The sequence below is a fragment of the Mycobacterium pinniadriaticum genome (genome assembly GCF_026242045.1).
GTDB classification, from domain to species: domain Bacteria; phylum Actinomycetota; class Actinomycetes; order Mycobacteriales; family Mycobacteriaceae; genus Mycobacterium; species Mycobacterium pinniadriaticum.
Genome location: NZ_JAPJDO010000010.1, coordinates 57,672 through 111,101, shown reverse-complemented (window position 1 = coordinate 111,101; position 53,430 = coordinate 57,672). Strand labels below are relative to the sequence as shown.

Genomic DNA, 53,430 nt, shown 5'->3' with positions numbered 1-53,430 from the left:
TAGGTCTTGTCGGCCTTTGGCCGATCCCAGCGGGCGGCCAGCGCCTCCACATCGGTGCGTGCCGCCAACTCCGGACCCGATGCTTCGATGATCGCCTTGCAGCGGTCCTCGAACTTCGTCATGTCCCAGCCGTCGGACGCCTGACGGTGGATGTAGCACAGCGATGGCCGCTCGACATCGCCGCGCTTTATCGCCTCGGCCTCGAAGTGGTCGTCCTCGGCTTGCGAGTTCTGTCCCGGCTCGCCGGCCGTCGTGGTGGAGAATGACCACGGGTCTTCTTCATATCGCTTGCCGAGGTTCGATTCCATAGTCTGTACCGCCGCTTTGTGGTTCGGCAGGTACAGGCGGTGCGTCTCGTCGAAGCCCTGGAAGGTCGTGCGGCCGCCGTCCGCGGCGTTCGGCGCATTCGCGATCGGCAGCGCTTTCCCGTCGTCGCGACCTCGCTCGCTTTTCCGGATAATCCGGTCCAGCGCGATGTCGAACAACTCCGGATCCGCGCCCTGCTCGCAAATCACCATGAGAGCGCCGTAGGCCAGTTCCTCGACCTGATCTTTGGTGTTGGCCAGCAACGGAATATAGGGGTCGCGCACCGGCCGGCCCTGGCGCAGCGAGCCGTCCTTGTTGAACCCGTCGAAACGCACCGGCGATTCGGGGTGCAGCTCTGCGTAGGTGACCAGTGCCATCAATTCGGTCTTGGCCGCACCCTTCCGGATCGACCACGCCACGCGATCAAACCGCCGGCGGCCGGCGCGGTGATGGCCCTTCGGCCACACCTCGTACGCGCGATACAGGCAGAACCACGAGTCCTCCGACAAGACCAGCGGCTCACCCTTGAGTGAGCCCGGTCCGAAGCACGCACGTTCCTCGAGGAACTTGCCGACCTGACCACCCAAGGTTGGGTACGGATGCTCCTCCAGCGGAGGAACGATCAGGTCCACGGCGGACTAACTACGACACGGACTGCAGGCGACGCTTGGTGCGCGGATCCTCCCGATTGGGTTCATCCGGCTTGCTGTCCGCGCTTGCCTTGCTGTTGCGCCGCTTTTGAGTCGACTCGGCCGCCGTCTCCCCGCGGTCGATCTCCCACTGCAGTGCTCGCCGCGACATCGGAGTCAGACCGCACTGTGCAAGCAGCTGCCGAATCTCCCCCGCCAATGCCTTCGCCTCGTTCGGCGTGCACTTTTCCCAGAGCATCTGCATCAGCCGGGCCACCATGTACAACGCGTCAATGTCCGACTCGGTCCACTCGGGAACCATCGGCGAAGACCAAGCTCGACGCCACCAATCCCGAACCTGCCGGTGCCACTGAGTGCCAGCCGGCAACGGTGGGATCTTCGGATTCTTCTGCGGCGTCAGCGTCGCACGCGTCGAAGTCTTGTTCCGGCGGGCAAGCAAAGACCGGTCTTTCGGTTGTCGTGGCATCGGCGGACTCCTATGACAGGAAGGGGAAAGGGTTCCCATGGCGGGACGTTTCACGCTAGATCGACTGGCGCCGTTGATGATTGGCTATCAGTGAAAGTTGGGGGATCCGTACAGGTCGAAATTCACAGTGCGATGCGGCAGGGGGGCGGGCACCCCCGGGGGAGGGTGGCCCCCATCCCCTATCGGCGATCCCCTATCGCCGATGAACCTGACGATTAGGGGCTGACTCGGGCTTGCGTGTGTAGCTACAGATTGCTAGTCTGTAGCTACGCCGGATGGTCCGGCAGGAAAGGGGCTCCAAATGTTCACGATCCACAGCGGACTCGGAACCTTTACCGCGCCTGATCGCGCTACCGCGGTCGCCAAGTGGGCGGACCTGCGCACGTGCACGTGGGCATCGGTTCGCGACGCCAACGGCGCGTGGGTCGCGACGGCCGACGGGCGCGTCCTGTGAGCGCGCGGGCCCGGGTATCGGCGCGGTTGGCTACCGGCGCCCGGGCTCGAGCTCGAGCGGTGGCGGGTCTCGATGGATGGCGCTGCGGTGGCCGGCACGTTGCAAAGTGTGCGGCGGTGCGGTCCAGGCCGGCGAGCGTGGCTACTGGGACGCCGCAGCGCGCACCGTGACGTGCGAGCGCATCGAGTGCGCTAAGGCCGATGGGCTGACGACGGTGCAGAACCCTACGGGCCCGTGGGACAAGTTCGAACCGCGCGACGTGCTGGCGCCTAGCCGTGTCGGCGCCGGCGCTCCGGTCGACCCGTTCGCCCGAACGCGTTCCCGTGGCTACTACGGGCCCGCAGCTCGCCGCTGTGAGGACGCGCCGTGCTGCGGGTGCTGCGACTAGCGGAGCTGGGATGCGGCCGGACACATGCGCCGGCCGTGTCACTGCCCAACTAGGGCCCAGAACAACGAGAAGGGAACCCGCGACGATGAACGCAACCGAGCTGATCTCCTGCACCCTCACCGAGTTGTCACTGTCTGTCGACAACGTCATGGTGTGGGCAGTCATCATTGCCCGAATCGGCCTGCCAGCCCGCCAGTACCGCGCGGTACTGGCCGCCGGCGTCGCGATGGCGTTCGTGTTGCGCGCTGGCGCGATCGTCGTCGGTGCGGCCGCACTCGAACGGTTCGCATGGCTCACGTTCGCGCTCGGCGCGGTGCTGGTCTGGACTGGCTACCGCATCGCACGCGACGACAGCGACGACGACGGCCAGGGCGATGGCGTGGTGATGCGGATAGCGGCGCGCGTGCTGCGGCGCCCCGCGCTGGTCGCTGTCGCCGCGCTCGGCCTGACTGACGTTGTGTTCGCGGTCGATTCCATCCCGGCATCGTTCGGGGTGACCCGTGACCCGTTGACCATCGCGCTGGCCAACTTGGTTGCGCTGGCCGCGCTGTGGTCGCTCTATGGTGTCGTGTCCGCGTTGCTTGACCGGTTCGCGTACCTGTCGCGCGGGCTGGCCGTGATCATGGTGTGGCTTGGCCTGTCCATGTGGCTTGGCCACGTCGTCGCGGTGCCGGAGTGGGTCACGCTGACGTTCATCGTTGCGGCGCTGGGCACGTCGATTGCGGCGAGTGTAGCCGCGACCCGGCGGGTAGCCGCGTAGCAGGTCGGATCGGAATTGCCCGGGCCCGCAGTGGGTCCGGGCAATTTTGTGTGTCTACCCTCTTGCATTGCGTAGCTACACAATGCTATTCTGTAGCTACAGCCGACGGTTCGGCGGGAAGGGACAGACATGAGCACCATTGAATCCGAGCACTACGCACAGACCCGACAGCGACTCGCTGCCGACCCGATCGTTCAGAACATGGCAATCGGCCTCCAGGGCGTACCCCGCGACCAGCTGACCCACGACGACGGCGGGCCACGGTTCGAGTTCATGCAAGCCGCAAACCACGAGTACGAGAACCGCGGCGGTACCGACGGCGCCCGCCACATTGGCGCCGTCGCCGAGGCGCTCCTGCAACTGCTCGACTTCATCGAATCGAAAGGAAACTGACCAATGTATGAACGCAGCTACGGCTACAAGTACGACGACCAGGAGGGCAAGAGCACCGCCGAGATTGCGGCGCTGATGCGGCGCGATATCAAGGACGCGGTAGCTGATGGCCTGCTACCCGGTGCGCCGGTCAAGTACTCCGTTCGGACGCACACCTATTCGGGCGGCGCATCGATTGACATCACGGTCAAGAGCTGGCCTGGCGCGTGGATGGACTGCGACGGATTCGCCGGCCATGAGCCCGCCGTGGCGGGACGCGGCCGCGAGCTGTGCCGTAAGCACTTCTGCGCCAAGCGTTTGGAGATGTGCGGCGAGACAGTACCCGGTGCGGAGACTCACCAGAAACTCACCGCCGAAGCGGAGGCCGCACGGATGACGCTGGAGCGGATCCACGGCGCGTACAACCACGACGGTTCCGACTCGATGACGGACTACTTCGACCGGAACTACTGCGGAAGTGTGACGTTCGACGACGCCCGGTCGGCGGCGTTCGATGTCCGGGAGGCTGAGAAGAAAGCCGCTCGGCGATCCGCTATCGACTCGGCGGCCGAGACCGGCGAGATTCGGCGGGTCAAAATCTACGGTTCCGGCGGCCGCAAGATCACCATTCACGACGCGGTAGAAGTCGACGGCCGAACCAAACTAGTGTGCGGTGCCACCCTGTGGCGTAGCTCCGTGCTGTGGCCCGCCACTGGCGAGGAGCTGACGTGCACGCGCTGCCAGAAACGCGCCGCCAAGCGCGGCGAACCAGCACCGCGGCCAGCCATGCACGCGTGGGAGGTGTCGCGGGGCGTGCCGATCAACGCTGACGTACCCGTCGCCAGCATCCGGCTGTCCGCCGAGCGTCCGGAGGTGGTGCGCGGCGTGCTGGCGTCACTGTTCAAGAACGCCACGCACTACCGGCCCGCCGGTGGCACCAGCTGGCTACCGCTGGACCGGAACTGAGCGCGACTCGGCGGACCGGCCGAGCGTTGTCCGGTCCGCCTGTGGTGCAGCTCAGCACCAACCACACAGAAAAGGAAAGTTCCATGACAACAACACCAACGGCCGCACCGGCCCAGTTCTACAGCGCGACATCGTTCCTGGATGCTTGGCAGCGCGGCATGATCATTGCCGGTCCGCAGTTCTTCGGCGACGGCCGCGCGCCGGGGCTCTACTCATCGCTGTACGACATGGCGCCGGACTACGACATGGTGCAACGCGCGATGGGCTACCTGTCGTCGGGTGAAGCGCTGTTCCTGGCCGCCATGTACAGCTTCTACAACCCGACGACGGGCAAGAAGCTGTTGGCGAAGCTCGACGGCGCACCTGGCGGCCTGGCGGCCGGGATGGACGAGTCACGCCGCCGCGTGATTGCCGACCTGCTGATCTCCTACGCGGGCTGGTGAATCATGACTATCTCCGAAGAGATGCGCGGCCAGCTCGCCGACGTCCTGGCCGACGAGAACGGATTGCGGCCCACCGCGGCGGCAATGGACGTGCTCGCTACTGTCATCACCGCGCTACAAGACACCGACCTGACATGGGCGCTGAACTCGATGCCCGCCACGCCGCAAGCTCGCGTCTACGCCGCTTCCGTAATGGGGGATCTGGCCAACATGATCGCCGACGGCCCACGACGATGAGGGTGTCGATTGCGATTGATCGCGGTAAGGATCGTGTCGGTATCGCGGTGGCCGGCGCCTGGACCGCGGCGGCCCGAACCATCGGCGACGGCGCGACTGTAGTGGTCCAGCACGGCACTGACCCGCCGTATGCGTTCGACGCCGAGCAAGGCGCGGCCGGCTGGGTGTGCCCAGCGCTCGAGCCCGCGGAAATCCCCGCGATCGTCAAGTCGCTGGCGCGGCGCGCGCTGCGGCAACTGCCAACCACGCTGTAGCTACAGGAGGAGGGTACCGTCATGATCGTGAGTAGCAGTTTCATGGCCCGTGTCCGGCTGGATGAAGATCTTTGGTCCGCCGCGATGGCGCGCGCCGAAGCTGAGGGGACGACAGCGTCAGCGTTGGTTCGGCAGTGGTTGGCCGACTACGTCGAGACCGGCGCGGCCAACCCGACCGGCCGTCGTGCGCCGGGGAAGGTGCGCACGACGGCCGCCGAGCGGGCGCGAGCGGCCGATGCTGTCGACGCCGACCGGATCGTCGCGGCCGTGGTCGACGCACTCAACGAGAGCCGGTAACGCGCTGTGGGCGCCAAGCTGGTGTGCGCCGTGAACGACTGGCAGGCGAAGGGTTACGCGCAGCAGCCGATCTATCTACTGGATCCTGAGCAGGTCGAGAACTACGACGTCACCGTCCTCGGCGAGGTGGAGTAGGCGCGTCACGGTCAGTGGTGCGGGCCTTGTGCTCATTGCACGGCCGGCACGCTGCCCGAGCGTTGTTCGGATCCATAGCGCGATCACGGCGCCGAGCGGCCGGCACGATCTTGTCGACCGTCGTCGCAACCCTGGTACACACGCCGGGATAGCCGATCTGGCACGTGTGCCCGTCGCGGTCCAGGATGAAGGCCCGGAACTTCTTCCACGCCGCCGTCGTCGTGACCTGACTGCTGGCAGTGCGCGGCCCGCGCCACGCGACAGCGCAGTCCGGGCAGTACCTGGTGTTCGTGATCAGGTTGGTGCACTCACCGCGGCGGCCCGGGCAGCGGCGCGGGGCGCGGGGCATCAGCTTGGGGTGTGGTGTTCGTTGATGCGGCTACCGACCATCCACAGATCGCGCTTGTATACGCGGTGGTAGACCCGGTATTCGCGCACGTCGCCGTTGTCGAACGGGATGGTCTCGTATGGGAAAACCGCTGCGCCGCTGGTCCACCACAGATCCCACTCGCGGATCTGTGGACGGTGTCGGCCGATCAGCTGCCATGCGAGAAGTGGGCTATCAGCGAGGCAGACATAGGGCGGTTTCCACTCCCCGCACGACGACAACGACCCCGGACGCAATCCATACCGCACGATCTGCTTGCGCCGCGTTGCCGGCGCCCAGTGGTACAGGGCGAAGTTCTCCATCAGCGCAACCGGAGTTCGTACAGACCGCCGCTACCAGGAGTCTTCAGCAGGTTGCTGCGCAGCACGGCCTCGTATTCGGCGGTCAGGGGCAGCGCGCTGCTGTCGACAATCACTGCGCGGAGGCGCAGGCCGTCGATGCTGTCCGGCCGTGTGGAGAGTGCCTGTGCGCCGTCCAGGCCGAGCGCGCGTATGAGGTCGTTGGCCTGAGCGAGTGTCTTGGCTACGACGCCGACCGGCGCCTGCATCATCGGTCCTTGGGGTGTTTATGGTCGGCGCGGGGTCCGTGGCCGAACACGATGACGAAGTACTCGGTGGCCAGCCCGTTGGCTTTCGCCAGGGACATGTACTTCTTCAGCAGGTCACGGAGTGTGGTCCAGGGGTGTGGGCTGTTGCGCCACTTCGCCAGGCCGGGGCCGGCGGTCCAGTACCGGTTGAGTTCTGCGCTGGCCCCGATGCCGGGGCTGGTGTCGGCGCCGGCGGCCATGTCAGGTCTCCCGTCGGATCTGGTCGATCAGTTTGTCGACTGCGGTGCAGTAGAGCTTCTCGTCGGAGGTGCACCACAGCTTCTGGTAGTTGCCGCAGCGGCAGTCCGGGTGGTGGCGTGCGTGGCGGGCCCGGTCGACGGCTTCGGTTAGCTCGCCGCGTAGATCGGGCCGGCGCAGCGGAATATGCACCGTTGCGCTCCACTACGCCGTTGCCAACCCGCTATTCGACGGATGCCGGTGTCGGCACCGGCGTGAAATCCAGGTAGTAGTCCTGGCCCAGCACGAAATTCGCGTTCGGGTTGTCCACGAAGATCTTCAGCTCTCCGCTGGGCGTCGCCTTCGCGAAGCTCACGTCCTCGGCCACCAGTTCCGGGTCGTACATCGGCTGGAAGACCAGCTGGCGCGACTCCGAACTGTAGGCGGTCTTCGTCTCGGAGATGCAGCGGAACTTGGCGCGAATGGTCATCTTGGGCTCCTGGTTCGCAGGCATGAAAAAACCGCCCTGCCCGGATCTGGGCATGACGGTTCAGCCGTTACAGAGTACTTCTTAGCACCGACCGTTGTCACGTACCGCCGGTGCGCCGCGCGCCGCGAGGCACGAGACCGACAGCCTCCTGCCACTCTTCGAGGGGCCATTCAAGCTTGGCACCAGCCACAGTAGACGGTGTCGCCGACAGGTCGGCCGTACTCGTCGGCAGGTCGGTAGCAGCAGAACGGAGTGCAGCACTCCGGACACGGCGATGGCATGCGGATGTGATAGGTCCGCAGCCAAGACAGATCCTCCGGTTCCTCGCCGGGCTGAGGGAACGGTGTCCACCTCTTACGTCGTCCCGGTCAGTTCGGCCAGGCGCCGTTGGCTCTCATCGAGTTGGTGGTGGGAATTGTGGACTTGCTGCTCGGCGGATCGGACAGCGCGCTGGGCTTCTTCGACGTCGATCTCGTGTTCGGCCACCGCGACTGCCCCGATCACCTTCTTGACGATGCCCTGGAGCGAGGACTCGACGGGGCTCCGATCGAACCGTTCGTGAATGTGGTTGAAGACCTGCTGCAGATCACTGGCGGTCACCGCACGCCGCGGGTCAGCTTTCAGTAGACCGACCATTCGCTCTGCTGGTGAGTCAGGCATTTCGGGACCTTCCTGCGTTGGCGCGCTTGTGGCGGAGGTGGTTGTTGTAGGCGACCACGTCGGCGACGGAGTACTCCGGTGCGCCGTCCGCGCCGCAGCGCTGCCGGACATGGCCGGCGCGGGCCCAGTTGTAGATGTCGCGGCGGTCGCGGTCGATCGCATGGGCCAGGTCTCGGGATGCCCACCACTCGTCGTGTTCCGCGGCGTCGGTGATCATGTCGGGTGCGGGCATGTGCCAGTGGACGCCCAACTCGTCCCAATGTTGGTCGAGGCGGTGAAGATCGCCGGCGGGGTCTTCACAACGTCCCTGGGCGATGCGCTGCACCAGAGCCCGGTAGGTGCGGGCAACTCGCTTCGCTTTGTCTTCCCGAGAGTCCCCGGGCCACGGCCACGGTTTCGTGTGCCACCTGGTCTTGATATTCGGCCGGTCGATCCTCATGGGCATTCCTGACCGGTCGGGTGGGTGAGGTGGCAGTTCGGGCAGGCCGGCCGAATGGTGTATTCGTCGGGGTAGAGGCCGCCGTCGTCGTTGACCATCGTGCGGGAACTCACCGCCACCGCCGGGCCCGTGGTTTTCGCGGCGGGTTTGGGTTTCTTCTTCGGCTTCTGGTAGGGGTGTTGGCGTTTCCAGGACCAGTCTTCCTCGGACGCCTGCCGGGTCTTGGCTGCGGCTTTGTCGGTGGCGATCTTCCGGTCGGCGGGTTTCTGATGGTGTGCGAGGTGGGGTTTGATCGCGCCGACAATCAGCTGGACAGCTTCGGAGCCCTTCAGCCGCTCATCGGTTTCCAAGTCGTGCACCACTTTCGCGATGCCGTCGAGCCACGAATACGCTTCGGTGAGAAGCCATTTCGTTGCCAGGCGGGCGCGTTCGTCGTCGGCGAGCCACCCGGACACGAACTCGTACTCCCGTTCCGTCCACGACGACGGCCCCTTCGGGGTGCAATGTTTGTTGTCGCAGGTGATGACGGTTTCGCCGTCGTCACGGCCGACTGTGGATCCGCAATACGGGCAGATCATCGGGTAGCGGTGCCGCAACTTCGTGTGACCGAGGTGTTGGCGGGACAGGTGGTGCAGGCGGGTCAACCGGTTCAGGACGTCCAAGCCGGAGATGCGGATGTCTTGGCGGGCCTGACCACCAGGCCCCTCGCTGGTCCAGCCGCAGCAGTCCTCGCACGCGCCGGCCGCGGCGTGCGCCGCCTGCAGATCGGCGGCGGCGGTCTTGATCTCGTCGGGGTCACCAACCTTGCGGGCCAACTCCAGGATCCGCTTCGCGGATGCGATCACATCCGTGTGTTCCTCGCAGCGTTTCGGCTGAGACCAGATCTGCACATCCTGCGACGGCGCGGCAGCAAGAAGGTCGACGTGCTGCTCCACCAGCTGCACATAGGCGGACAGCCTCTCACCCTCCGGCGGGCGGGTGTCCTCCCACGACACGTCAGCGAGACTGCCCGGCTCGAGGTCGATCACCTTCCCGTCCGCACGCTGCAACTGCTTCGCGAGTCTCCGCTCCCCATCCGGGCGGGGAATCTTCAACACGTCAGCCACCACATCCGCGGCGTAACCAGCCCACTCGGTGATCTCCGTCATCAACCGGTCACTCGCCGCGTCGATCACGATCCCCGGACCCGGACTGCTCGACACCGCCGCACCCGGCTTGGAATGCCGCTCCCCCAACGTCACCCGCAACATCGCGTAGTCACGCAACAGGCGGTGCACACTCTCGCGGTAATGGGCGTGGCAGCCATCGCACAGCACCTCGGTCTGCTCGGTGTAGGCCGGCTGGGGTTCGCCGTTCTCGATGATCTTCGCCCGACACCTCGCGCCGGCGATACACCGATGGGTGTTCGGTTCCTGCCGGGCGTCACTCGTGGAACGCTCGAACACTAGTCGTCTTCTCCCTCGAATATCACTGGCCACTGCGCGATTTCGTCGTTACTGAACATGAACTTGTGGCGCGGGTTGTGCACCACTATCTGCCACCAGCGTTTCCCATCCTTCGGGTGTGGTCCGAAGATGTTGTGCTTCGGATAGCCGTGGCACTGGGCGATCGTGCCGTCCTGGTGGCGCAGCGTGCCAATTCGGTCGGTCACCGGCGTGACGAACTCGGCGTGGGGGCCCGGTGCCATGGAGCGGTGCCACAGATCCACGTTGATCTTGAGGTCAGCGTCCTCCGAGACGTCCTTCATCACTTCGGACACCGGAGTCATGCGCAAGCGGTGGTAATGCTCGTCGCTCAGTGTCCAGCGCGACGTATCGAGCAGAGCAGGTGGCAAGTCGGCGTCGCCCCAGAGTCGTCGCGCATCAGCTTCCGCTTGCGCGTGCATCTCCTCGAATGTCGGCAGAGTCTCGATGCTGCGGTGCTGGCGGATGAACGCGATGACGATTCCGGCGATGACTGGTAGCCAAAAGACAATCGTCCCCACAGTGTCGTTGACGAGGAAGAATAGCGGGATTCCGATGGCAGAGCCGATCGCCACGCCGACCAGGAAGCACCGGTGCAAGTCGTTCATCTGGCTGCCTTCTCTCGGATCTCGACGTCCACGTCGCGTGTGATGCGGTATTCGCCGCCGTGCGCCATCGCCCGCATCGTGTCGAAACACTCAGCGAGGGTGTCGCATTCGTGCGGATGCCAGCCTTCGGTGTGGTAGTTCAGCCAGACCGTGTACGGCTTCGCCTTCACAGGCGGGTCCATCAGTTCGTCGAGACTGTCCGACTCGTCATCGGGTTGAAACGACAAGCGTTCACCGCCGCACGTCTCGCACGTCGGCTTCTCACCTTCAACCAACCTGACCGGATGGTTGATGTGCGTCGGATCCAGACACATCTTCGGGCCCGTCATCAGATAAGACCTTCGGTGAGGAGATACGGCGTGACTTGCTCCATCACCCGCCGGGCTCGCTCGGCCAACGTGTTGACGCTGTGGCCGAGCTGGAGCGGTTCAGGCTCCACGATGGGCGCCCAGCGATCCGGGGTGCTGTCCCGCCCGTACATGTCGACGATCGTGTACGGGGAGGTCGGCTCGGCGAAGTGCTCACGGTATGCGAGCCAATCCCGGGTAGCCGACCTGAAGATGGACGACGTGAAGTCGTACCGCGGCGCCGGGATGAACGGATTCGTTACCCACATCAGGAATGTCAAATAATCACAGGCGTCGATGTTTTCGAATCGGCGGCGTGATCGCTGGCAAATCTTGCCGGACCACCGTGCCGGCCGCCCGGTGTTTCGGTCGATGACGTTGTGGAAGTCGATCACCGCATTGACTGCCCGCAGCCCGTGGCTTCGCATGAAGTCGTGCGGGTGCTCGTCGCTGGTAGCGCTGTCGTAGAGCAGATCGCCGTAGTCATCGCTGAAGATGCGTGTGCGGCGCTCACCGCGACCCGCCGGCAGCATCGGCGTCTCAGACACGGCCAGCCTTCCGATCCAGCGCGACGTCGAGTGCAGCGGCGATGAGTGCGCCGGCCTTGGTGAGACTGGCGATCTCGTCGTCGGTGTCTTTGAAGCCAGCGGGATCCCACGGCCAGTAGGTGTCTGGACCGTCCGCGCCGACACCATGGCCCTCAGCTTCGGAGATGATGTCTTGCGCCTGCACCGTGTAGGCGAGGGCGGCGTTGATCAACACGACAGGGCCGTGCTCGGCGTCGTGCTCCCGCGTGTACCCCTCCACGCTGATCTGTCTCGCGCGCTCGGTGTAGATCGCGATGAGCCCCGGGCTGTTGAGAGTGGTGATCGTCATTGCGTTCCTCCGTAGTAGTCGACCTCGGTTGGTGCGCCGAACTCGGCGCCGAGGGTCCAGGGGTGAGCGGCGCGGACGGCTTGATCGGCGCGGGCTTTCGCCGTGTCGTAAGGCCAGGGGCTGAGCGTAAGTCCGGTGAACGTGGCCAGGATGCCCGCGGCGGACTCGATGCTGAGCGCGATCGCGTAGTTCAGCATGGCGTCGTCCGCTTCGCGGCGCCGGCGCCAAACCTCGAGCTGCGGGATCAGCGCGACGTCGAACGCGGATTTGTCGTCGGGGTTCTGCCACGTCGACAGCGCCGTCCGCCACCACGCGGGGGTGAGGGGACAGCTCCACAAGTGGGGGTTGCGGCCGAAGCTGGTGTCGGGACAGTCGCACGGCGTGCGCCACTGCCACCAGGGGGCGCCCTTCGCGAATGCGTCGACGCGGTGATGCCAGAGCTCGACGTGGATCTTCAGGTCTGATTCGCCGAGGAGATCTTTGAGTTCGTCGGCGATCGACCGCCTCCGGTGGCGGCAGCTGGGAAAGGTCCACCGTGACGCGTCCTCAAGTGGATTCTGCGGCCCGCTCACGGCGTCTCTCCCGACTCTTCGGGCTCCGGCCGGGCGGGGATCCTGACCGGGCAGGGCATCTTGCGTTCGGTGCCGTCGGGGTGGTGGCAAAACTCGCCCAGATCGGCGCCGCACCCGCCCTTCGGCTTCGGGCACTTGTGGTCGAGAGCCTCCGTGTCGACATACGCCTCGATGACGGCGCCGCGGCTGCGCGTGCGCCGGCCCGGGCCAGTCGCGTACTCGGACATCAGCCGGACCGTCCCGTCACGTCGTAGGAGCCGTCGTCGGTGTAGTCGGTCGGGTCGAGATCCCACATGCGGTCGTGGTGGTCGCGGACGCTGTCGTGTCGGCAGTCAGGGCAACGGAACACGGTGAGCCGGCCGATGAACTGGCGGCCGGCCCCGCTGACGCGCCCGACGTTCATCAGCGACGGCCGTTCGGACTTGCACTTGCCGCACCGTTCCGGTCTGCGTGGGGGCGGGCAGATGAACACCGTTGCCAGATCCGTCCATTCACCCCACTCGACCGGGAGGCCATCCCAGCGTGGCGGCAGGTCGTGGTCTCGCGGCCACAGCTGCAACGACTCCTGGTCAGGCATGGGCGGCGGCTTCCTGCGGTGGCTGGTGGTCGCAGCGGATTGCGTCGTCGAGGGGAAGCCTGTCCGGGCCGAGTCGCCAGCCTTCATCGTCGCAGTCGTCGCAATCGGTGATCGCTTGAGCGCGGGCGGCGGCTTGGTCGATGTCCCACTGTTCGCGGTTGCGCCGCGCGTCAGCGCAGGCGCCACACCGGACCGGGTGTGTTGGCTTGCCGAATTCGGGACAGGTTTTGGGAGGGGGAAATTCGGATGCCGGGACGACGCTCAGGTGACGTTCCCTACTTACGTAACCCCCTGTGGAGTTGGAGATAGGAGCTGGAGCAGGAGTAGGGCCGGGGTTGTTTGAGGGGTTAACCCCAACCCCATCGCTAAGGGTTAGCGCGGGGGTTGCGATGGGGGTTCCGCCAGGGGTTGGCGGTGGGGTTAGCGTGGGGGTAAAGGGTGGGAGCGTGGCCGGGTCTACAGCCGTCTGCGAGAGCAGGTTCTTCACCGCTTCCCGCTGCCACGACTTCGACACCGGGTCCTCCTCAGTCGCCTCCGCGATGTTGCGCGCCTTGATCTTCTGAACCTCGTGCACCACCACACCGCGCAGCGTCCGGGACGCCAGAGCAGCCCGGGCGTTGGCCATCGAGACGGCCATGTTCGGCGATCGCCACAGCCCGTCGTGCTTGATCCAGGACCGCAGATCGAACTCTTCGGTGACGGTGTCGATGATCAGGAACAGCTCAGCCGACAGCTCCACGGCGGCGTCCTCCACAGCGGCCGGAGTCCACCCCTTGGCCTTCGCCGAGATCCTCCCGGGATGCCATGGCCCGCAACCGCAGTAGGACAGCTCAGGGCTCGTCCAGAGCACGAAGTACAGGTGCTGTGCGGGTGGGGTGAGATCAAGCCAGTCGTCGTCGCCCCAGATGTCCAGATTGACTTGGGCGTGATCCTTGCCTGTTGCTTTAGCCATCGGCGCCCTCCTCGTTGTCGGTGGGGTGGTGTAGTTTGCGGGCTTCGCGCCACAGGTCTTTCAGGATCTGTTTGCACATGGCGCGCATCGCTCGGGCGTGCTGGTGGCCGGCCGAGAGTGGGGATCCTGCCTCTGCGGGGCTGCCGGAGGGGCCGCAGCGCTTGCAGGGGACGTCGTGGACGGCGGCGGCATACTTGACGCGGGTGGCGTCGTAGACGTCGCGGTACGGGCTGTTACGCACTTTCACGCAGCTTTCTGCGATGAGCCACACGCGTTGTCGAGCGGCGGCGTTCCAGTTGGCGCGTTCGCCACGGCGGCGTGTCGGTGCCACCCGGGCAGCGGGAGGGCATTGGGTGCCGGGCGTGCTTTGGCTGCCCGGGTGGCTGTCGTCGGCGGCACTGCTTTGGCCGCCGGACGTTTCACAAAGGTGCATACCGCAGTAGGCGTTGAGTTCGTACAGTCGGCGAGGCCGGTCGTGCAGGTCATGCCAGTACGGGTCCCGGATGCTCGCGAGGAGGCGGGCGGCTTGTTTCTCCCCCACCCCGGGCGTGGCTTTCACCCACGCACCCAACGGGTGATGGCGCATGGCGCGTTGCAGGTTCAGGATCGCGTCGTGCTCGGCACGTTCGAGGGTTTCGACCATGGCGGCCAGGCGGCGGATGTCGGGGTGGTTCAGGGTTAGTCCGTGGCCGTGTTCGCCGGGGTCGGTGAGTTGGCGGAGCCGGTTAGCGGCGGCGATCCGGGTCGATTCGAGTTCGTCGACCATGTCGGCGTGCACGCCGAGGACGGGGTCGGCGAGGATGGGCCCAGCCAGCGGGGCGCAATTGGGTTGCGTTTGGTCTTTGGCTGGCTGGGCCGCCTCTCCCGCCGGCGCTCCTGCTATGGGGTCCGCTGAAGGTATGGCGGGCGGGTTTGGTCCTGCCGGCGATGCCTGATTGGGTGACGAAACTCCCATGGCCGGCAGGAGGTTTGAACCCGCCAGCGAACCAGTGCTGGGCGACACGTCTCCCATGGCTGACGGGTGGTCGGGGACGATAGTGGTCACGATGCACCTGCCTCGAAGTCAAGCGCCGCGGCGTGCAGTCGCGTTCGGAGAGTCAGATCGAGATACTCAGGGTTGATGTCGACGCCGATGTACTTTCGGCCGGTCCGCTGCGCGGCGAGTCCTGTTGTGCCACTGCCGTTGAACGGGTCCAGTACGGTGCCACCGGGCTTGCAGCCGGCGAGGATGCAGCGGGTCGGGAGCGCCAGTGGGAACACTGCGAAGTGGGCGCCAGGGAAGGGCTGCGTTGGGATCTCCCACACGTCACCGGGGTTCCGGGTGCCAGGGTGATCGGCTGGAAGTCGGTGCTGCTTACCGGTAGCGGCCTTGATGCTCTGCGGGTTCATCCCCGGCGCGTACGGCGTGCGATCAGTTCGGTGCTGGCGGTAGCCCTGGCCCGGCACGTCGGTTTCCTTGGTCTCGCGCGCCCAGTTGAGTGCCGCGGAGTGCTGCGTGGTGACCGGCACTTTGATCGGGTCCAGGTCGAACCAGTAACGCTGCGACTTGCTGAACATGAAGACGTGCTCGTACCGGCCAGATAGCCGGTCTTGGACTGATTCGGGCATCGCGTTCGGCTTATGCCAGATGATTGCGTTACGCAGGATCCACCCATCATCTTGCAACGCGAAGGCGACGCGCCAAGGGACGCCTAGTAAGTTCTTGCCCGGAACGCTTGCGCCCGGCCGGGTTTCGGCATGTCCGCGCGCACGCGTCTTCCCGCCCCTGATGTCGTAGCTCCCGCGGCCACCGCTGCTGTAGCTATCGCCGAGGTTGAGCCACAGCGTGCCGTCGTCGGCGAGCACACGGCGCAGCTCGGCGAACAGCGCCCGCATCGTCTCGGCGTATTCAGCCGGCGACGACTCCAGCCCGTACTGGCCCTCAGTTCCGTAATCTCGGAGGCCGAAGTACGGCGGGCTGGTGACGATGCAGTCGATCACCGCGTCGGGAAGTTGCTGCGCAACTGCAAGAGCGTCGCCGTGGTAAAGAGTGACAGCGTCGTCCGAGTAGTGAAGATTCACGCTGGCCGGACCTCGCGCACTGGGGGTTCGGGTAGGTCGCAGACGCGGTGGACGCGGCAGTTGGTCATCTGGGTGATGAGGCTGCGGTAGAACGACATTCCTTCCTCGAGTCGGCCGATAGCCGCGTCGCATTCCTTCACCGCCTGCTGGAGGTCGAAGAGAGTGCAGTCGGCCAGCAGTTTGGATTCGCGGTGGCCGACGACGATCTCCGTGGCCAACTGTTGCTGCCACCAGCTACGCCGGTCAGCGAGCTTCGGGGACGGCTTCGACACCGGCGGCCGCGGTTTCGGTTTCGGCCGCGGCGGGGGCTGGTCCCGTTCTAGGCGGAGCTCGGCGGCGACCGAGCGGATCGGGCCGATCAACAGATGCCGGTAGAACGTGTTCATCTCCCGCTGCGTGGTGTTGTTCGCGACCAGCTGGGCGAGTTCCTCCGGGGATCCTTTCGGGTGATCGTGGATCGTCGCGACGATCAAATTCCGAAGCTCACGATTCATCGCGTCGTTCCTTTCATCGCGGCGTCCCACTGGGCCCGCACCCACAAGACATCCCCCATCGCGGTGTGCCGGTTGAAGCGCGCCGGATCGGTGTTCGTCGCGGCCAGGGACAACAGGTCGGACTTCCACTTCGAGGTCGGCAGGGCGACACCGGCACGGGCGAGGTAGCCGAGCGCGAAGCTCGACATGTCGATGGGGTGGTAGTGCCATGCCGGTTCGATCCCGTTGCGCTGCAGCAGTTTGGCCAGGCGTTCGATGTCGAATCCCGGGTTGCAGCCCAGAACTACGGTGTCCTTCGTGGCGGTGTGGATCACCTGGGCGGCGATCTTTTCGCAGTACGCCTCGGTCTCGTTGTAGCGGCCGAGGTAGTCGGCTTTGAACTCGTCGGGCAGGGTGTCGACCCAGTCGGCGGGGTCGTGTTGGATCTGGAATTCCAATGTGACTTCGGTGGCCATCGGTAGCGTTGAGTCGATGCGGCGGACCGCGGCGAACTCCCAGATCGGGGCGTCCGGGTGCACTCCCAATGTCTCTGTGTCGACGAAGCAGATGTCTCGTTCAATCTCGGTCATCGGTGTCCTTTGTTCGCGAGGGGTAGCAGGATGTCGACGTGGCAGGCCAACTGAACAGGCTCCAGCGGGCACCAGCAGGCGAGGTCTTTCCCACGGAGGTCGGGGAGGCCGGCGAGGATCTGTTCACGCTGAGCGTCGAGTTCCAGCCGCGCCTCAGCCGTCCACAGATAGGGGCTGGGAATCAGGTTGTGAGACAACCAGCGGCCGTAGACCGTGACCGCGCCGGCATGCGCCGCCTCCTTACTGCCGTACAACCACTCCCCACCACGACCGTCGTAGACAATCCAGCTGCGGCCGGTGCCGGATTCCTTGATCCGCCACGGGTTCCCGAAGATCGTCGGCCGCGACACCCTGACCGCATTCTCGGGCAGCTTCCAGCCCTTGGCCTTCGAACCGCGTCGCAACTGAATCCGTTCGGGCATCAGTCGGCCCACTTTGCGGTGTAGCCGCCGCAGCACGGGGATGGTTTACCGGTGACGACCCAAACCCACTCGCCGTTCTCGGTGGTCAGCTTGATCGTCATTCCGGGGCCAAACTCGCCGTCGCTGAACGACCACGGCGTTCCCAGATCGCGGCGGATGATGTCGCAGTCCAGCACCGTCCGGTTGATGTAGACCCAGCGATCGGTGACGCACAGCGCTGGCCCGACACGCTCGGCGACGTATAGCGGTGGATCATCCACGGGGTCCAGGAGTTTCATCGACGGTTCGGCGAAGAACTCGCGACGTCGCCGCCACAGGATCAAGCTGTCGTTGGCGACGGGGAGCTTCTCATGTTGGCCGGCACAACGCCGTGATTCGTGGCGGTCCCAGCCGGAAGAAGACGGGTGCGCGGCCATGATCTCGTGAGCACTCTGCGCGAGAGCAGCAGCAGTGGTGAGCACTATCGGACCTCCCCAGCGTCGACGACGTCTTGCTTCGCCAGCCAGATCGCCCATGACAGGGCAAACGCTCCACGCTCCGCGGTCTCGACGTCCCAGTCGGTCGGTGCTTCGACGTCGAGCACCACGTGGCGTTCACGAATGGTTCCTGCGCGACTGTGCTGTTCGATCTCCTCGACAGCGATCGCGTGGTACGGGGCCACGTCGCAGTGCCAGCGGTGGTATCGGATGAAGCCGTTCGACCACAGGTCTTCCCAGTCGTGGCCGGCGGGTTTCTCACACCACCACGCGCACGGGGTGACAGGCGCGTCCGTCGCGGCGTTGAACCTGGCCAGATCCCACCGGGTCGTCGGCACAGTGATCCACAGCGACTGGTCGTCGAGGAAGTTCTGCAACGTGATTGGCAGGCCGGCGAGGAACCGGTACCAGACGTCGCGCGGACCGAAGTAGAGGCTGCGGTACGCTGTCATGATTCCGTCGCCTCTCGTACGAGTACGAATGCGCCTGTGATTTCACGGAGTCCGGTCCGGTCCGGGTGTGGGTCGTGGACCATCTCTCCGGTTTCTGCGTCGCCGACGACGACGTGGAAGAAGTCACCGCGTGGTGATCGGCCGTCGATCAGGATGTGCGGGAAAACGCTGACCTCTGCACGGCACTCTGCGCGAACCGCGTCGGGGTTGTCGTAGTAGAGGACCTCGACCTGGTGATGCTTCAGCAGCCAGCCGCGGGTTTCGGCGAACCAGCGGGCCGTCTCGTCGCCCTCCTGGCTGGGGTAGTCGCGCACGAAGTGCGGCACCTCGGCGATCGGCCGGCCCAACACGCTGGCGATGCCGGCCCGCCAGCAGTCCCCCACCGTGCCGGTTTCCGGATCGTGGAGGAACTCCTGGTCCTCGAATGCGTGCTCGGGACACAGCACGATCGGGTAGCCGATCTCTGCGCGGCTGACGATCCGCCACCCGTCGGGGACGTACCGCCCAATCGCGGCGACCAGGTCGTTCAAGTCGTTGAAGTAGACGTCGACATACTCGATCTCATCGCACGCGCTGTCGTCGCACTGGACGTCGACCAAGATCATGGTTCTCCCCTGGCGATTCGGTCTAGGTGGTCGGTGTGGCAGTTGTCGCAGCGGGGCCGTCCCGCCGACGGATCGCCGCCGCAGTCCACGCACTCGCGGGGGTTGGCCAGATAGCGTTGCTGCTGTTCTGGTGTCGACGCGGGCATGAACTGCGGTCGGCGTTCCGGTCAGCTGATGGCGTAGACGGGCTTGTTGACGGCGTTGGTGACCCGCTCGGTGATCTCTTCCCACGCCTGCCGAATGATCACGCGCGTCGGGAACAGCTTCACCGCAAGGCGAAGGTGGCCTTCGGTGATGTTCAGCCGGAAGTACGCCTGCACTTCGTAGCTGACCGGATGGTTGTCCCATGGCCGGAGCAAGAGGGTGATCGTCTCCGGGACCTGGAGCTCACGGCCGACGGCGCCGGCGCGGGCGTTGACCTCTTTCTTGTACGTGGCCTTGATACCGCCTCGGGCGCGCTCGATGGTCGATTCGAACTCGCCGCTCGTCGATGCCCGAACGGAGTCGATGATCTCGAGTAGATCGGCCTGATCCGGTGCCTGGATCGTGTGTCGCAGCTCCTCGATGATGTCGCCGAACTTCTCCTGCGGCATGAACTGGCCCGAAAGTTGGTGCCAGGCAACCCAGTCCTCGTCGGCCTTGAGGGTGACGGTGAGGGTGTCGTCGCGCCAGCCTGGCGTGTCCTTGGTGTGGTCGTTGTAGATGGCGGTGATGGTTCCGGCGGTTCCCTTGCCCCACAGGGTGCCGGATTCGCCGAGTGGTCGGCGGGCGAGTTCGGCGAGGAAGGAGTCGATGTCGGCAACATTGCGGCCGCCCTTGGCCCGCCACGGTGCCGGGAATTTCGACTCGTCCTCCTCGACTTTCTTGACCTGTAGGCCGTGCTGCTCGGTGACCGCGATCGCGACATGGGAGCGGCCGTCGTCGGCCGTGTCCGGGAGGACCGTCGCGGGGAACGGTGTCTTCGCGACCGCGGCGGCGTGTTCGATGGTTCCGACCATGGTGGACTTGGCTGCTTCGGGCATGGAGATTCCTTTCAGGGGTGTTTGATTGCGTTGCGAAGTTGCTTGACAAACGATTTGGTGCGCCAGCGGATGCCCATACGGCCACCGCTGGCGATGAGCTCGGACCGCCTAAGCCAGGCAACCTTCAGGTACTGATCGCCGACTGGGTCGGTAGTGATCTCCCAGTGATGCACCATGTAGCGTTCGCCGCCGACAGTGATCTCAACGTCCCAGGTGCCGCCGAGCGGCATCGCCATGATGGCGTCCGCGATCGGATCCGCCTCGTGATGCGCAGTCGTAGCGACCTGCGCGGCGGTCGGGGTGGTCATCAGTCTTTGCCCGCTGCGGCGGACTTGCCGTCGGTCGAAGCCGGGTCCTCCCAGAGAGGGCGCTGGGAGGGGTCGGCGCGGTGCAGGCCGCCGTCGTCGTCGGTGAACCACATCGACGACTCGATCTCCTCGGGGATCTTGTCGCCAACCGTGGTCGTGATCTTCACCGCATTCGACACGTTGCTGACCGGCTTGATTTCCATCGCCACGGTTACCTTCGCGGGCTTCCTGGTCTTGATCGCCGCGGCGACGGCCTCTCGCAGCCTGCGGGTGGCGTCGTCGTGCTCGATCCCGTTGCGGTGGCGGATCAGAACAGAGGCGAACTCAAGTCCCTCATCCACAGGGTTGTTGTTGTCGGACAATGGATTTCCCTTCACTAGATGAACTGCGTTGCGAAAGAGTTGGTGTCGGGCTGGATGTCGCCGTCGTTGTCCAGGAGGACGTATTCGCCGCGGCGCAGAACACGCTCCTGGTCTGGTAGTTGGTTGTCGGATAGCAGCCAGCCGACTAGATAGGCCAGTGCCCGGTTCTTCTCGATCACGTCATGGCAGTAGTTGCAGGCGTCCAAACCATTCGCAGCCAAGTTGGTGTCGTCGCGCTTCGACCCGCCAGCACGTCGCGGCCGCCGATGATGCTTCTGCGTCGCACGATTCGCCCCGCACACCTCACACACGCCGCCGCTGCGACCGCCGATGGTGCCCAAGACAGCCGGCGAGAAACCCGTCACGTCGACACACCGTCCCGACGCCTCTGGTCGACGCCGCTTGCCCGCGCGCCCTCAACCCGCACGCCAGCCTCGAAACCCGCCGCGTAAATCTCGGACGCCAGCCGGTGCAGGCTGAAGATGCCCGACTCGTCGAGCGGGCTCCTGTTGTCGTACTGCTTGGCGTCATCGAGCTGTTTGCGCACGTATTCGTCGACAAGGTCAACAATTTCGCCCGGCACCGGGATGATGGCGTTCTTCACTTCAGTCCGTGCCGTTTCAGGATGCTGTCGATGACGTCGATGTAGATGACATGTGAGCCCAGGTCTGCGGCGTCGTCACATTGCTCCCGGATTTCGGTGATTGCGGCTTGGAGCTGCTCGCCACGCAGGTCTGCGGCGGCGAACGCACTCGCCAGACCGGGATGCCGGCCACCAACCACCGCCGGGACCGGAACACCGTAGTCCTCGAAGCGGGCCATGTGCGTCGTCTCGCTCACCGGAGTCGGGCCCGCCGCTTGGCGCCATTGCGGTAGTGGACCTCGAGGTACACCGGGATGTCGGAGTTGACGAGGTTCGTCATCGCGGTCTCGATGTCCCCGACGTTCGCGTAGGTATCACGATCGCTGAGGTTCTTCGTGTTGCCGGCGATGATGCTGAACTTCCACTGTGCGCGGCCGCCGAACCAGCGTCGGGCCGGTACGACAAGGATGGTGTAAGGGTTCACGATTGCTCCTGTGTCTGGTCGCTGTCGGCGGTGTTGTTTTCTTCGGCATAGGTTGCGGCGTTGAGGATTTCGCGGATCTCGTCGTCGGCGACGCCGTCTTTCTGCCACCTGTAGAGCTGGTCGGCGACTCTGGTGACTTCGACGTCGTCGAGGTCGTCGGTGGAGTTGACGTCGGGGCGTTCGAGGGTTGCGCGGTAGAGGTGGATTCGGTCCTCACGATCGGTGACCTTGAGTTGTCCGAGCAGTTTGAACAGTCGGCCCTCCAGCGATCGGCGCATCGCTGTCATCGTCGGCTTGTCCTGGCCGGTCTTCGTCTTGGCGGTCGCCTTCGGCGGACTGGTGGCCGGTTCCGGCATGGACTCAGGTTCGGGAGGCGGTGGTACGTCGCCCTGGGACTCCGGGGCGGGCTCGGGATCACTCTCGTCCGGTTCCGCCGTAGGTTCCTGCGGGTCCGGGGCAGGTTTGATCTTGTCCGCCAGCCGGGACGCCGGCGGCGATGTGGGTTCGTTGACGTCGACTTCATCGACCGTGATCGGCTCGTCGGAACCCTGCACCCGCTCCGCGGTGGCCCGGGCAGGCTCGTCGTCATCGAATCGGCTGTCACGCTGATCTTCTGTGCTGGAGGCGATCCCAAGGAGAACCTCGGGGGCGATCTCCTTGCACACCTTTGTGCGGGCCTTCGCGAGCAGCATCGAGGTCGGGTCGGTGATGTACTGCATGTTCCCGACTACCGATGTCTTGGACCAGTCGTCTCCGCTCTTAGTGACGGTCACCCAGTCGGAGTCGACCTCGGGGCGCATCTTGGAGTCTGGGGTGGCCGGTTGCGGAACGTAGCGGGCCCTGATGGCGCGCTCGATCGTGTAGGCGCAGGTCGCGTCCGGCTGGTCGGAATCGGGGCTGCGGCCCGGTTTCCAGCCGTGCACTTCGGCGACGGTTTCCGACTCGGTGATCGTCTTGATCGTGTAGCCGCGGGCGTGGAGCAACGCGACCATGGTCAGCGCTTCTAGCGTCGGCATGCCGTGGATGGGGATGACCCGCTGCAGCGACTGGATCGGGTTCAAGCCGAGCTCGGCACCGTAAAGGATGGCCGCGGTGGCGTCCTCCGGTTTCCTGAAGAATCTGGTAGGTACCAGTTTCGTGTTGCACATCTTGACGGCCAGGCTGTAGGCCATGTCCATCATCTGGGCGTGGGCTTCGAGCATGGCGATGGCGGCGTCGGCCGGGCGCATCGGCACGGGTGTCAGGTGCGGGTCGGGGCGGACGTCCAGAGCGGCAGTCACGGTGTTCCTTTCAGGCGGCGACGAGTGGGGTGAGCGCGGAGACGCGCGCTTGGTGCTGGGCGGCGAACCAGCTGGGCATGCGGATGATGTGTGTGCCGTCGCCGTAGCCGGGCCACTCTCCGGTACCGACGCAGTGGGCGTAGCGGTCGACGGCGATGCGGTTGAGGTCGCGTCCGCGCTGGACGTCGTCGGCCTGGTGCTGGAGCACCGACACCAGGTAGGGAGGTTCCTTCTCCTGGGCGATGAACACGAATGCGGGATCGTCCGTGATGTCGTTGGCGATCAGGCCCTCGCGGTACCACGGATCCTGTTGGAAGTAGCCGTAGTCCGCGGATGCTTTGGCGAAGTGGCCGGGTGATGCGTCGGCGGCGCTTTTGTAGTCGACGCATACGATCCGGCCGCCGGGCAGTTCGGCGAGGAAGTCCGGCCGATACCGAAGTCGGATCCCCGTCGCGCGGTCGTGCCAGTACCCGGAAAGTTCGGGGTAGCCATGCTCGAGCAGCTTCCGGGCAATCGGGTGGGCGTACACCTGCTCACGCATCGCCCGGGCGACCAGGTAGTCGGCGACGTGCACCGGCACGGCGCCACGCGATCGCGCCTCTGCTTCAGCGTCTTTCCACATGGTCGTTGCGGTCGGCTTCTCCGATGGCTTGCCGTCCGCCTTGACGCCGTGCACTTCTGGAACCAGGATCACGAGTTCAGCGCCCTCGCCGAGAACCTCGTGGTGCACCAGGTGCCCGAAGTCGTAGACAGCCTTCGGTTTCGGCGGCTGGGACTGCTCGTGGTGGAATTTGGCCGGGCACGTCGACAGCAACCGTCGGGCACCCGACGACGACAAGCTCTCCCGGTCAGCGTGATAGCTGTTGTCACTGATGCCGGGGTGCAGACCGTCGTCCTCCGGCGGTGCAGTGATCACCGCGGCGGTCACTCTGCTGCTCCGATCTTGAAGGGCAGGTCGAGGTCTGGGTCGTCGGGGTCGGGCAGGAAGATGCCCATCGGCACACTCTCGGCCAGGGAATCAAGCGCGCCGGGCCGGATCGTGCCGTCGACGCAGCGGTGCGCGAAGAAACCAGCGGCCGGGCACCGCGGGCAACCAAGCCCACTGCGATCGCTGCGGGGCTTGACGTCGAAGATCAAAGTGCCGATCCCTGCGGGGGGCATCCATGTCTCCTGCTGGATTCGCCGGCTCCGCCTACTCGCGGTGAATCCCCACCCCATCGCCGCGACAGCGATCACGATGGCAGCAACAACAAATTGCGGCCGGCCCAACCAGATGATCCCCCCACCGACACCAGCGCCCATGGCAAGCGCGAACAGGAACAACCGGAGATTCCTCACGGGCGCCTCCGCTGCACCAGACTGTCAGCGGCGTTGAGCGCGCCGGCCACCGCAGCACCGGCGGCCACACCGACCAGAATCAGCGTCCCGATCAGCTCGACAAAGAACTGGAGGATCGCGCTCACGCCTCCTGCCCGCCCATCGCGACGTAAAGGCGGGCAACAAGTTCCGCGACAGCAACAGCCTGGTCGCGTCCGCTGGCGCTTGAAGCGGACCCGTACGTCAGGGTGAACGTGTTCACCTGGTCGTCGGGCCAGCCGATTGCGTCTCTGGTGTGGATCGGGATGTACGTGTGCCATTCGCCGCTATCCGTTTGGTATGCGGTAGCGACGATGAAGCGGCCGACGTGAGCGTCGACGGCCGGTCCGGCGTCATCGCGGTCCTGTAACCGCCAAGCCGGTTGGGTTACGCTGGGTGTGCTCACTTCAGGGCTCCTGTTCCTGTTGTGGGTGTTGTGGCCCCGGCCGGTGACGCGGCACGGGGCCGCTCTTACTTCAAGAGGTCCTTGGCGGCCTCGGTGATCAGTTCCTCGGGGACCGGAATGCCGAGAGTCCGGAAGTTGAAGTGACGTCGCAGCGTGATCCGCGTGCGCCGCACATTCGCCGCCACTTCGAGGGCGTGCCCCGCAGCCACGCCGGCGCCGGGCCCGGCTACACCGACGCCGGCGGACTGCTCACCCTCCGGGGAAGTTGGGTGCCCCGAGCCTCCAGCGCATGCGCTGGACTCGATGAGACTCGGGGCGGTGTCCGCCGGGAACGGCGAGTGACCAGCGGACGATTGTGAGGTTCCGACACCCGACCAGTCGCGGCGGCCACCGGTGATGACCGCGCGGGGGTCGACGTCGGGGTACTCACCGTGAGGTCCTGAGTGGACGGGGCAGTCACGGTGGATCAGGAAGGGGTGACGGCGGACCGTGTAGGCCGCTCCGTCGCAGCAGCAGTCAGCACCGAGGCAACCCGGACGGTGGGTTGTCACGCGGCCGCCGCGCCCGCAGTACTCGCAGGTTACGGATGGCTCAGTGGTCAACGGCGAGGCGTCCGGAACCTCGTGCGCCGCAACCACTGAGCCATCAACCCCGTCCGGACCGCACCTACCTGTATCAAAAGGGGGGACTGTGGGGCTCGTCGTGTCGACGAAGCCGTTGACCAAGTCGTAGAGACCGTCCCGCGCGGCGTCGCTCGTCATCGAATTCAGGACATCAGTTCGATACGGACCGCAGGTCTGGCCCGACCGGTCACAGCCCGCAGGGCAGTCACCGCCTCGGAAACACTTCCGCGGCCAACGCTTCGCCTCAACATCAGCGATCGTGTACGCACTGCGAATCGGCTGATGCCCGTTGAGCACCCGCGCGCGCCGCTCGGCCGCACTGGGCACCAACGCATTCAAGCCACGGTGAAAGACCCCAGCAGCCAGAACGCCAGCCAGCTTCGCCAGCTCGACAACGACACCCCTCGCGGCGCTCACGACGCGGCCCGCTTTGGCTCCAGCGATGGCAGCCGATCGACATAGCGGTCCAGCTCGCGAACGTCGATCACGATTCGGCGGCCATCACGCTTGGCCAGCAGTTCACCGCGGCGGATCATCTTGTCGATCTCGCTCGTCGACTTCTCCAGGTATGCGGCCGCGCCGGCGCGCGAGTACAGCCGCTTGGCGGGGCGATCAACGAGGTCGGCCATCACGCTGCCGCCTTGAAGCAGCTACGGAGAAACACATGGATGCGGCCGGCCGGCGCGGTCTTGAACACGGTGTGGCAGTTCAGGCAGTACCGGGCACGCTTGCCCCGCCGTGTCCGGTTACTTGGGTCGGCCGGCTGGTGGTTGAGCACGCGGTCGACGCGGCGCTGCCATGCCTGTCGGCGGTGCTTCGGTCGATGGCTCACGAACTCACCGCTTTCAATTCGTCGTTGCTGATCAATACGAGCCCGGTGCTATGCGTGTTGACCGGAAGGCCCTCGGCCGCAAGGGCATCCCGGAATTCGATTTCTCGCTGCGGCCTGACGCGCGGTTGGAATCGGCGCTTGCCGCCGTGATTTCCGGTGTCGTGCTCATAGATGAAGGGGCGGCCCTTGTAGGTCGGCTTTCCGTGGTCGTGGCCGTTGCGAACATCGCCGTTGGGTAGGACGCGGCCGCCGCGCTGGTCGATCAGCCACTTCTTGGCGTAGAGGTGTTCGAAGAAGTCGGTGTGCCGAACTTCGGAGAAGTACTTCTTGCCGAAGTCGGTCAGGAGAATTCCGTCGCCGCCTTCGATAGCGCGGCGGTGCCGACTCTCGATTTCGGCGCGCTGCTCAGCCTGCTCGGCCCGTGTGGTCGCGGCCTCGACACGCTCCTCGGCATCGACCAGCTTCCGCGCGTATTCCAGTGGAGTGAGGGGCCGGACCTCGGAGGCGGCGCGACGTAGCGCCGCAAATTCCCGGACAAGGCGCTTCTTGAAGTCCTTGACGACCTCGTTGTTCCGCATGTACGTCAGCAGGAGGGTCGCGTGTTCCTCATTGAGAATCGCGACCCGGCGGTGCTGGACGCCGCCAGCGGTATCAAAGGGTTCCACTTCAAATGCGACCCCTCCGAACTCCTCGAAGTCGGCCATGTTCTCGCGGATCAGCTGGAGGACCGCGCGATGCTCATTGCGCGTTCCGTTGGCGACTCGCATAGAGGTCGTTGTCGGCGCGCCGTCGGCGGACGCCTGAACGATTGGGGTGGTGCGCTCCAGGGCGGCGAAGTACTCGGTGGGTGGATCACTCTCAGGAATGCGGATATCGGTCATGCCGGCACCTGTTCCTTGTCGGTTTGTACCCCGGCGGGGGACATCCGTGGGTCGAAAAGAATCTCGATGGGCACGTTGAGTGCCTCCGCGATGCGGGTGGCGAGTTCCGGAGTGCAGCTGGAGCGGCGCCCGGACAGTAGGTGAGAGATGAAGCCCTTGGAACATCCGGCGTAGCGGGCGAGGCGACCGAGCGAGAACTTGTCCTGCTCCATCAGCGCCCGCAGCGTCGCTGGGCTCCGCAACCGCATCCATGTCCCCTTGGGCCATCGTTTCCGCTTGTTCATTTTGAGTGTCCCCTAGTAGCCGTCTATCTGTCAAGCACTACGGGTCAATTATGTGGCTACTGGTAGCCGATGCGCAAGGAATTACACAGATGTTCTTTCCCTGCCTGCGTCGATAGCTACCCGGGTGGCGTACCAATTGGTAGACGGCCGGGGGTAGATTGGGCGTCAAGCACTGGTAGACGGGAGGGAGTGCTGGATGGTGGACGCCGGTCCGACCCCCGATCAGAGTTTTGATGTGCCGACCATCAAGGAACTGATCCGATCCGCCCTCGACGCCGGAAAGTCCGTCCGAGACCTCGCCGAAGACTCCGGACAGCGCGTCAAGTTCCAGACCTTCCAAGAGCTGTCAATCCACCCGCCGAAACAGTTCCCGAAAGACGCCAAGACCATCACGGGGATGGCCCTCGCGCTGAGGGTCTCAGAGACCGCCATCGTCCTCGCCTACGCCAAAAGCCTCGGCATAACCGTCACGACCGGATCAAACCTGGCGATGCGACTACCCGCCGACGTCGACCGGCTCAGCCCCGAGATGCAGGACGCGCTCGTCGCGATCGCCAGGGCAGCACTAACAACGTCGCCGACGCCGGCTAGAAAGGCTGACCACGTTGCCGCCGCACTCACGAGCGGACGCAAGCCGCCGAAGGGTGGTCAAGACGAACGTCGCCTCACCAAGTGACCAGCCCTGCGGGGGAATCGTTTCCAACACCGCGAGTATCTGGTCGTGTACCGCGTCGATCTCTTCCATGCCGCGCCCCCATTTACTTAGCTCGTCTGTGAACTAGTTGGGAAATCGCAGAATATGCAGCCGATGTGACATCCGCTACTCACCCCGACGTACCCACCTGGGCGCGAGGAAGGCGCTACGATCCGCTGATGGAAATGAGGGGGAAGCTCACCATTGCCGCTATCTCACTCTCGTGCATAGCCCTGTCGGCGTGCGGCGCGACCACCACACCAGCACAGACCGTCACGGTCACCTCAACCACCGCAACACCTGTGTACACGGCGTCGGCCACCACGCACGCACCGCTGACCCCGGTGCCGGTCGATACGCCGGACGCCGCGCCCGCAGGTATCACGATTCCCGACGTCACCGGTCAGAACGCCGAGATCGCACGCGCGCGACTCGAAGGACTGGGCCTGACCAACGTCGAGCTGGCCTCAGCGAACCCGAAGTACTCCATGGTGATACTGGCCAAGAACTGGACAGTCGTCAGCATCGAACCCGCACCCGGCACCACCGTGGACGCGGGCTCCCCCGTCATCGTCAAGGTCTACAAGGACTAGTCGGATGGGTCGGAGGATCTGCGCCGCCGCGACTGCGCTGGTGTTGTGCTTCTTGTACCTTCCGTCGTCCGCCACAACTGCGCAGGCCAGCCCAGAAGACCCCTTCGGTGAAGACTGGATCGCACTCGCCATCTCACCGGAAGCCGGTATCGGAACCTACGGCGCCGCCGGCAACCCGGACCAGGCCACGCAGATCGCGCTCGACGAATGCAACCAGCGCAGCAATGGCCGGCGCTGCGTACTGGCGACCGCAACCCAGTACGGGTGCGTCGCCTACACCCTGAACACCGTCACGCAGGCGTGGGCAGGCGGCCGCGGCCCGAATCTGGACGCCGCGATCCTGGACGCGAGGTCGAAAATGCCATCGTTCGGCGAGAACGAGGTCGTCGCAGGCGGTCAGTGCTCAAACCCGACAACCCCGCCGTGACGGCTCGCCACTTCGCCGCCGCCGGCCTAATCGTGCTCGTCGGTGCCGTGCTCGTCGAGAGCAAGTAGCGGAGCCAAGTTCAGGAGCGCGGCCCGGGTCTGTGTCTGGTCGATGTGCACGTAGCCGCGGTGTGCGGCCGCCGAGCTTTGGCCCATGATCTGCATCCGGACTTCCTCGGGGACGCCGGCGGCCTGGAGCATTGTCGCGGTCGAGTGGCGGGCCGAGTGCAGTGTTGCCGCGGATTCGTCGGGGATGCCGGCGCGACGCAACACCTGCTGCCACAGCTCGAAGTCGTCGGTCGGCGAGATCGGCCTGCCGTCGGGCCAGTGCCAGACGAGGCCGTGTGGATTCGGCTCGTGGTCGTTCTCGACGTGCCAGCGGACCATCTCCAGCAGTGGGTCGATGATCGGGACGATCCGGACGCCGGTCTTGGTCTTCGGACGGGTCCACACCAGGCTCTTGTAGCACTCGCGGTAGTCGAAGCCGTCCTCGAAGTTCCACCGCGCTTGCGGGCAGTAGGCGGCGCGTTTCCGGCGGGCCCGGTTGACCTCGCACGGGTGCACACCGTCGACAGGCTCTCCGCAGCCGTGGACCTTGGTCAGCTGCTGGAGCTGCCAGGAGAAGTCGAACAGCCCGTTGTCGAGGTCGAGGCGGTCGAGTTCCAGGCCGCACAGTTCGGCCTTGCGCGCACCGGACAGGAACGCCGCTGCCCACCGGGTCGCGATCGCCGGCTCACCAGGGCCGCGTTCGGCCTCGATCTCGATCGCCGCTCGGATGATGGCTTGCGCCTCGTCGAAGGTGAACGGCGGACGTTCGGCGGCCAGGTGCCGCGGCTTGTCCACCACCTCGCAGACGTTGCGCCGGATCATGCCGTCCTTCACCGCAGCCTTCAACGCCAGGTTCAGGGTTTGGTGTGCGCGCTGCTTGTTCCGCGACGTCGCGATCGCGCCCAGCATCATCCGGACATCCGCCGGGGTGAGCCGGTCGAGACGTTTCTTCCCAATCTGCGGGGTGATGTGCAGCCGGATGGCCTCTTCGTAGAACTTCCGGGTGTTCGGCCGCACCCGCGGACCCTTGATGTCGGTGAGCCACTCAGTCAACCAACGACCGACCGTCGTCGACGCGTTGGGGATCACCCCGTCACGGACAGCGTCCTCGAGTTCGCGTTTCTTCTCGGCGCACTTGTTGTAATCCTTTGAGTACACCCGCTTTTGGCGTCGACTACCGTCTGTCGTGGGGATCTCGACGCTACCCACCCACATGCCGTCACCGCGGAGGAACAACCCACCCTCACCCGCGGCCCGACGTTTCTGCTTCGCCTTGGCCATCTAGTCCGGCCATCCGAACTCGGTGAAGCCACCCGAGGTGACCCAGCCAGTGCGTTCGTAGATGTACTCGCCCGCCTCGCAGGCAAGTCGGAGTTGCCCATCGGCGTACGCCCAATTCCCGATGACGTTGCCGTTCCCTCCGACGAGAAGAACCGACGCGAACTGTCCACCGTTCGCTTTGATGGTCTCGATAAACGAATCGTGCACCATGATCGTTGGCGTCGGCGGCCGCCGGCCGGAGTACACGTCGAACCAGGCCGGAACGTCCTCGCCGCGGGTACTGAGCGAGAGCCCACGGCCGACTGTCGACGGCGGTCTGCGACCGAAGCCCAGATTCTTCCGCTCCGCCCGCAGCGGTGTGGCCGGCATAGGGATGTGTGATTTCTCGGCCATCACGCACGCCATTCGGCAAGGTCGGCTTCGTCGATCATCGTGACGACGATCTGGGCTATGCGCTCGTCAGGATCCGGTGCGCCGTCGTCGCGGTAGTCAGCGACCCACGCCCACACCTTGTAGGAGCCGTCGCCGAAGCCGGCCCAGAACCGAATGCCCTGCCCGGCGTCCCACGCCCACTCAGATCCGGGAACGGCGTACTGCGAATCGGGTGGTGCGACTTTGGGTGCGGTGGCGAATGGGTTGTCGGGCTGGTGGTCGTGGATGGCGATCGACGCCGAGTCGACACCGACCTCACCGAGGAGCACCCATCGACCGTTGAGGCCCGGTGCCGGCGGCGTAGGGCCGACGGCAGAGCCGCGCTGTTCGTGTTCGAGAAGGCGCCCAACTAGGTCCTGAAGCACGTTCAATTCGGCATGATCGAGCTTCTCGATCATGCCGGGCGGGAACAACCGATCATATTCGACGGCGCGCTCGACGACTCCGCGGATGGAGCCCGTCGACTGGTCGCTTGCGTGCGTCATCAGGTCGACGAACTTCGGCGGGAGTGTGAATTCCTTCGGGTACGGCGTCTTGTAGACCTCGTTGAGTTTGGCCAGGAGATCGGTCTGGCTGCCCGGGATCGGGCGGCTGCAGCCGCGGGCCAGGGGGATCGGCGGGCAGTAGCACTGTGTCTCGGCGTTCATGGGTTCGTCGTTGCCGACTGGCCGGTGCACTGGGCAGTTCCACGTCACCATTCCGCCTGCGGGAGTGAAGGTGCCGGGCCATTCGGGGATACGGGAGTCGGCTTGCCAATCGAGCGGACCATAGAGCCCTGCGGCCCACCATTGGCCGTCGTGATAGCGGACTCGGCACCGCGCTCCGTCTGAGGTGCTGGGCCTGTATTCCCACTCGCTGCCTTCGACCGGTTCGGGTCTGCCGGTCGGCCGTGGCCCTTCGAAGTCATGCGGCCCGGCAGTGATCAGAGCGCCGACCATCGGGCATCGCGTGCAGTGGTTGTTGCCGCCGATCGGTGCGTCGGTGGTCCAGAAGTGGCCGCCGCGCTCGAGGCACGCTTCAATCTGGTCGACCTGGTCTGCGGTGTAGCTCATGCGGGTGACTGTACACAAGGGACTGTACACACGCACTGTACACAAGGGTGGCGTACTCCGGAGCACTCGCAATCATCTGTGGTTTGCGGAAAACATGCTCTGTAGTGCTTGTTTGCAGCAATAGCTCATGCTAGCGTGGTCGGTATGAATGGTCAGAAACGCTGGCTCTTAATCAGCGGGTCCGGGGTTCGAAACCCTGACGGCGCACCACACGAAAGCCTCGCCTAGGCGGGGCTTTTGCGTTTCCGGAACGTTCGCCGACAGAGGCCGTCGTCGTTTCGGGAGTGAGTTCGCGACCAACCGATATCACGTCGATCACGGGTATGTGTGTCAGACTGACCTGGAGTTTTCCGGGGCGGGGCAGGCCACCTCCCCGATGAGATGAGATACGCATGAAGATGTTCCACCGTCTCGTAGCCGCCGCTCTCGGCGCTGTCATGTTGGTATGCGCATCTGATCCCTCAGCTCGATCGGAGCCTTCGGACCTCGGCTGCCCCACGCTGATTTCCGCCCTCACCGAAATGCGCAACAACCTGACCATCCCGGCATCTCTTTCCGGAGAGGATCCGGTCAAGCGCGGCGGTGAATTCGATCCAAACAATTATTTCCGAGCGTTCACCCATCTGAAGATGAGGGATGGCTTCACGGTGGACTACGTGTACCACCGCGACGGCATGGGCGGTTACCCCATCCTCTACGCCCGCCCCGTCGACCAACAGCCTTATGTCGACGAAGCGGCATATAGGGCCGCCGGGGACCACCCCGACTTCCTCCAATTCGTTGTGCCGCAAGATAATCCGGAGGGCTACTTCGAATTTTCTGCGTTTGCTATGACGGCGAACCAGTTCTATCTGGACTGGCATGCCAACTACAACGACTGGCAGGTCGTCTGTGGGATGGAAGACCTCGACAAGATCATCAACTCCACTGCCGACAGAAACTCTCCCGGCCGGCCAATGTCCGCCCAGCAACAACAGCAAGCACGAGCCATCCAGGACAAGCGACCCGCTGTTGCGATGAACGACGAGACCGCGACCGTCACCATGGTTGTTTTCACCAAGTGGGGCGGCTTCTACCGTCGCACCCTCGTGATCGACCGACGCGACCATTCGATCCGGGATGAGCAGAACCAGCCCCTGGTCGACTACGACTGCGGGGTCGCCTTCTAGCCGACGGCCGGCACCCGACACGGTGACGTTAGCCACTTGTTGCGCCACTTCCCTGACCCTACGTTGAGCATCATGGCCGACCGTGCGGGACGGTCGGGATTGGCCGCGGATACTTCCAGACCGACCGAACGAAGGGACGACGACATGAGTTCGACCAATGTGACCGTAACGCGCGATGAGAAAGGCAATGTTCACGCGCGCTGGGTTGGCTCAGTTACCTTCCATCCGAGCATTTACGGCAACCCCGAATCGTTCGGGTCGCTGATGCATGAGTGCGTTCAGAACTTCGAAAGGGAATTGAAAGCGGAGGTCAACCACGACCTCATGCATTGAGGCCGTAGGGGTTCGCCCGTATCCGGGCGAACGCCACATCGACGGGCACGGATCGCGAGCGACTCGCGAACCGGCGCACTGGCCGGGTAGCTACGAACCTCTACGGGGCCTTCTCGATCAGCGAGTCCAGGTTGCGCAACCCTGGCGGCAACTACTCGGGACAACTGATCGTTCGATCAGCGAAGCGCTACTACATGAAATCCGGCTCGCAAGTTTGCGATTGGACGGCTCGGCTAACCGCGGCCGCGATAAGGTGCCAGGCAATCCATCCACATCGGGCGGCCGGGGGGGCTTGATGAAGTGTCGGACTTTTGCAGCGGCGTTGACCGCAGCAGTAGTGTGCACCGCGACCACAGGCAGCTACTCCGGCGCGCCACCGACCGCGCCACGGGGTCACGCATTCTCCATCCCGGTGGTGCTCATGGGCGCCGTCGATGAGGCGCCGACCACGCTCGGCATCGCGGACTCGACGCTCTACACCCTGCTCGAGCAGGACATCGACGTCACGCTCGACCATCTGAAAGATTTGGGCGTCAACGCTATTCGTATCGCGGTTCCGTGGGTCTACATCGAGCCAAAAGACAACGAGGACTACAACTGGTCCAAGATGGACTACGTCGTGCACGCCGCCAGCGAGCGCGGGATGAACATCGTCGGCGTGATCACCGGCACTCCGACCTGGGCCGGTTTCCCGCTCAACGGGCATTCCAATCCGACCGACTATGCCCAGTTCGCCGCCGCGGTGGCCGCCCGCTACAACGATGCCAGCAGCATCGGCGCGATCGACGACTACGAGATCTGGAACGAGCCCAACGGCGCGCTGTTCTACAACCCAGTGGACGCCAAGGCCTACACGCGGATGCTGCAGGCGGCTTATCCGGTCATCAAGGCGAACAACCCCAACGCCGAGGTGATCGCCGGTGTCCTGGGTGCGGTGGTCACCGTGCCCGGGCTGTCACTCGCACCGGAAGCTTTCGTCAGGCAGATGTACAACGCAGGCGCGCAAGGCTACTTCGACGCACTGTCTTACCACCCGTACAACTACACATTGCCGTTCTCGATGGGCCAGACCCAAGCCAACTCGCCACTGAAACAGGTCCAAGCGATCCGGGCGCTGATGGTCGCCAACGGCGATGCCGACCTCAAGATCTGGGCAACCGAATACGGTCTGCCCACCAACTTCCCGGTCGATCAGCAGGAGCAGGCGGCCTTCATCCATGACTTCGTGGTGGCCTGGCAGGACGTCGAGGGCGCCGGGCCGATGTTCATCTACACCACCCGGGACTCCAACACCGGCGGGTTCGACGACGAGGAAAACTTCGGCCTGTTCAAGACGGACTGGACGCCGAAGAAAGCAGCCGTGACCGTCGAGGAGCTGATCCAGCAGCTCGAGAGCGGGAACCTGCAGCCCTTTGACGTCACCCCGTACGCGAACAACACCTCGTTTCTCGAATCGGCGGTGATCGTCATCCGCCAGATCATCAACTTGGCTCTGATCGTGCCCAAGGCGCTGTACCGATTGGCGGTTTCCGCGGTCACGGTCATCACCGAGGCCATCGGATCGCTGTTCGGGGTTACGCCGCCGGCTGCCGCGGCGGGCACCCCGCATAAGTCCGTGAGCGAGAAGACGGACAGGGTGACGCCAACGACAGCGAAATCTGCTGCCGCACAGCAAGACCACACGAGTATCGCCCATGCGGCACCGAGGCCGAACCTCTCGGTGCCGCGCACTACGGCCGCTGATAAGTCCCCTGTCTCCGCCGCGAGTACGGTTGATAAGCCCAAGACGGCCAAGGCGGGTGCCTCGACATCGACGCCCCTGAGGCCCACCGGTCGTCACACAGGCGGGCCTGCTCTACGTCCGTCGACACGCTGACGCTTCAAGCCACCTCCACCGCGGCGACAGCCGTTACGCGGGCTTGTGACCGCTACCGCGGCAGGGCTGCCCCTTGTTGTCGTGGTGGTCGGGCATCTTCTGACCGTGCTGTTCCGACACACTGACGGTGCGTTTGCACACCGGACATACGAGTTGCGCCATGCCGTCCTCCTCGGTCACTTGGGGTGCGGGACGGGTGTCCGAGACGCGACGCGCAGATCGACGCTGAAGTACTGGATGCTGGGCGCCTCGGCGACGATAATCTCCTTGAGCTTCGCGAACACCTTGTCCAGCGCCTCCAGGGGATCGGCCTCCCCCGGCACGATCGATATGCCGACGTCGAACCAGTGGCTACCGTATCGGGTCAGCCCGTGCGCAAAACCGGGCAACTCGGTGTGCTCTTCGGGATTCCACGAAACGACTTCGACTGCCTTATCACTCATGCGCTTCATCTTCATGACGCACCCAGTCCGCGGTAAGGGCCTTTCGACCCCGAACTCGCGCAACAGGTCTCCGCATGTGAGTGGCGGGATACGCTTCCGTCATCGAGCAAAGGAGGCGGCGATGGCCGATCTCGCGGCACTCTTCTCCGACATCGTGGGCGACACCCATCTGCTGACCGGCGAGGCCATCTCCGAGGACTACGGCCACGACGAGGCGCTGACCATCCCTCCCCAGCGCCCGGCCTACCTGGCCAAACCGGCGTGCGCCGACGAGGTGGCGGCCCTGTTGACGGTGGCGACCGAACACCGCGTGCCGGTCACCGCGCGGGGATCGGGCTGCGGCCTGTCCGGCGCCGCGCAACCGGTGGCCGACGGTCTGTTGATCTCGTTCGAGCGGATGAACGCAGTGCTCGAGATCGATGCCGACAATCACGTCGCGGTGGTCCAACCCGGCGTGACGCTGACCGAACTCGATGCCCAGACCGCCAGGGCGGGACTGAGCTACACGGTGTATCCCGGCGAACTGTCCTCCAGCGTCGGCGGCAACGTCGGTACCAATGCCGGCGGCATGCGGGCGGTGAAGTACGGCGTCACCCGCCACAACGTGCTCGGCCTGCAGGCCGTGCTGCCCACCGGCGAGATCATCCGAACCGGCGGCAAGATGTCGAAGATCTCCACCGGCTATGACCTCACCCAGCTGATCATCGGCTCGGAGGGCACGCTGGCGCTGGTGACCGAGGTGACCGTCAAGCTGGTCCCCCGGTTGGCGCACGGTGCGACCGTGCTGGCCCCGTTCGGCGACTTCGACCAGGTGATGGCGGCCGTGCCGAAGCTCATCTCGAGCGGACTGAACCCGACCATCGTCGAATACATCGACACCGTCGTCATGGCCGCGATCGTCAACGCCGAAAACCTGGAACTGGGGATACCGGAGACGATCCGGGAGTCCTGCCAGGCCTACCTCGTCGTGGCGCTGGAGAACAACCACGCCGACCGGCTCGACGAGGACGCCACAACACTCGGCACGCTGCTCAGCGACTGGGGTGCATTGGATGCCTACGTACTGCAAGGAAATTCGGCGCGCAGACTGATCGAGGCGCGGGAGAACGTGTTCTGGACGGCCAAGGCCATCGGCGCAGACGACATCATCGATGTCGTGGTTCCCCGGGCCTCGATGCCGGAGTTCCTACGCCGGGCACGGGGCATCGCACTCGCCGAGGGCATCGGCCTGAGCGGGTGCGGGCATGCCGGTGACGGCAACGTCCACGGCGTGCTGTTCTGCAAGGATCCGCAGATCCGCAAGAAGCTGCTGACCGAGATATTCGCGATGGGGATGTCGCTGGGCGGCGCGATCTCCGGCGAGCACGGTGTCGGGCGGGCCAAGGCCGACTACTTCTGCGAGCTGGAGGATCCGGCCAAGCTGGCCTTGATGCGCCGGATCAAGGCCAGCTTCGATCCGGCCGGCATCCTCAACCCCGGCGTGGTGTTCGCCGAGCCGCGCATCCCTTGACCAGCCCGCGCCGTGGCTGCTAAACATGGCTCGACAACGAAGTTTGATCGATCGCTCAGCATGCGGCGGGGCCTACCCGGGGATGGACCATGACGACTGCGCACAACACCGTCTACTACGACCCCTACGACGTCAACATCGTCGCCGACCCCTATCCGGTGTATGCCCGCCTGCGCGACGAATCGCCCGTCTACCACAACGAGCGGTATGACTTCTGGACGTTGTCGCGGCATTCCGACGTCGAAGCCGCGTTGTCGAATTGGGAGACGTTCTCCAACAGCCGTAGCGACATTCTGGAACTGATCAAGTCCGACTTCGATATGCCCGGCGGCGTGATGATGTTCTCCGATCCGCCCGCACACACGCAGCTGCGTGGGCTGATGTCGCGGGTGTTCACCCCCCGGCGGATGGCCGAGATCGAAGACCAGATCCGCAGGTACTGCATCGGCTGCCTGGACCCCCTGGTCGGTTCGGGCGGGTTCGACATCATCGCCGAACTGGCCTCGATGATGCCGATGCGGGTCATCGGCATGCTGCTCGGAATCCCGGAGTCCGAACAGATTTCGGTGCGCGACGCCAACGACGCCAACCTGCGCACCAAGCCGGGCGCACCGATGAAGGTCGCCGATCCCGACCGCATCGCCGACGGCCGCATCTACGCCGAGTACGTCGAATGGCGCGCCAACAATCCCTCCGACGATCTGATGACGGCACTGCTCAACGTCGAGTTCACCGACGACGACGGCGTCACCCGCAAACTCACCCGCAAAGAGGTGCTGCACTACACCCAGGTGGTGGCAGGCGCCGGCAACGAGACGACCGGCAGGCTGATCGGTTGGCTGGCCAAGGTGCTCGCCGAGCACCCCGACCAACGCCGCGACGTCCTGGCCGACCGTTCCCTGCTGAACCGGACGATCGACGAGACGCTGCGCTTCGAGCCGACCGGGCCGCATGTCGGCCGCTACGTGCTGAAGGACTTCGAGTGCTACGGCACGACGGTGCCCGCGGGCAGCGCGATGCTGCTGCTCTTCGGCGCCGCCAACCGCGATCCGCGCCGCTACGACCACCCCGACACCTTCGACATCCACCGCGACACGATCAGCCATCTGACCTTCGGCAAGGGTGTTCACTACTGCCTGGGGGCCAACCTGGCCAGGCTCGAGGGGCGAGTCGCCCTCGACGAGCTGCTCAACCGGTTCCCGGAATGGGACATCGACTACGCAGGCGCGCAGCTGGCCCCGACATCGACGGTTCGGGGCTGGGAGCGGCTGCCCATCCTGCTGCCCTGACGCCGAACGCGACGTTGCCCACGGCAGCGTCCGCACCGTAGACCGAAGGCTGTGAGCTGCGTCGCTGTGAATCCGCTGGGCAATCCGTTAAGGCACCTGACTGACCAGCAAAAATAGCTGTTCGGAGATAACCGGCTGACAGTTTCGATGCCAAGTTCACCGCATTGTGCTGCAGTGATGCCGCGAACGGTGTTATAGTCCTGGTTAGCTGAATCGACCAACAGCTGCCCTCGGACATCAGGTCCGGTGACGAAGTGAGGACTTAGCCGCATGGTGCCGGAAGACCCCGTTCACCACCCTGCGGGCGAGGTAGCTCCGCAAGCCTCCGCATCGGTGCCACCGATGCAGGTCCACAGCTGCAGCCGGATCGGACTGACCGCCAACCCCCCGGGCTTCCGGCGTTCACTCGGCGACTGGCTGCGGCGCCGCTAGCCGCTAGCCGTTGCGGATCCGGCGGACCACCACAACCACCGTCACCACGGTGACACCGGCCAGCGCGGCGGCCACCGGGGGCCTCGTCACGAAGCGCACGATCGCGGCCTTGACGTCGTCGGCGATCCGCTGCGGATTGGCCCGCTCGGCCAGCGAGTCCACCGTCACCGCCAGCCGGTCACGAGCCTGATCGATCTCGGCCTTGATGACCTCGGGATCCCGATCCGCCACTTCCGTCCTCCAAACTGCCGCCCTGCCGAACTACCCTAAAGCAACCCGGGCCAACCCCGATGCACCGGTAGATGAAGGGACCATTAGGTGACGGACACAGCACGCCTCGAAGTCGGCGACAAAGCACCGGCGTTCAGCCTGCCGGATGCCGAGGGCAAGACCGTGAAGCTGTCCGACTTCAAGGGCCGCAAGGTGATCGTCTACTTCTACCCGGCCGCAATGACCCCGGGCTGCACGAAACAAGCCTGCGACTTCCGCGACAGCCTGGCCGAGTTGAACGGCGCCGGCATCGATGTGGTCGGCATCTCCCCGGACAAGCCGGAGAAGCTGGCCAAGTTCACCGACCGCGACGCGCTGACCTTCCCGCTGCTGTCCGACCCGGACAAGAAGGTGCTCACCGAGTGGGGCGCCTACGGCGAGAAGAAGCTCTACGGCAAGACGGTGGTCGGCGTGATCCGGTCGACGTTCGTGGTCGACGAGAAGGGCAAGATCGAGGTGGCCCAGTACAACGTCAAGGCCACCGGTCACGTCGCCAAACTCCGCCGCGACCTCTCGTTCTAGCCAATTTGCCGCTGTCGCGGCGCCCGTTCCGGGGTGAAAATGGGGCGGTGGTCGTCTTGCGACGCCGTAGCTCTGTGGTCCTGGGGGGCCGTGGTCTAGCCGGGCGCTGGAGTCGCGTTGTGGGCCCTTCATTGTTGCCGCCGTCAGGTTTTCGGTCGAGCACGCGGATTAGACTCGAGTTTCACTTGTGCGGCTCCACGGGCGACCACATCCTTTTTTCCGGATCGAGCGTGGAGAGGAGTTGTGATGGGCGATGTTGGCTGAATCGCACGATGAGGAACAGATCATCGCCAGGGTCGCGGCCCTGGATATCGGCAAGGCCGAGTTGGTGTGTTGTGTGCGCGTTCCCGGCCCGAGTCGCAAGCGTCTGCAGGAGGTGTCGACTCATTCGACGATGACCCGCTCGGTGAGCGAGCTGGCCAACCACCTCGTTGAGCTGGGGATCGAGCCGGGTGGTTATGGAGGCCACCTCTGATTACTGGAAGCCTGATCGCCGGCGAACGCGACCCCAAGGTGTTGGCTCAGCTGGCCCGCTGCAGCATGCGGGCCAAGATCGACCGGCTCGAAGAGGCGTTCAACGGCCATTTCGGTGAACACCACCGGTTCCTGCTGGCCCGGATGCTCGGACGTATCGACAGCATCGACGCCGACATCGCCGCCCTCGACGAACAGATCGAGGCGGCCCTGGCCCCTTTCGCGCAGGCGGCGGCACGCCTAGATGAGATCCCCGGTATCGGGCCGGTCGCCGCCGCCATCATCCTCGCTGAGATTGGCACCGACATGACTCGCTTCCCGACCGCCGCGCACCTGTGCTCCTGGGCCAAGTTCTCTCCCGGCATCAAATCCTCGGCCGGCAAGACCAAAGGCAGCGGATCCACCGGACACGGCAACCGCTACCTGGCCCGCGTCCTGGGGGAGGCCGCCGTCGTGGCCGGGCGCACCGACACCTTCCTCGGGGAGCGTTACCGGCGCATCGCCCGACGGCGAGGCAAGAAACGCGCGATCGTCGCCGTCGGACGCTCAATCCTCGTCATCGTCTGGCACCTACTGGCCGACCAGGACACCCACTTCACCGACCTCGGCGCTGATCACTTCACCAAACACACAAACCCAGAGGTCAAGAAACGCAACCACATCCGTCAACTCCAAGCCCTCGGCTACACCGTTACCCTCACCCCAGAGAGCTCCCCTAGCTTCCCCAGCAGCAGCGCCTCGGTGGTGGCGGCACGCTCGAGCACACCGAGATGCAGGCTCTCGTTGACGCTGTGCGCCTGGGTTCCGGGATCCTCCACCCCGGTCACCAGGATGGTGGCGTCGGGGAAGGCGGTGGCGAACTCGGCGATAAACGGGATCGAACCGCCCATGCCCATGTCGACGACCTCAGTGCCCCACGCCTGCCGGAACGCGGCCCGGGCGGCGTCGTAAACCGGTCCGCTGGCGTCGATCGCGTAAGGCTGGCCGATATCTCCGGGGATGACCTTGACGTGCGCTCCCCAGGGGGCGTGCCGCTCGAGGTGGCGGCGCAGCGCGTGCAGATGAGCCGCGGCGTCACCACCGGGGGCCACCCGCATGCTGACCTTGGCGCTGGCGCGCGGGAGTAGCGTGTTCGACGCCTTGGCGATCGGTGTGGTGTCGATGCCGATCACGGTGATCGCCGGTTTGGCCCACATGCGCTGCGCCACAGGGCCCGAGCCGATCTCGTGCACACCGTCGAGTAGCCCCGATTCCGCCCGGACCCACTGCGCGCCGCGGTCGACGTCGGCAGCGCTTGCCTCGTACAGGCCCTGCACCGCGACGTTGCCGTCGTCGTCGTGCAGGCTGGCCAGAAGACGCACCAGCACGCTGAGGGCGTCGGGCACCACACCGCCCCACAGCCCCGAATGCAGGCCGTGATCGAGGGTGGCGACCTCGACCACACAGTCGGCCAGCCCGCGCAGCGACACCGTCAGGGCTGGGATCTCCGAGGTCCAGTTGTCTGAATCGGCGATCACGATGACGTCAGCGGCCAGCTTGTCCTTGTGGGCGGCCAGGAGTCGGCCCAGCGACGGTGAGCCGGACTCCTCCTCGCCCTCGACGAACACCGTCACCCCGACCGGCGGTTTGCCGTCGTGCGCACGGAACGCCGCCAGATGAGTGGCAATACCGGCCTTGTCGTCGGCACTGCCGCGGCCGTACAGTCGGCCATCACGCTCGGTGGGCTCGAACGGCTCCGAATCCCATTGCGCCGGTTCACCTTCTGGCTGAACATCGTGGTGGGCATAAAGCAGCACGGTCGGCGCACCGGGTGGGGCGGGGTGATGTGCGATCACCGCGGGCGCACCGCCTTCGGCGACGATCTCGACCTGTCTGAAACCTGCCTGGCGCAAGAGGTCGGCGACCGCCTGCGCGCTGCGGTGCACCTCATCGCGACGGTCCGGGTCGGCCCACACGGATTGAATGCGCACCAGGTCTTCGAGATCGGCGCGCACCGAAGGCAGCACAGCCCGCACGCGTTCAACGAGATCGCTCATGGGACCATCCTGCGCGAACGTGCACGTAGTGCTCCACCGGGGCGGCGTGTTGCGTACAGACACGCACGCTCGCCCGAGGTCAGGACGTTAGAGCGTCTCCAGGATGGCGACCGCGGCGGCGGTGTCGCCTTCGTGGGTCAGCGATACGTGGATGGTCACCTCGGCCAAATGCTCGGCGATGGCACCGGTCAGGCGCACCTTGGGCCGGCCCCACATATCGGTGATCACCTCGATATCGCGGTGGATACCCTCCGGCAGGACCGGACGCTGAGCGAACCGCGACCCCGACCAGGCCTTGATAACGGCCTCCTTGGCGGCCCACCGCGCGGCCAGGTGCCGCGCCGCCACCGAGCTCTTGTCGGCGGCGTCGCGGCGCTCACCCGGGGTGAACGTCTCGGCGAACACCGTTCCCGGCTGGTCCACCTGCTCGGCGAAGTCGGGAATGGAGACCACATCGATCCCCACACCGACTATCGCCACGCGAGCACACTAGCGGATGTGGGCCGGCTCATCGCACGTAGGTGTCGCCCTCGCCCAGCCGCGACGCCGGATCGAGCAGCATCGCCGCCTCCTGACGCTTCTCGGGTGCGTCATGGTCGAACCGGCGGTCGGCGGGCTTCTCGTACATCGGCGGCCCACCGGCGATGGCCGAAGCCAGTCGCCGCTGCCCCGCCAGCACGCGCTCACCGGCCCGCTTGGTGTAGTCCGCCCGCTCCTGCTCGCTCAGCGAGGCCAGGAAGGCCTGCGGGTGCACCAGCGCGATCAGACCCGACACGTGGCCGAAGCCTAGGCTGGTGACCAGGCCCGCCTTGAGCGGGAACTTGTCACCTAGCCGCAGGGTCTCCCGCGGCCACACGAAGTGCCCGGAGGTGGCCAGCTCGTCGTCGACACAGTCCAGGCTGCGGTTCGGCGGGATGACGCCGTCACGCAGGACCTGGCAGAGCCCCATCATCTGGAACACCGCCGCACCGCCCTTGGCGTGGCCGGTCAGGCTCTTCTGACTGACGATGAACAGCGGGTTGCCCGCGGCGCGCCCCATCGAGTCGGCCAGCCGCTCGTGCAGCTCGGTCTCGTTGGGGTCGTTGGCCAGCGTCGAGGTGTCGTGCTTGGAGATCACCGCGATGTCGTCCGGGCCGACCCCCAGCTTGGCCAGCGAACGGGCCAGCTGCGAATCCTTACCGCCGCGCCCGGCGCCGAGTGCACCGAGTCCGGGAGCCGGGATCGAGGTGTGCACGCCGTCACCGAAGCTCTGCGCGTAACCGACCACGGCCAGCACCGGCAGACCCATCTTCAGCGCGAGGTCACCACGGGCCAGCAGGATGGTGCCGCCACCCTGGGCTTCCAGGAAGCCCAGTCGACGACGGTCGTTGGCGCGGGAGAACCTCGCGTCGCTGATGCCCTTGGCCCGCATCGTCGCGGTCTCGGCGGTGGCCGCCATGTCACCGAAGCCGATCACGGCCTCCAGCGTCATGTCGTCGAAGCCGCCGGTGACCACCAGTTCGGCCTTGCCGAGACGGATCTTGTCCATGCCCTCCTCGACCGACACCGCCGCGGTGGCGCAGGCGCCCACCGGGTGGATCATCGAGCCGTAGCTGCCGACATAGGACTGGATGACATGCGCGGCAACGACGTTCGGCAGGACCTCCTGCAGGATGTCATTCGGCTTGGCCTTGCCCATCAGGTTGCCGTGGTACATCGTCTGCATCGACGTCATACCGCCCATACCGGTGCCCTGCGTGGAGGCCACCAGGCTCGGGTGTACCCAGCGCATCAGCTCGTTCGGGGTGAATCCCGAGGACAGGAACGCATCGACGGTGGCGACGATGTTCCACAGCGCCACCCGGTCGATCGAGCTGGCCATGTCCGCACTGATGCCCCAGACCATCGGGTCGAAGCCGGTCGGGATCTGCGCACCGACCGACCGTGACAGCTTGGTCTTGCGCGGCACCCGGATCTCGGTGCCCGCCTTGCGGATCACCTCCCAATCCGAGGAGTCCGCGACCGGTCGGGCAACGGTGTGCTCGGGATCGAACTCGACGAATGCGCGAGCATCGGCCTCCGACGACACCACGAACCTGAAGTCCTTGTCCAGGAACACGCTGACCAGCAGCGGCGAGGCGTGGTCGGGATCGATGGCCCCGTCGTCGACGAACTCACGAATCCCGCAGCGCTCGACGACGGCGTCGTGGTAGCGCTCGACCAGATCGGCCTCGTCGACCAGCTCACCGGTCACGCTGTCATACCAACCCGGCTTGGGATCGTCCTCCCACCCGATCAGCCCGGTGGTCCAGGCCAATTCGAGCACACCGGCCGCCGACAGTTCGTTGTCGACCTCCATCTCGAAGCGGGTGCGCGAGGAGCCGTACGGTCCCAGTTCGGCGCCACCGACGATGACCACCAGGTCGGCCGGGTCGACATCCAGATCGGCCCACGCCGGCGGCGTGGATGCGGTGTAGCCGCGCGGCGGCGACGGCAGGGCGGCGATGGTTCCCGCCACCGTCTCGTCGTCGTCGGATTCCTTCGCCTCGGAGGACATTTCCTCGCGCGCCTTGGCGGCCAGCTCGGCCAGGTCGAGTTCGACATCGCCGAGCCCACCGGTCAGGTCGACCTTCAGCGGAGCGTTGGCCGACGCGACCTTGGCCTCGATCGAGCACAGATCGAGCAGCATCGCGGCCATCTCGTCGGTGCTGTAGGTGGTGACACCGGCCTCCTCGACGGCGCTGACGATGGCGTCGTTGTGCCCCATCAGACCGGTCCCCTTGGTCCAGCCGATCAACGCATGCGCGAAGCTGACCCGCTGCGCCCACGAGGATTCCGCTTTCCACCGGTTCACCACCGCGTCCAGCGCCGACTTGGACTCGCCGTAGGCGCCGTCACCGCCGAACATGCCGCGGTTGGGTGAACCGGGCAGTACCACGTGCAGGCGCGAGGCGATGTCGCGCTCGGCACCGATCGACGACAGCCCGCCGATCAGCCGCTCGACGGCCCACAGCAGGACCTTCATCTCCATCTCGGAGCGCGAGCCGGCATCCGACAGGTCACCGGCTACCCGCGGCGCGGCGAACGGGAACAGCAAGGTGGGCGTCAGCGCATCCTTGATGTGGATGGATTGCGGCCCAAGGCTTTCGGTCTGCTCACTGCCCACCCACGACGCCAAGGCGTCGATGTCGGCGTAGGAGGCCATGTTGGCCGGGACCACCCACAGCGACGCGCCGTAGCGGGCGTGGTCGCGATAGAGCTTCTTGTAGAAGGCCAGCCGGTCGTCGTTGAGCTTGGAGGTCGTCGCGATCACGGTGGCGCCGCCGTCGAGCAGGCCGGCGACCACCGATGCGGCGATCGAGCCCTTGGAAGCGCCGGTGACCACCGCGACCTCGTCGCTGTAGTGACCCTTGTCCGGGTTTTCAGCACCCGCGGCGATCCGCCCGAACAGCGAGGCGTGAATGTTGCGCCCGCTGGCCAGGGCCTTGCCCTGCCACCAGTTGGCCTGGGTGGCAACCACGTTGCCGGCGCCCTCGAACCGCTGCGACAGACCCAGCCAGTCGGCGTCGATATCGCCTTCGTCGGCCAACCACAGCTTGACCAGATCCTCACGTGCACTGGCCCAGCGGTCGTCGAGCAAGACCGCCTTCTTGGCGTCGAAGGCCGGAGCCACCAGCCGCGGCCAGTCCGAGCCCAGCTCGGCGGTCACCAGGTCGACGAGTTCGGCGTCGGTGGCCGCCGGCGCGGCGGTCACCGGGCTGTCCAGACCGAGCTGCCCCAGCACCATCCGCGCGGCCGAAGCCAGTACGCCATCACGTCCGGTGACCTGCTCGGCGAACTCGGTCAGAGCGGCCGAGTCGACCACCCCTCCGCCGGCACCACCGGCCGACGGCAGCGACACCGCAATGCCCTTACGGGCGGCCACCGAGGCGACCGCGGCATCGATGGCCTTGTCCACGGCTGCGGCGTCGGCCAGCGCACCCTCGTGCAGGCCGCCGAGTGCACCGCCACGCACGCTGCTGCCCTCCCGGGTGCCCAGCGCCAGTTCGGCGGTAACGTGCTTGGCCCAACCGTCGCCGAGTTCCCAGGTCTTCTTGACCCGTTCGGCGATCGCGGCCGGACGCTTGCCGGACGGGCCGAGCACCGTGCGCAGCTGGTCGTTGATCGAGTCGGAGAGCACCGGGCCGAACGGCTTGTAGGTGCGCGCCAGCTTGGACACCTGACCCTTCAACGAGGCCAGGTCGGCCTCGGCAGCTCCGTCGATGGCGCCCAGGTTCAGCTCCGAGCCGAGGTCGACCAGCAGCTGGTTACGCCGCGAGGACGCACCGTCGGTGATCGACTCGATAGAGTCCAGCGGCTCGATCTGGTCGATGCGCATCTTCGCGCTCAACGCGATCAGCGCCAATGTGGCATCGCCCGCGTCGAATCCGATGTCGTCGGGTCGGGGTCCCCCGGCAGGTGCGGCCACCGGCGCCGGTGCGGCCTCGACCGCTGCGGCTTCGGCCGGCGCCTCGGAGACGGGAGCCTCCTCGATGTCGGAATCGTCAGTGGCCGGATCCTCGTCACTGGCGAACAGCACGGCGGCATCGCGCTCAGAGTTGAGCACTTCCACTGTGCTGTGGGCATATTCGGGCAACTTCAGGGTGTTGCTGGCCAGACCGGCCACCGTCGGCGCCGACTTCACGCCGATCTCGACGAAGCGCTCCACGCCCAGCCCACCGGCTGCCTCCTCGATGAACAGCAGGTCCTGCGTCTCGATCCAGCGCACCGGGCTGGCGAACTGCCAGGCCAGCAACTCGATGACGACCTTGCGGCACAACGCATGCGGCTTCTCGTTACGCCATGTGTCGTAGTCGGCCAGCACCTCATCGAGGGGCTCGGCGGGCACCAGATCGCGGATCTCCTGGATGAAGTCACGGTCCAGGGTGAACGGCCGCGGCACCAGGTTCGGGATGTACCGGCCGACGATCAGCCCCGGATCGGCATCCTCGGGCATGACGCGTTCCAGCGCCCGGCGGAAGTCGTCGACACCGACCCGCAGCACATCGGAGTGGAACGGCACATCGATACCGGGCACCAGGATGAACGACCGCTTGCCACCGCTGATCTCGCGGCGCCGCTCGACCTCTTCCTCCAGCGCCTCCAGGCCGCGCACCGTGCCGGCGATCGCGTACTGCGAGCCACGCAGGTTGAAGTTCACGATCTGCAGGAATTCCCCGGTGCGCTCGGCGATGTCGGCGACGAAGCCCTTCACCTCGGCGTCCGGCAGGTCGATCTGCGACGGGCGGATCGCCGCCAGCCGGTAGTTGGACCGGCCCATCTCGTCGCGCGGGACGATGTCGTGCATCTTGCTGCCGCGATGGAACACCACCTCCAGCAGGGCCTCGAGCTTGTAGACGCTCGACACGCACGCCAACGCCGTGTACTCACCGACGGAGTGACCGCAGGCGATCGCGCCCTCGACGAAGGCACCCTGCTCCCGCATCTCGGCGACCTGCGCGGCGGCCACGGTGGCCATCGCGACCTGGGTGAACTGAGTCAGGTAGAGCACCCCTTCGGGATGCTGGTAGTGCACACCGGAGGCGATCAGGCTGGTCGGGTTGTCGCGCACCACATGCAGCACCGAGAAGCCAAGGGTGTCGCGGGTGAACTTGTCCGCGGTGTCCCACACCTTGCGGGCGGCCTTCGACCGGGCCCGCACCTCCATGCCCATGCCCTTGTGCTGGATGCCCTGACCGGGGAAGGCGTACACCGTCTTGGGTGCCGCCAACCGCGCGGTCGCGCTCATCACGAGATCGGTGCCGACCTTGGCGGTGACCTCCAAAACCTCGGCACCCAAGTCGATTCCGACCCGATCGACACGGAAGTCGATCTCGTCGCCCGGCTTGACCATACCCAGGAAGCGGGCGGTCCAGCCGATCAACTTGGCCGGCGGGACCGGCTTGCCATCGGTGGCGGTCACCACGTGCTGCGCGGCGGCCGACAGCCACATGCCGTGCACGATCGGCGATTCCAGACCAGCCAGCAGCGCGGCGGCCTGATCGGTGTGGATCGGGTTGTGGTCCCCGGAGACCACGGCGAACGGACGCATGTCGACCGGTGCGCCGATGGCGACGTCACGACGGCGGCGGCGCGGGGTGTCGGTGGCGTTCAGTGACACCGCTCCCCCGGCCCGAACCGGGTCGGTGAGTTCCTTGGCCCCGGTGCGGCCGCGGATGGCGAACCGCTCCTCGAGAACCGCCAGGATCATCCCGTTGGCGTCGGTGACGTTGACCGTCACCGGAACGACCCGGCCGACCTCGGTGTCCGTGGCCACCGAAGCGGTTGCCGTGACGGTCAATTGGGCCGGTTCCTTGGGCAGCGGCTTGAGCAGCCGGGCCGCGTGGTCCAGGTGCACCAGGCTCAGCAGCCCCTCGACGACCGGGAAACCAGTGTCGGTGGCCGCACCGCCGATGGCGGCGAAGACCGCCGGCCAGCACCGGCCGACCAGCGCGTCGGGAACGGTCGACAGGGTCGGCGCCAACGGCGAACCGAACGTCGCCGTCACGCCGGTGTGGTCCGCGACCCGCTCGGGATCCCAGCCGACGGTGACGGTGGTGGAGCCGTTGACGACCGGCGGCAGCGCATCGGGGCCGTCGACGCCGGCGGCGATCGCCAGCACGGCGCGCATCGCGGCCGCAGCGTCCTCGGTGCGCACCACCGGTGTGCCGCCGTCGATCACCGTGGCCGGCAGCGTGTAGGCGATGTCGATCCAGGTGCCCGACAGCGGGACACTCAACACCACCCGGTCTGCGGCGACGGCTTCCAGCCGCGCCCCGGTGGAATGGTTTGTCGCGGAACGATTGTCGTGCACCAGCCAGTCAGTCGGCGCCGCGATGCGGTGCACCGGGTTGGTGGCGGTGCGACCCGCCCACAGCACGTCGGGCGAATCCAGCACGATCGCCAGCGGCCCGGTCACATCGGTACGGAGCCGCAGCCGCGCGGCAGCCGGCTCGGGCTCAGCGCCCGAGGCCAGCACCTCGTCGACGGCGGCCTGTTCGAAGCGGTCGAGCAATTCGCCCACCGGCTCGTCCACCCGGGTGATGCCGGCGACGGCCTCGGTGCCGGGGATGACGCAGACCTGCTCGGCGGTGTAGCGGGCGTCGTGGGCCTGCCACAGCGAGTCGCTGCGCCACCAGCGCCGCACGTCCTTGTCGATCACCGGGACGAAGTTGACCGGCTTGCCCAGCGTCTTGCACAGCTGGACGAAGAACGGAACGTCGGCGGGATGCAGTAGCACCGCCGCGGCGTCCGGGTAGCGGGACAGCAGCGCGGCCAGCGCCTCGTCCGGGTTTTCCAGCAGCCACTCACCGTCGGGCGAGGCTGCGTCGAACAGCGTCTCGATCGGACCGGTGTCTTTCGTGTTGAGCCGGGCCTCGGCGCGCTGCAACATCTCGGCGAAACGGTCGCGCCAGGTGATGTCGAGCCACGGCGAGTCGGCGGTCTTGGTGTCGGCGGTGGAGTCACCATCGCCGATCGCGAGCTCGACGTAGCGCTGCAGCCACTGCAGGTAGCTCATCTCGGCGATGTCGCCGAAGTACGGCTTGGCGGTGACCGCCATCGCGGCGATGATCTCCTCGCGACGCTCGGCGACGGCCTCGGCGTCACCGGCGACGTCGTCGAGCAGCCGCCCGCAGCGGGAGGCGGCGTTATCGATCTCGTGGATGTCGGCGCCGAGCTGGCTGCGTCCGGAGGCCATGCCGTTCGCGGCGTGTCCGGCCCCGACCCATTGGTCGGTTCCGGCGGTATCGACCAGCAGCTGCTTGACCGCCGGCGACGTGGTGGCCTCCAGGCAGGCCATCGCGGCGGTGCCGACCAGGATGCCGTCGACGGGCATCAGCGGGTAGCCGTAGGCCGCCGACCACCGGCCGGACAGGTAATCCACGGCACGTTCCGGCGTGCCGATACCGCCGCCGACGCACACGGTGATGTTGGCGCGGCCCCGGAGTTCGGAGTAGGTGGTCAGGAGCAGGTCGTCGAGGTCCTCCCAGGAGTGGTGGCCGCCGGCGCGACCGCCCTCGATGTGGACGATGACCGGCTTGGTGGGCACCTCGGCGGCGATCCGGATGACCGATCGGATCTGTTCGACGGTGCCCGGTTTGAAGACGACGTGGGCGATGCCGACGGAGTTCAGCTCGTCAATCAGGTCGACGGCCTCCTCCAGATCGGGGATGCCGGCACTGACCACGACACCGTCGATCGGCGCCCCGGCCTGGCGCGCCTTTTGCACCAGCCGCTTTCCGCCCAACTGCAGCTTCCACAGGTAGGGGTCGAGGAACAGCGAGTTGAACTGGATCGCCCGCCCGGGCTCCAGGAGCTCGACCAACTCGTCTACGCGCTTGTCGAAGATGGCCTCGGTGACCTGGCCGCCACCGGCCAGCTCGGCCCAGTGCCCGGCGTTGGCCGCCGCTGCGACGATCTTGGCGTCGACGGTCGTCGGCGTCATCCCCGCCAGCAGGATCGGCGAGCGACCGGTGAGCCGGGTGAACTTCGTCGACAGCTTCACCGACCCGTCGGGCAGACGGACCACCGAGGGCGCATAGCTCGACCACGGCTTGGCCACCTCGGGGACGGCGCCGACGGTGAACAGGTTGCGCTGGCCGCCACGAGTGGCGGCCGGCACGATGCCGATGCCCAGCCCCCGGATCACCGGTGCGGTGAGCCTGGTCAGGATGTCACCGGGGCCCAGGTCGAGAATCCAGCGGGCACCGGCCTCGTTCAGCGCGGTGACATCCTCGACCCAGTCGACCTGCTGGACCAGGATGGCGTCGGCCAAGGCGCGGGCCAGCTCGACGTCCAGACCGACCGCCGCGGCCCAACGGCCCACGATATCGATGCCGTCGGCCAGGCGCGGCGTGTGGAAGCCCACCTCGACCTGCACCGGATCGAACACGGGTGAGAACACCGCGCCGCCGCGCACCTTGTTCTTCCGGTCGGCGGCTTCGGCCTCGGCGATCTGCTCGCAGTACAGCTCGAATCGCGACAACTGTTCGGGGGTCCCGGTGATGACCACCGACCGCCGGCCGTTGCGGATCGACAGCACCGGCGGCAGCACCGTGCGGACGTCGGTAGCAAACTCTTCGAGGAGCTCGTAGATGCGCTCGGGTTCGGCGTTGGTCACCGACACCATCGGCGGGCGGTCACCGAGGACCGAAATACCGCGACGGCGAGCCACCAGGGTGCCCGCGGCACCGATCAGCTGGGCCAGGGCCAGCAGCTGCACGTCCTTGGCGCCCGCGGCGCGCAACGCCTCCACGGCGAGCACACCCTGCGAATGGCCGGCAACCGCCACGGGCGGGGTGGCGGCCAGGTCCATGCCCTGACGGGCGAGCGCACGGATGGCGGCGATCTGGGTCAGCAGGACGCCGGGAACCGACACCGCGGCCGACGTCAGCTGCTTGGCCGAGGGAACGGGTTCCTCGGCGGCCAGCGCGCGCACCCAGCGCAGCGGCTCGAAGCCGATCGGACGGACCACGACCAGTTCGTCGGCCACCGGCTCCAGCAGCAGCTCAGCCTCGCCGGCGAGGGTGGCGAGTTCGGATTCGATGCCGGCCGAGGTGACCAGCTCTTCCAGGGTCTCCAGCCAGGCGCTGCCCTGTCCGCCGAAGGCCACGGCATAGGGCTCGCCGGCGGTGAGCCGGTCCACGAGCGCATGAGTAGAGGCCTGCTTGGCACCGCCGCGCCATGATCCGTCCCCCGCGGACAGCCTGTCGTGTTCGTGGATCGTCACCTTATGTATCTCCCTCGGTGCTCTTCGTCGCGTCTTCGCGTCTTCGCTTCGTGTGTGTCGGCGTGTCAGACCTGCGCTGCCTTGCGGAGGTGTCGTCGGCGATTCCCCGTCGAATCACGGCGTCCGCGCGATCCCCTCCCCTGGGGTCGGCGGACATCCCGGCTGTACTAAGAGTGGCATAAGAACCAGCACCATTTTCCGCCCGGTATCGGTTACTGGCGAGTTCTACGCACGGGTAACAGCACAATGGGTAACACGGGGCCGAACGGCCGCCGAGACCTTCCGGGACAAACGTCCTGCATGCAGGTGGTTACGGTTGAGTAGGCGCAACAGTGCAGATCAAGGCACGATTGTTATCCAATCGTTACATTCGGATTTACTGTCGGCCACCGAGCGGCGAGGCGTCCAGCCAAGCACTTGCTCGGTTTTTCAGTCGACATTCGTTCACCGGAATGGCGTCAGCAAGTTTGCTGGCAAATCCTTACTAGCCGGTAAGTTTTGTGTTTTGCATCAGTCCCACTGGCCAAACTGAGGCTTCATGATGTTGTTCAGGTCCACCCCGATGCCGGCGACCTTGCGTTTGTCGATCTCGACCTGATGCAAGTGTGCGGCGGGATGCGTGTAGCCCTTCGGCGAGCCCCAGTTGTGCTGCCAGAACCACGATCCGATGCCGTCCTGCAGCGCCCAGTCGATGGTCTTGGAGTTGGCATAGACGCCCACACGCTGGTGACCGATCACCGACTCCCAGGCGCGCAGATACGGCGCGACCTGGGACTTGTACTGGTCGAGGCTGGGATCGTCGTCAATGGACACGTAGATCGGGGCACCGACCGGCCCACCCGCGGCGGTGTGCAGCGCCCAACCCCGCTTGGCGTGGATCACGCCGGCCTGCTGGCCGCCGAGCCAATCCGCGGTCTCCTGCTTGCCGAACTGATAATTCGAGACGATCTTCAGCCCGGCCTGGTAAAGATCGCGGGCCTCGGGCAGCTGAATCGGCTTGCCCAGCATCCAGTCGCCGCCCGGGCGCCGGTCGGAGACGTATCTGATGGCGCCGAGCGCACCGGAAGCCTTCAAGTCCCGGGCGCTGATCACACCGGCGGCGTAGTCCAGCAGCACGCCCAGCGGAGCGGCCGCGGCGGTGGGCGGAGCCAGCGTCGACGCCAGCGTCCCCAGGCCCAGCGCGGCCGGGGTTGCGGCGGCCAACTTCAGCACGTCGCGGCGCGACAAAGACACACCTGGAGAATACGACAACAACCTCAGCGATCTCATCAACGCCACCGGTCACATCTGCATCACCTCCTGGCAATTGACGTTTGATCGCGAATCCGGTGGCGCAGGCGTCCAGCGACCGGCGATTCCCATCATCAGCCTGCACTTTGACAACGCAATCCGTACGATCCATCCATGCCGTCAGCCGCACCACAGATCGAGTTGCGCGG

At 65.8% G+C, this 53,430-nt stretch carries 72 protein-coding genes, 1 tRNA gene and 1 pseudogene (2 of these 74 running past the window's edge); 22 read left to right on the top strand and 52 right to left on the bottom strand.

The genetic code is table 11. From position 1 onward, the window contains the following. Both ORI27_RS14010 and ORI27_RS14005 read right to left on the bottom strand, forming a co-directional pair. Positions 1-938: the 5' portion of a terminase gene (locus tag ORI27_RS14010; protein WP_265997480.1), read on the bottom strand. It extends 706 nt beyond the left edge of the window; only the first 938 of its 1,644 coding nucleotides appear in the window; its start codon is at positions 936-938; the stop codon falls past the left edge of the window. 10 nt (positions 939-948) lie between these two features. Further along, the gene (locus ORI27_RS14005; RefSeq protein ID WP_456085461.1) at positions 949-1,422 is read right to left on the bottom strand and encodes a phage terminase small subunit; all 474 of its coding nucleotides are present in this window, start codon (positions 1,420-1,422) and stop codon (positions 949-951) included. Between the two features lie 301 nt (positions 1,423-1,723). Here ORI27_RS14005 and ORI27_RS14000 point away from each other — a divergent pair, with 301 nt between their 5' ends. The 8 genes from ORI27_RS14000 (at position 1,724) to ORI27_RS13965 (ending at position 5,593) form a co-directional block, all read left to right on the top strand. After that, positions 1,724-1,876: a hypothetical protein gene (locus ORI27_RS14000; protein WP_265997478.1), complete on the top strand. Its 153-nt coding sequence runs from the start codon at positions 1,724-1,726 to the stop codon at positions 1,874-1,876. Between the two features lie 473 nt (positions 1,877-2,349). Further along, the gene (locus ORI27_RS13995) at positions 2,350-3,024 is read left to right on the top strand and encodes a TerC family protein (RefSeq protein ID WP_265997477.1); all 675 of its coding nucleotides are present in this window, start codon (positions 2,350-2,352) and stop codon (positions 3,022-3,024) included. A 129-nt stretch (positions 3,025-3,153) separates the two neighbouring features. Beyond that, a complete protein-coding gene (locus tag ORI27_RS13990) occupies positions 3,154-3,417 on the top strand; it encodes a hypothetical protein (RefSeq protein ID WP_265997476.1) in 264 nt (87 codons plus the stop codon). 3 nt (positions 3,418-3,420) lie between these two features. Continuing rightward, on the top strand, positions 3,421-4,362 hold the full coding sequence (locus tag ORI27_RS13985) for a hypothetical protein (RefSeq protein WP_265997475.1): 942 nt from the start codon (positions 3,421-3,423) through the stop codon (positions 4,360-4,362). An 83-nt stretch (positions 4,363-4,445) separates the two neighbouring features. Then, complete coding sequence (locus ORI27_RS13980) at positions 4,446-4,805, top strand: hypothetical protein (protein ID WP_265997474.1); 360 nt, start codon at positions 4,446-4,448, stop codon at positions 4,803-4,805. A gap of 3 nt (positions 4,806-4,808) precedes the next feature. Then, positions 4,809-5,042 (top strand): hypothetical protein, encoded by a 234-nt coding sequence (locus ORI27_RS13975; protein WP_265997473.1) that lies wholly within the window; start codon positions 4,809-4,811, stop codon positions 5,040-5,042. Between the two features lie 2 nt (positions 5,043-5,044). Next, positions 5,045-5,296, top strand: coding sequence for a hypothetical protein (locus ORI27_RS13970; protein WP_265997472.1), 252 nt, complete (start codon positions 5,045-5,047; stop codon positions 5,294-5,296). 27 nt (positions 5,297-5,323) lie between these two features. Continuing rightward, positions 5,324-5,593, top strand: coding sequence for a hypothetical protein (locus tag ORI27_RS13965; protein ID WP_265997470.1), 270 nt, complete (start codon positions 5,324-5,326; stop codon positions 5,591-5,593). A 483-nt stretch (positions 5,594-6,076) separates the two neighbouring features. Here the strand turns inward: ORI27_RS13965 and ORI27_RS13960 are convergent, their stop codons facing one another. From ORI27_RS13960 to ORI27_RS13940, 5 genes are read right to left on the bottom strand one after another with little or no spacing between them, the layout of a single operon-like run. Beyond that, the gene (locus tag ORI27_RS13960; protein ID WP_265997469.1) at positions 6,077-6,418 is read right to left on the bottom strand and encodes a hypothetical protein; all 342 of its coding nucleotides are present in this window, start codon (positions 6,416-6,418) and stop codon (positions 6,077-6,079) included. After that, positions 6,418-6,666: a hypothetical protein gene (locus tag ORI27_RS13955; protein WP_265997467.1), complete on the bottom strand. Its 249-nt coding sequence runs from the start codon at positions 6,664-6,666 to the stop codon at positions 6,418-6,420. The genes ORI27_RS13960 and ORI27_RS13955 overlap by 1 nt, the downstream gene beginning before the upstream one ends. Continuing rightward, positions 6,663-6,902 carry a hypothetical protein gene (locus tag ORI27_RS13950; RefSeq protein WP_265997466.1) on the bottom strand — a complete coding sequence of 80 codons (240 nt, stop codon included), beginning with the start codon at positions 6,900-6,902 and terminating at the stop codon, positions 6,663-6,665. Before ORI27_RS13950 ends, ORI27_RS13955 begins: the two co-directional genes overlap by 4 nt. Before the next feature lies 1 nt (position 6,903). Then, a complete protein-coding gene (locus ORI27_RS13945; RefSeq protein WP_265997465.1) occupies positions 6,904-7,092 on the bottom strand; it encodes a hypothetical protein in 189 nt (62 codons plus the stop codon). Positions 7,093-7,123: 31 nt separating this feature from the next. Beyond that, positions 7,124-7,369: a hypothetical protein gene (locus tag ORI27_RS13940; protein ID WP_265997464.1), complete on the bottom strand. Its 246-nt coding sequence runs from the start codon at positions 7,367-7,369 to the stop codon at positions 7,124-7,126. A 417-nt stretch (positions 7,370-7,786) separates the two neighbouring features. On the opposite strand from ORI27_RS13940, the gene ORI27_RS13935 reads away from it, so the two are divergent. Further along, positions 7,787-7,996 carry a hypothetical protein gene (locus tag ORI27_RS13935; RefSeq protein ID WP_266073970.1) on the top strand — a complete coding sequence of 70 codons (210 nt, stop codon included), beginning with the start codon at positions 7,787-7,789 and terminating at the stop codon, positions 7,994-7,996. 25 nt (positions 7,997-8,021) lie between these two features. Here the strand turns inward: ORI27_RS13935 and ORI27_RS13930 are convergent, their stop codons facing one another. The 35 genes from ORI27_RS13930 to ORI27_RS13760 all read right to left on the bottom strand — a co-directional run bounded on the left by ORI27_RS13930 (position 8,022) and on the right by ORI27_RS13760 (position 27,327). After that, complete coding sequence (locus tag ORI27_RS13930; protein WP_265997462.1) at positions 8,022-8,468, bottom strand: hypothetical protein; 447 nt, start codon at positions 8,466-8,468, stop codon at positions 8,022-8,024. After that, positions 8,465-9,913 carry a hypothetical protein gene (locus ORI27_RS13925; RefSeq protein ID WP_265997461.1) on the bottom strand — a complete coding sequence of 483 codons (1,449 nt, stop codon included), beginning with the start codon at positions 9,911-9,913 and terminating at the stop codon, positions 8,465-8,467. Before ORI27_RS13925 ends, ORI27_RS13930 begins: the two co-directional genes overlap by 4 nt. Then, complete coding sequence (locus tag ORI27_RS13920) at positions 9,913-10,506, bottom strand: hypothetical protein (protein ID WP_265997460.1); 594 nt, start codon at positions 10,504-10,506, stop codon at positions 9,913-9,915. The genes ORI27_RS13925 and ORI27_RS13920 overlap by 1 nt, the downstream gene beginning before the upstream one ends. 29 nt (positions 10,507-10,535) lie before the next feature. Then, positions 10,536-10,868, bottom strand: a complete 333-nt coding sequence (locus ORI27_RS13915) for a hypothetical protein (protein ID WP_265997459.1) — start codon at positions 10,866-10,868, stop codon at positions 10,536-10,538. Then, positions 10,868-11,434 (bottom strand): hypothetical protein, encoded by a 567-nt coding sequence (locus ORI27_RS13910; RefSeq protein WP_265997458.1) that lies wholly within the window; start codon positions 11,432-11,434, stop codon positions 10,868-10,870. Before ORI27_RS13910 ends, ORI27_RS13915 begins: the two co-directional genes overlap by 1 nt. Further along, positions 11,427-11,762, bottom strand: a complete 336-nt coding sequence (locus ORI27_RS13905; RefSeq protein ID WP_265997457.1) for a hypothetical protein — start codon at positions 11,760-11,762, stop codon at positions 11,427-11,429. The genes ORI27_RS13910 and ORI27_RS13905 overlap by 8 nt, the downstream gene beginning before the upstream one ends. After that, complete coding sequence (locus ORI27_RS13900) at positions 11,759-12,334, bottom strand: hypothetical protein (protein WP_265997456.1); 576 nt, start codon at positions 12,332-12,334, stop codon at positions 11,759-11,761. Before ORI27_RS13900 ends, ORI27_RS13905 begins: the two co-directional genes overlap by 4 nt. Next, positions 12,331-12,561, bottom strand: coding sequence for a hypothetical protein (locus ORI27_RS13895; protein ID WP_265997455.1), 231 nt, complete (start codon positions 12,559-12,561; stop codon positions 12,331-12,333). Before ORI27_RS13895 ends, ORI27_RS13900 begins: the two co-directional genes overlap by 4 nt. Next, positions 12,561-12,911: a hypothetical protein gene (locus ORI27_RS13890; protein ID WP_265997454.1), complete on the bottom strand. Its 351-nt coding sequence runs from the start codon at positions 12,909-12,911 to the stop codon at positions 12,561-12,563. The genes ORI27_RS13895 and ORI27_RS13890 overlap by 1 nt, the downstream gene beginning before the upstream one ends. Next, positions 12,904-13,863 (bottom strand): hypothetical protein, encoded by a 960-nt coding sequence (locus ORI27_RS13885; RefSeq protein WP_265997453.1) that lies wholly within the window; start codon positions 13,861-13,863, stop codon positions 12,904-12,906. The genes ORI27_RS13890 and ORI27_RS13885 overlap by 8 nt, the downstream gene beginning before the upstream one ends. Further along, a complete protein-coding gene (gene tas, locus ORI27_RS13880; RefSeq protein WP_265997452.1) occupies positions 13,856-14,641 on the bottom strand; it encodes a TIGR-Tas system RNA-guided endonuclease in 786 nt (261 codons plus the stop codon). The genes ORI27_RS13885 and tas overlap by 8 nt, the downstream gene beginning before the upstream one ends. Before the next feature lie 263 nt (positions 14,642-14,904). After that, on the bottom strand, positions 14,905-15,924 hold the full coding sequence (locus ORI27_RS13875) for a DNA-methyltransferase (RefSeq protein WP_265997451.1): 1,020 nt from the start codon (positions 15,922-15,924) through the stop codon (positions 14,905-14,907). Then, the gene (locus ORI27_RS13870) at positions 15,921-16,418 is read right to left on the bottom strand and encodes a hypothetical protein (RefSeq protein WP_265997450.1); all 498 of its coding nucleotides are present in this window, start codon (positions 16,416-16,418) and stop codon (positions 15,921-15,923) included. The genes ORI27_RS13875 and ORI27_RS13870 overlap by 4 nt, the downstream gene beginning before the upstream one ends. Next, positions 16,415-16,987 carry a 3'-5' exonuclease family protein gene (locus ORI27_RS13865; RefSeq protein ID WP_265997449.1) on the bottom strand — a complete coding sequence of 191 codons (573 nt, stop codon included), beginning with the start codon at positions 16,985-16,987 and terminating at the stop codon, positions 16,415-16,417. Before ORI27_RS13865 ends, ORI27_RS13870 begins: the two co-directional genes overlap by 4 nt. Continuing rightward, on the bottom strand, positions 16,984-17,409 hold the full coding sequence (locus ORI27_RS13860; RefSeq protein ID WP_265997448.1) for a DUF4326 domain-containing protein: 426 nt from the start codon (positions 17,407-17,409) through the stop codon (positions 16,984-16,986). Before ORI27_RS13860 ends, ORI27_RS13865 begins: the two co-directional genes overlap by 4 nt. After that, a complete protein-coding gene (locus ORI27_RS13855; protein ID WP_265997447.1) occupies positions 17,409-17,870 on the bottom strand; it encodes a hypothetical protein in 462 nt (153 codons plus the stop codon). Before ORI27_RS13855 ends, ORI27_RS13860 begins: the two co-directional genes overlap by 1 nt. Further along, the gene (locus ORI27_RS13850; protein ID WP_265997446.1) at positions 17,870-18,337 is read right to left on the bottom strand and encodes a hypothetical protein; all 468 of its coding nucleotides are present in this window, start codon (positions 18,335-18,337) and stop codon (positions 17,870-17,872) included. Before ORI27_RS13850 ends, ORI27_RS13855 begins: the two co-directional genes overlap by 1 nt. Beyond that, on the bottom strand, positions 18,334-18,942 hold the full coding sequence (locus ORI27_RS13845) for a hypothetical protein (RefSeq protein ID WP_265997445.1): 609 nt from the start codon (positions 18,940-18,942) through the stop codon (positions 18,334-18,336). Before ORI27_RS13845 ends, ORI27_RS13850 begins: the two co-directional genes overlap by 4 nt. 167 nt (positions 18,943-19,109) lie before the next feature. Then, positions 19,110-19,964, bottom strand: a complete 855-nt coding sequence (locus ORI27_RS13840; protein ID WP_265997444.1) for a DUF2303 family protein — start codon at positions 19,962-19,964, stop codon at positions 19,110-19,112. Positions 19,965-19,975: 11 nt separating this feature from the next. After that, positions 19,976-20,272: a hypothetical protein gene (locus tag ORI27_RS13835; protein WP_265997443.1), complete on the bottom strand. Its 297-nt coding sequence runs from the start codon at positions 20,270-20,272 to the stop codon at positions 19,976-19,978. Further along, positions 20,272-20,634, bottom strand: coding sequence for a hypothetical protein (locus tag ORI27_RS13830; protein WP_265997442.1), 363 nt, complete (start codon positions 20,632-20,634; stop codon positions 20,272-20,274). The genes ORI27_RS13835 and ORI27_RS13830 overlap by 1 nt, the downstream gene beginning before the upstream one ends. Before the next feature lie 14 nt (positions 20,635-20,648). Then, positions 20,649-20,999, bottom strand: coding sequence for a hypothetical protein (locus ORI27_RS13825; protein ID WP_265997441.1), 351 nt, complete (start codon positions 20,997-20,999; stop codon positions 20,649-20,651). Beyond that, entirely contained in the window at positions 20,996-21,238 is a 243-nt protein-coding gene (locus ORI27_RS13820; protein WP_265997440.1) for a hypothetical protein, read from the bottom strand. Before ORI27_RS13820 ends, ORI27_RS13825 begins: the two co-directional genes overlap by 4 nt. Continuing rightward, positions 21,235-21,474 (bottom strand): hypothetical protein, encoded by a 240-nt coding sequence (locus ORI27_RS13815; RefSeq protein WP_265997439.1) that lies wholly within the window; start codon positions 21,472-21,474, stop codon positions 21,235-21,237. The genes ORI27_RS13820 and ORI27_RS13815 overlap by 4 nt, the downstream gene beginning before the upstream one ends. Then, positions 21,471-21,701: a hypothetical protein gene (locus tag ORI27_RS13810; protein ID WP_265997438.1), complete on the bottom strand. Its 231-nt coding sequence runs from the start codon at positions 21,699-21,701 to the stop codon at positions 21,471-21,473. The genes ORI27_RS13815 and ORI27_RS13810 overlap by 4 nt, the downstream gene beginning before the upstream one ends. After that, the gene (locus tag ORI27_RS13805; protein ID WP_265997437.1) at positions 21,698-22,981 is read right to left on the bottom strand and encodes a hypothetical protein; all 1,284 of its coding nucleotides are present in this window, start codon (positions 22,979-22,981) and stop codon (positions 21,698-21,700) included. Before ORI27_RS13805 ends, ORI27_RS13810 begins: the two co-directional genes overlap by 4 nt. A 10-nt stretch (positions 22,982-22,991) precedes the next feature. Continuing rightward, entirely contained in the window at positions 22,992-23,909 is a 918-nt protein-coding gene (locus ORI27_RS13800; protein ID WP_265997436.1) for a PD-(D/E)XK nuclease-like domain-containing protein, read from the bottom strand. Beyond that, positions 23,906-24,142, bottom strand: coding sequence for a hypothetical protein (locus ORI27_RS13795; protein WP_265997435.1), 237 nt, complete (start codon positions 24,140-24,142; stop codon positions 23,906-23,908). The genes ORI27_RS13800 and ORI27_RS13795 overlap by 4 nt, the downstream gene beginning before the upstream one ends. Before the next feature lie 173 nt (positions 24,143-24,315). Beyond that, on the bottom strand, positions 24,316-24,444 hold the full coding sequence (locus tag ORI27_RS13790; RefSeq protein WP_265997434.1) for a hypothetical protein: 129 nt from the start codon (positions 24,442-24,444) through the stop codon (positions 24,316-24,318). After that, on the bottom strand, positions 24,441-24,743 hold the full coding sequence (locus ORI27_RS13785) for a hypothetical protein (protein WP_265997433.1): 303 nt from the start codon (positions 24,741-24,743) through the stop codon (positions 24,441-24,443). The genes ORI27_RS13790 and ORI27_RS13785 overlap by 4 nt, the downstream gene beginning before the upstream one ends. Positions 24,744-24,808: 65 nt before the next feature. Then, positions 24,809-25,294, bottom strand: coding sequence for a hypothetical protein (locus ORI27_RS13780; RefSeq protein ID WP_265997432.1), 486 nt, complete (start codon positions 25,292-25,294; stop codon positions 24,809-24,811). A gap of 485 nt (positions 25,295-25,779) precedes the next feature. Continuing rightward, positions 25,780-25,995, bottom strand: coding sequence for a helix-turn-helix domain-containing protein (locus tag ORI27_RS13775; protein WP_265997431.1), 216 nt, complete (start codon positions 25,993-25,995; stop codon positions 25,780-25,782). Then, positions 25,995-26,198 (bottom strand): hypothetical protein, encoded by a 204-nt coding sequence (locus ORI27_RS13770; protein WP_265997429.1) that lies wholly within the window; start codon positions 26,196-26,198, stop codon positions 25,995-25,997. Before ORI27_RS13770 ends, ORI27_RS13775 begins: the two co-directional genes overlap by 1 nt. Continuing rightward, on the bottom strand, positions 26,195-27,079 hold the full coding sequence (locus tag ORI27_RS13765) for a Rha family transcriptional regulator (RefSeq protein WP_266073967.1): 885 nt from the start codon (positions 27,077-27,079) through the stop codon (positions 26,195-26,197). Before ORI27_RS13765 ends, ORI27_RS13770 begins: the two co-directional genes overlap by 4 nt. Continuing rightward, the gene (locus ORI27_RS13760; protein ID WP_265997428.1) at positions 27,076-27,327 is read right to left on the bottom strand and encodes a helix-turn-helix domain-containing protein; all 252 of its coding nucleotides are present in this window, start codon (positions 27,325-27,327) and stop codon (positions 27,076-27,078) included. The genes ORI27_RS13765 and ORI27_RS13760 overlap by 4 nt, the downstream gene beginning before the upstream one ends. Positions 27,328-27,559: 232 nt before the next feature. Between ORI27_RS13760 and ORI27_RS13755 the strand changes: the two genes are divergently transcribed. The 3 genes from ORI27_RS13755 (at position 27,560) to ORI27_RS13745 (ending at position 29,077) form a co-directional block, all read left to right on the top strand. After that, positions 27,560-28,039 carry a hypothetical protein gene (locus tag ORI27_RS13755; RefSeq protein WP_265997427.1) on the top strand — a complete coding sequence of 160 codons (480 nt, stop codon included), beginning with the start codon at positions 27,560-27,562 and terminating at the stop codon, positions 28,037-28,039. A gap of 197 nt (positions 28,040-28,236) precedes the next feature. Then, a complete protein-coding gene (locus tag ORI27_RS13750) occupies positions 28,237-28,650 on the top strand; it encodes a PASTA domain-containing protein (RefSeq protein WP_265997426.1) in 414 nt (137 codons plus the stop codon). A gap of 4 nt (positions 28,651-28,654) precedes the next feature. After that, positions 28,655-29,077 carry a DUF4189 domain-containing protein gene (locus ORI27_RS13745; RefSeq protein WP_265997425.1) on the top strand — a complete coding sequence of 141 codons (423 nt, stop codon included), beginning with the start codon at positions 28,655-28,657 and terminating at the stop codon, positions 29,075-29,077. Positions 29,078-29,103: 26 nt separating this feature from the next. On the opposite strand, the gene ORI27_RS13740 is transcribed toward ORI27_RS13745, so the two are convergent. From ORI27_RS13740 to ORI27_RS13730, 3 genes are read right to left on the bottom strand one after another with little or no spacing between them, the layout of a single operon-like run. Next, positions 29,104-30,405: a tyrosine-type recombinase/integrase gene (locus tag ORI27_RS13740; protein WP_265997424.1), complete on the bottom strand. Its 1,302-nt coding sequence runs from the start codon at positions 30,403-30,405 to the stop codon at positions 29,104-29,106. Continuing rightward, on the bottom strand, positions 30,406-30,798 hold the full coding sequence (locus ORI27_RS13735) for a hypothetical protein (protein WP_265997423.1): 393 nt from the start codon (positions 30,796-30,798) through the stop codon (positions 30,406-30,408). Continuing rightward, the gene (locus ORI27_RS13730; RefSeq protein ID WP_265997422.1) at positions 30,798-31,889 is read right to left on the bottom strand and encodes a hypothetical protein; all 1,092 of its coding nucleotides are present in this window, start codon (positions 31,887-31,889) and stop codon (positions 30,798-30,800) included. Before ORI27_RS13730 ends, ORI27_RS13735 begins: the two co-directional genes overlap by 1 nt. Positions 31,890-32,022: 133 nt before the next feature. On the opposite strand from ORI27_RS13730, the gene ORI27_RS13725 reads away from it, so the two are divergent. The 4 genes from ORI27_RS13725 (at position 32,023) to ORI27_RS13710 (ending at position 35,267) form a co-directional block, all read left to right on the top strand. Then, a tRNA-Lys gene (locus tag ORI27_RS13725) sits at positions 32,023-32,099 on the top strand. Between the two features lie 182 nt (positions 32,100-32,281). Beyond that, positions 32,282-33,058, top strand: coding sequence for a hypothetical protein (locus ORI27_RS13720; RefSeq protein ID WP_265997421.1), 777 nt, complete (start codon positions 32,282-32,284; stop codon positions 33,056-33,058). A 72-nt stretch (positions 33,059-33,130) separates the two neighbouring features. Next, the gene (locus tag ORI27_RS13715; RefSeq protein ID WP_265997420.1) at positions 33,131-33,391 is read left to right on the top strand and encodes a hypothetical protein; all 261 of its coding nucleotides are present in this window, start codon (positions 33,131-33,133) and stop codon (positions 33,389-33,391) included. 295 nt (positions 33,392-33,686) lie between these two features. After that, positions 33,687-35,267 (top strand): cellulase family glycosylhydrolase, encoded by a 1,581-nt coding sequence (locus tag ORI27_RS13710; RefSeq protein ID WP_265997419.1) that lies wholly within the window; start codon positions 33,687-33,689, stop codon positions 35,265-35,267. A gap of 33 nt (positions 35,268-35,300) precedes the next feature. Here ORI27_RS13710 and ORI27_RS13705 read toward each other — a convergent pair whose 3' ends face one another. Together ORI27_RS13705 and ORI27_RS13700 are read right to left on the bottom strand one after the other, a co-directional pair. Beyond that, entirely contained in the window at positions 35,301-35,429 is a 129-nt protein-coding gene (locus tag ORI27_RS13705; RefSeq protein WP_265997418.1) for a hypothetical protein, read from the bottom strand. Between the two features lie 14 nt (positions 35,430-35,443). Beyond that, entirely contained in the window at positions 35,444-35,710 is a 267-nt protein-coding gene (locus tag ORI27_RS13700; RefSeq protein ID WP_265997417.1) for a hypothetical protein, read from the bottom strand. Between the two features lie 121 nt (positions 35,711-35,831). Between ORI27_RS13700 and ORI27_RS13695 the strand changes: the two genes are divergently transcribed. Both ORI27_RS13695 and ORI27_RS13690 read left to right on the top strand, forming a co-directional pair. Beyond that, positions 35,832-37,220 (top strand): FAD-binding oxidoreductase, encoded by a 1,389-nt coding sequence (locus ORI27_RS13695; RefSeq protein WP_265997416.1) that lies wholly within the window; start codon positions 35,832-35,834, stop codon positions 37,218-37,220. Between the two features lie 89 nt (positions 37,221-37,309). Then, a complete protein-coding gene (locus ORI27_RS13690; protein WP_265997415.1) occupies positions 37,310-38,509 on the top strand; it encodes a cytochrome P450 in 1,200 nt (399 codons plus the stop codon). 435 nt (positions 38,510-38,944) lie between these two features. Here ORI27_RS13690 and ORI27_RS13685 read toward each other — a convergent pair whose 3' ends face one another. Next, entirely contained in the window at positions 38,945-39,172 is a 228-nt protein-coding gene (locus ORI27_RS13685; RefSeq protein WP_265997414.1) for a DUF3618 domain-containing protein, read from the bottom strand. 87 nt (positions 39,173-39,259) lie between these two features. Here ORI27_RS13685 and bcp point away from each other — a divergent pair, with 87 nt between their 5' ends. From bcp to ORI27_RS13670, 3 genes and pseudogenes are all read left to right on the top strand, one after another. After that, positions 39,260-39,733 carry a thioredoxin-dependent thiol peroxidase gene (gene bcp / locus ORI27_RS13680; protein ID WP_265997413.1) on the top strand — a complete coding sequence of 158 codons (474 nt, stop codon included), beginning with the start codon at positions 39,260-39,262 and terminating at the stop codon, positions 39,731-39,733. Positions 39,734-39,986: 253 nt separating this feature from the next. After that, complete coding sequence (locus ORI27_RS13675; RefSeq protein ID WP_265997411.1) at positions 39,987-40,208, top strand: hypothetical protein; 222 nt, start codon at positions 39,987-39,989, stop codon at positions 40,206-40,208. Between the two features lie 65 nt (positions 40,209-40,273). Beyond that, a pseudogene (locus tag ORI27_RS13670) lies at positions 40,274-40,732 on the top strand (transposase); the annotation flags it as partial. Between the two features lie 158 nt (positions 40,733-40,890). On the opposite strand, the gene ORI27_RS13665 reads toward ORI27_RS13670, so the two are convergent. The 4 genes from ORI27_RS13665 to ORI27_RS13650 form a co-directional block, all read right to left on the bottom strand. After that, positions 40,891-42,243, bottom strand: a complete 1,353-nt coding sequence (locus tag ORI27_RS13665) for a dipeptidase (protein ID WP_265997410.1) — start codon at positions 42,241-42,243, stop codon at positions 40,891-40,893. A gap of 87 nt (positions 42,244-42,330) precedes the next feature. Continuing rightward, positions 42,331-42,723 carry a holo-ACP synthase AcpS gene (acpS, locus tag ORI27_RS13660; protein WP_059017865.1) on the bottom strand — a complete coding sequence of 131 codons (393 nt, stop codon included), beginning with the start codon at positions 42,721-42,723 and terminating at the stop codon, positions 42,331-42,333. Positions 42,724-42,751: 28 nt separating this feature from the next. After that, positions 42,752-51,991, bottom strand: a complete 9,240-nt coding sequence (locus ORI27_RS13655; protein ID WP_265997409.1) for a type I polyketide synthase — start codon at positions 51,989-51,991, stop codon at positions 42,752-42,754. A 510-nt stretch (positions 51,992-52,501) separates the two neighbouring features. Continuing rightward, positions 52,502-53,224, bottom strand: coding sequence for a glycoside hydrolase domain-containing protein (locus ORI27_RS13650; protein ID WP_265997408.1), 723 nt, complete (start codon positions 53,222-53,224; stop codon positions 52,502-52,504). Positions 53,225-53,395: 171 nt separating this feature from the next. Here ORI27_RS13650 and ORI27_RS13645 point away from each other — a divergent pair, with 171 nt between their 5' ends. After that, on the top strand, positions 53,396-53,430 hold the 5' end (the start) of the coding sequence (locus tag ORI27_RS13645) for an ABC transporter ATP-binding protein (RefSeq protein WP_265997406.1). 988 nt of this gene lie beyond the right edge of the window; only the first 35 of its 1,023 coding nucleotides appear in the window; its start codon is at positions 53,396-53,398; its stop codon lies off the right edge, out of view.

Bases quoted from the DNA above. Each gene is read 5' to 3' on its own strand.
- ORI27_RS14005 (WP_456085461.1), bottom strand. From the start codon at position 1,422: ATGCCACGACAACCGAAAGACCGGTCTTTGCTTGCCCGCCGGAACAAG.
- ORI27_RS14000 (WP_265997478.1), top strand. From the start codon at position 1,724: ATGTTCACGATCCACAGCGGACTCGGAACCTTTACCGCGCCTGATCGC.
- ORI27_RS13995 (WP_265997477.1), top strand. From the start codon at position 2,350: ATGAACGCAACCGAGCTGATCTCCTGCACCCTCACCGAGTTGTCACTG.
- ORI27_RS13990 (WP_265997476.1), top strand. From the start codon at position 3,154: ATGAGCACCATTGAATCCGAGCACTACGCACAGACCCGACAGCGACTC.
- ORI27_RS13985 (WP_265997475.1), top strand. From the start codon at position 3,421: ATGTATGAACGCAGCTACGGCTACAAGTACGACGACCAGGAGGGCAAG.
- ORI27_RS13980 (WP_265997474.1), top strand. From the start codon at position 4,446: ATGACAACAACACCAACGGCCGCACCGGCCCAGTTCTACAGCGCGACA.
- ORI27_RS13975 (WP_265997473.1), top strand. From the start codon at position 4,809: ATGACTATCTCCGAAGAGATGCGCGGCCAGCTCGCCGACGTCCTGGCC.
- ORI27_RS13960 (WP_265997469.1), bottom strand. From the start codon at position 6,418: ATGGAGAACTTCGCCCTGTACCACTGGGCGCCGGCAACGCGGCGCAAG.
- ORI27_RS13955 (WP_265997467.1), bottom strand. From the start codon at position 6,666: ATGATGCAGGCGCCGGTCGGCGTCGTAGCCAAGACACTCGCTCAGGCC.
- ORI27_RS13950 (WP_265997466.1), bottom strand. From the start codon at position 6,902: ATGGCCGCCGGCGCCGACACCAGCCCCGGCATCGGGGCCAGCGCAGAA.
- ORI27_RS13940 (WP_265997464.1), bottom strand. From the start codon at position 7,369: ATGACCATTCGCGCCAAGTTCCGCTGCATCTCCGAGACGAAGACCGCC.
- ORI27_RS13930 (WP_265997462.1), bottom strand. From the start codon at position 8,468: ATGAGGATCGACCGGCCGAATATCAAGACCAGGTGGCACACGAAACCG.
- ORI27_RS13915 (WP_265997459.1), bottom strand. From the start codon at position 10,868: ATGACGGGCCCGAAGATGTGTCTGGATCCGACGCACATCAACCATCCG.
- ORI27_RS13905 (WP_265997457.1), bottom strand. From the start codon at position 11,762: ATGACGATCACCACTCTCAACAGCCCGGGGCTCATCGCGATCTACACC.
- ORI27_RS13895 (WP_265997455.1), bottom strand. From the start codon at position 12,561: ATGTCCGAGTACGCGACTGGCCCGGGCCGGCGCACGCGCAGCCGCGGC.
- ORI27_RS13890 (WP_265997454.1), bottom strand. From the start codon at position 12,911: ATGCCTGACCAGGAGTCGTTGCAGCTGTGGCCGCGAGACCACGACCTG.
- ORI27_RS13885 (WP_265997453.1), bottom strand. From the start codon at position 13,863: ATGGCTAAAGCAACAGGCAAGGATCACGCCCAAGTCAATCTGGACATC.
- ORI27_RS13870 (WP_265997450.1), bottom strand. From the start codon at position 16,418: ATGAATCGTGAGCTTCGGAATTTGATCGTCGCGACGATCCACGATCAC.
- ORI27_RS13865 (WP_265997449.1), bottom strand. From the start codon at position 16,987: ATGACCGAGATTGAACGAGACATCTGCTTCGTCGACACAGAGACATTG.
- ORI27_RS13860 (WP_265997448.1), bottom strand. From the start codon at position 17,409: ATGCCCGAACGGATTCAGTTGCGACGCGGTTCGAAGGCCAAGGGCTGG.
- ORI27_RS13850 (WP_265997446.1), bottom strand. From the start codon at position 18,337: ATGACAGCGTACCGCAGCCTCTACTTCGGTCCGCGCGACGTCTGGTAC.
- ORI27_RS13845 (WP_265997445.1), bottom strand. From the start codon at position 18,942: ATGATCTTGGTCGACGTCCAGTGCGACGACAGCGCGTGCGATGAGATC.
- ORI27_RS13840 (WP_265997444.1), bottom strand. From the start codon at position 19,964: ATGCCCGAAGCAGCCAAGTCCACCATGGTCGGAACCATCGAACACGCC.
- ORI27_RS13835 (WP_265997443.1), bottom strand. From the start codon at position 20,272: ATGACCACCCCGACCGCCGCGCAGGTCGCTACGACTGCGCATCACGAG.
- ORI27_RS13795 (WP_265997435.1), bottom strand. From the start codon at position 24,142: ATGCCCCCCGCAGGGATCGGCACTTTGATCTTCGACGTCAAGCCCCGC.
- ORI27_RS13775 (WP_265997431.1), bottom strand. From the start codon at position 25,995: ATGGCCGACCTCGTTGATCGCCCCGCCAAGCGGCTGTACTCGCGCGCC.
- ORI27_RS13765 (WP_266073967.1), bottom strand. From the start codon at position 27,079: ATGACCGATATCCGCATTCCTGAGAGTGATCCACCCACCGAGTACTTC.
- ORI27_RS13760 (WP_265997428.1), bottom strand. From the start codon at position 27,327: ATGCGGTTGCGGAGCCCAGCGACGCTGCGGGCGCTGATGGAGCAGGAC.
- ORI27_RS13755 (WP_265997427.1), top strand. From the start codon at position 27,560: ATGGTGGACGCCGGTCCGACCCCCGATCAGAGTTTTGATGTGCCGACC.
- ORI27_RS13750 (WP_265997426.1), top strand. From the start codon at position 28,237: ATGGAAATGAGGGGGAAGCTCACCATTGCCGCTATCTCACTCTCGTGC.
- ORI27_RS13745 (WP_265997425.1), top strand. From the start codon at position 28,655: ATGGGTCGGAGGATCTGCGCCGCCGCGACTGCGCTGGTGTTGTGCTTC.
- ORI27_RS13740 (WP_265997424.1), bottom strand. From the start codon at position 30,405: ATGGCCAAGGCGAAGCAGAAACGTCGGGCCGCGGGTGAGGGTGGGTTG.
- ORI27_RS13735 (WP_265997423.1), bottom strand. From the start codon at position 30,798: ATGGCCGAGAAATCACACATCCCTATGCCGGCCACACCGCTGCGGGCG.
- ORI27_RS13730 (WP_265997422.1), bottom strand. From the start codon at position 31,889: ATGAGCTACACCGCAGACCAGGTCGACCAGATTGAAGCGTGCCTCGAG.
- ORI27_RS13720 (WP_265997421.1), top strand. From the start codon at position 32,282: ATGAAGATGTTCCACCGTCTCGTAGCCGCCGCTCTCGGCGCTGTCATG.
- ORI27_RS13715 (WP_265997420.1), top strand. From the start codon at position 33,131: ATGGCCGACCGTGCGGGACGGTCGGGATTGGCCGCGGATACTTCCAGA.
- ORI27_RS13710 (WP_265997419.1), top strand. From the start codon at position 33,687: ATGAAGTGTCGGACTTTTGCAGCGGCGTTGACCGCAGCAGTAGTGTGC.
- ORI27_RS13705 (WP_265997418.1), bottom strand. From the start codon at position 35,429: ATGGCGCAACTCGTATGTCCGGTGTGCAAACGCACCGTCAGTGTGTCG.
- ORI27_RS13700 (WP_265997417.1), bottom strand. From the start codon at position 35,710: ATGAGTGATAAGGCAGTCGAAGTCGTTTCGTGGAATCCCGAAGAGCAC.
- ORI27_RS13695 (WP_265997416.1), top strand. From the start codon at position 35,832: ATGGCCGATCTCGCGGCACTCTTCTCCGACATCGTGGGCGACACCCAT.
- ORI27_RS13690 (WP_265997415.1), top strand. From the start codon at position 37,310: ATGACGACTGCGCACAACACCGTCTACTACGACCCCTACGACGTCAAC.
- ORI27_RS13675 (WP_265997411.1), top strand. From the start codon at position 39,987: ATGTTGGCTGAATCGCACGATGAGGAACAGATCATCGCCAGGGTCGCG.
- ORI27_RS13665 (WP_265997410.1), bottom strand. From the start codon at position 42,243: ATGAGCGATCTCGTTGAACGCGTGCGGGCTGTGCTGCCTTCGGTGCGC.